Raw genomic sequence first — 56,250 nt, forward strand, 5'->3', positions numbered from 1 at the left:
ACATGCACTCGGCAGCCTTGCGCCAGAGATCCACCTCTGCCTGCGTAATGTGCTTCAGGTTCTGCAGGTTGCGGTATTCCTCCGGGCGTTCCTTTTCCGTCTGGCTCACCACCGCAGCCGCGACCTCCAGGTTGTACTGGGCCATCACGTTTGTGTACAGGTTGTTGTTCACCACGGTCGTGTACTCGTCCGGGCCGGTCACAGAGTGGATCTCGAACTTATCCTGCTCGCTGTTGAAGAAGCCGATGGACATCCAGAACCGCGCGGTCTCCACCAGAAGGCTGATGCCCTGCTGCAGCAGAAACTCCGTATCGCCGGTTGCGTAGACGTACTTCATCAGCGCAAACGCGATGTCGGCATCAATGTGGTACTGCGCGGTACCCGCCGCGTAGTAGGCCGAGGATTCCTGGCCGTTGATGGTGCGCCACGGAAACAGGGCGCCGTCGTGTGACAACTCCAGTGCGCGCTGCTTGGCCGCGGGCAGCATGTCATAGCGGAAGCGCAGGGCGTTTCGGGCCAGGTTGGGGTTGGTGTAGCAGAGGAACGGCATCACATAGATTTCCGTATCCCAGAAGTAATGGCCGCCGTAGCCGGAGCCGGTCATGCCCTTTGCCGGCACACCGTTGGTCTCCGCGCGGGCGGAGGCCTGGATCAGCTGGAAGATGTTCCAGCGCACCGCCTGCTGCAGCGCGGGCTGGCCGGCGATGCGTACGTCGGAGCGCTCCCAGAAGCGGGCCAGCCACTCGGCCTGGTTATCCATCAGGTTGCTAAAGCCCACCGACTTCGCACGGTTGATGGTGCGTGCGCAGCGGAACGCGAGCTCCTGCGGAGCCACGTGACGGGAGGAGTGGTACGCCGTGAACTTCTCCAGGCGCATCTTCATCCCCTTCTTACCGTTCAGGTGGTACGTCACGCGAGCGACGTCCTCTTCCACCTCCGTGGAGACCTCCACGCCGGTATCCACGCCCGTGTCCGTCTCATCCGAGGGGTTGTCGATATCCAGGATGTGGTCCATGGAGACCGTCACGGTCATGCCTGAGTGGTTGATCTGATAGCCCAGCGTCGCGCGCTCCGGCTCCGTGCTGGACTGATACTTCGGGATGAACACGCGATCCTGGAACTGCTCACCCTTGCGCGGATCGAAGCCCTCCTCGCCGGCTACGCGGGCGTTGTTATCCGGGAACTCGCCCTGGCCGTCCTCGCGGTTCAGCAGCTGGGAGGAGACCACAACGGCGGCCGGTGCATCCAGCAGCTCGACCTCCAGGGACTGCAGCGCCAGGTGGCGCTCCTGGAAGCTCACCATGCGCTCGGAAGTCACGCGCACATGCTTGCCGCCTGGAGTGCGCCAGACCAGGCTGCGGCGCAGCACGCCCTCGCGGAAGTCCAGGCTGCGGTTATATTCCATCACCTCCGCGTTGCCCAGGCGCAGCGGCTCGTCGTCGATGTACAGTCGCATGGCCTTGGCATCTGGAACCGAGACGATGCTCTGCCCTGTGCGCGCCAGGCCGTAGGCATCCTCTGCGTGCTCGATGTCCCAGGTCTCATGCACGCCGTTGATGAACGTGCCGTGGGTGTGGGAATCTCGGCCCTCTTCCGGGTTGCCACGCAGGCCCAGGTAGCCGTTGGACAGCGCAAAGAGGGTTTCGGAAACACCAAGATCCATGGAGTTCGGGCGGGTCTCGATCAACGCCCACTCGTCGACCGGGTTGTTGTCACGATCCACGGACTCCAGCGGATTCACCGCGGTGTGCTTCATGTCGGCACGGAATCCCTCCGCACGCAAGTCACCGCCGTCAACCGGGCGCTTGTACCCCGGCTCCGCTCCCTCGCGGCGGGTTGCGAGGAAGTCCTTCAGCCGCTGGTCTTCCGGGCTGCGCTTGGTCTGTCGTTGCGCGTTGATTCCCATAGTGCTTCTGGTTTCTCCGTCTAGTTCTGTCTAGTTCCGTCTACTTCTTTATAGGCCTGCGTAAGTCTTTGCAGTTCTGTGCCGGTTGTTCGTCTAAAGGCTCAGCGTGTAAAAGTTCTGCGCGCTAGCCCCCGACCACGTGCTCTAACCCAGCAGGTCCGCCAGGTCGTTGACCACGATGTCCGCACCGTGTTCGTGCAACGCCTCCGCACCCGCCCCACGATCCACGCCGATGACCAGCCCGAACTTGCCCGCCTTACCGCTGGCCACGCCACTAGTGGCATCCTCCACCACCACTGCGTTTTCCGCACTGGCGCCGAGCTTCTTTGCGCCATACAGGTACGTATCTGGTGCGGGCTTACCTGGCAGGTTCTTTTCGGACGCCACCTTCCCATCCACAACAACCTCAAACCGATCGAGCAGCCCCGCCGCCTTAAGCACCGGGCGTGCGTTCTTCGAGGAGGAGACGATCGCGATCTGTGGGGCCTTCTCCCCCGCCGCGGCACAATCCCGGATGGCATCCAGCAGCTGCACGGAGCCCTCGTAGGCCTGCACACCTTCTTCCACCAGCTTCAGGAAGTCCTCGTTCTTGCGGGCGCCCAGGCCATGGATCGTGTCTTGATCCGCGTTATCGTCCGCGTTGCCCTCCGGAATCTCAATGTCACGGCTGCCCAGCAGGGCGGCCACGCCCTCGTCGCGACGGCGGCCGTCCAGGTAGTCGAAGTAATCCTGTTCGGTGTAGGGTTTGGCCCCCTTGGCCTCCAGGAACGCACTGAACATCCGTGCCCACGCCTGGCGGTGGAGCTCTGCGGTCGGGGTGATCACACCGTCGAGGTCGAAAAGTACGGCGTCAAAATCAAAGAGAGATCGGGCGGGCGGGGTGCCAAAGGTGGTGACGGACAAAGTCGGGCTCCTTCCGGGGCGCCTTGGTGAATGTGCGGTCGTGCATGTGTGTTCGCGTGACCACCAGTCTAACCAGGGGGTCGGACAACTGTCCGTGCAAGGAAGTTGCAAGGAAGCCGCGCGGAAGTGGGCATAGGAAAACCGCCGGGTGAGGCGGGCTCACTCCGGCGGCTAGATCCTTAACGCTTTAGGCAGCGTTGGCCTCGCGCGAGGCTTTAGGCGATGCCGTTTTTAGCCTTGAACTCCAAACGACGGGCATGCAGAATCGGCTCAGTGTAACCAGCCGGCTGCTCCAGACCCTTGAACACCAAATCCTTCGCAGCCTGGAAAGCCACAGACTCATCAAAGTTCGGCGCCATGTTGCGGTAATTCGCGTCACCAGCGTTCTGCTCATCCACCTTCGCAGCCATACGCTGCAGGGACTCCAGAACCTGCTCCTCGGTCACCACACCATGCTTCAGCCAGTTAGCCAGGTGCTGGGAGTTAATACGGCAGGTAGCGCGGTCCTCCATCAGGTCAATGTCGTGGATATCCGGGATCTTGGAGCAACCAACGCCCTGCTCCACCCAGCGAACCACATAACCCAGGATGGACTGGGAGTTGTTGTCAATCTCCTCGGCGATCTCCTCAGCAGACCAATCAGCAGACTCCGCCACCGGAATAGTCAGAATGTCACCCAGAGTCTCACGACGCCCCTCGGTACGCAGCTTGTCCTGCACCTCGAAGACATCCACCTCGTGGTAGTGGGTTGCGTGCAGCGTTGCACCCGTCGGGGACGGAACCCACGCGGTAGACGCGCCCTCCTTCGGCTGGCCAATCTTCTGCGCCAGCATGTCCGCCATCAGCTCAGTCTTGGCCCACATACCCTTACCGATCTGCGACTTACCCGGCAGACCATGCGCCAGACCAGCATCCACATTGTTGTCCTCGTAAGCCAACTTCCACGGCGCGGTCTGCAGATCCGCCTTACGCACCATCGGACCAGCCAGCATAGAAGTGTGGATCTCATCACCAGTACGGTCCAGGAAGCCGGTGTTAATAAACGCCAGACGCTCCTTAACCTGCGCGATGCAAGCATCCAGGTTAGCGGTGGTACGACGCTCCTCGTCCATCACACCAACCTTCAGGGTGAACCGCTCCAGACCCAACAGATCCTCCACCGCACCGAACAGGTCGTTGGTGAACGCAACCTCGTCCGGGCCGTGCTGCTTCGGCTTCACAATGTAGATCGAACCATTACGGGAGTTACGCAGCGGGTTGTTCTCATCCAGACCCGGGATCGCAGCAGCCGAAGTAATAACGGCATCCATGATGCCCTCGAAAATCTCCTCACCATTCTGATCCAGGATCGCCGGGTTCTGCATCAGGTGGCCAACATTACGCACGAACAGCAGGGAACGACCGTGCAGACGCAGCTCCTCACCATCACGGGAGGTAAACACACGATCCTCGTTGAGCTTACGAGTGAAGGTCTTGCCGCCCTTCTCCACTTCCTCGGTGAGGTTGCCGGTGTTCAGGCCCAGCCAGTTGCGGTAGCCCAGGGTCTTGTCGGTTGCGTCGACAGCGGCGACGGAGTCCTCGAAGTCCATGATGGTGGAGATTGCGGATTCGAGGTTCAGGTCCTTCACACCGGCCTTGTCGGTCTTGCCGATCGGGGACTCCGGGTCGATCTGGATGTCGATGTACAGGCCATTGTTGTACAGCAGGATGTCAGTCGGGTTGGCCTTGTCACCGCCGAAGCCCGCGTAGACCTCTGGGTTACGCAGGTGCACGTCGTTGCCATCGATGGTGGCGGTCAGCTGGCCGGACTCGACGGCGTACTTGGTGACGTCCTTGTGGGAGCCAGACTCCAGCGGCACAACGCGATCCAGGAACTCACGGCCCCACTCGATAACCTTGTCACCACGAACCTTGTTATAGCCGGTGCCCTTCTCCTGGCCGTTCTCCTCAGAGATAGCGTCGGTGCCGTACAGAGCGTCGTACAGGGAACCCCAGCGGGCGTTCGCCGCATTCAGCGCGAAGCGAGCGTTCAGGATCGGCACCACCAGCTGCGGGCCGCCGGTCGTACCGACCTCCGGGTCGATGTTCTGGGTCGTAATCTCGAAGTCGCCCGGCTCGTCGACCAGGTAGCCGATCTCCTTCAGGAAGGCCTTGTACTCCTCCGGATCCTGGGCGCCCTTGTGCTCCTCGTACCAGGCGTCCATCTTCTTCTGCAGCTCGTCGCGAGTGTTCAGCAGCTCGCGGTTGCGCGGGGTGTACTCCTCGACGATCTTGCCGAAGCCATTCCAGAACTTCTCCTGCTCCTCGGCGGAATCCTTGCCGATGACGGGAAGTACCTCAGTGTTAACAAAGTCGTAGAGAGTCTTGGCAACCTGAAGGCCGCCGGCTGTTACGCGCTCGGTCTGGGTCATAGTGACGTGGCTCCTCACATATCAATCGATTTACCTATTTAAAGGTCTCTACCCTCAAAGACTAGGTGAGTTCCCTCACGATCGGTATGAAGTTGGTCATAGATCGCACTTTATCCACCCCCACCGACGGGGACTATCGGGCAAGCTTGTTCCTCTTTTTCTTTTTGACGCCACGATTCAACCCGTGGCGCACCACACCTATAAGCGCAGTAAGAGAGCCACATCACGTTCACACGTTAAGGCGTCACTTAGAAACAGTGTGGAGAAGATCTTTACAAGATTCACAAAAAGGGGAGCCACCCCCACACAGAAATATCCGCCTGACCGGCATTGACGTGGTTATTTAGGTTGGTACTCTCGTAGGTAGAGACACGGAACGCAGACTTCACCTAGGCTGCACTGGAAAGTGCTGTCGAGGTTCTCGAATATGCGGCTCGGTGTCCCCCCCCCGCCAGGAACCCCCGGGCAGGGACCAAGACATAACTCTCCCCTTAATGAGTAAGGAAGTGACCCCCTACATGTCGAACGTCGGCAAGGCACGTACCGCTGAAGAAATCCAGAAGGACTGGGACGAGAACCCCCGCTGGGCTCACGTCGAGCGCGATTACACCGCAGAGCAGGTCGCTGAGCTGCAGGGCACCGTTGTTGAAGAGCACACCCTGGCACGCCGCGGCGCTGAGATCCTGTGGGAAGCAGTCAACAAGGGTGACGACTCCTACATCAACGCCCTGGGCGCCCTGACCGGTAACCAGGCCGTTCAGCAGGTCCGCGCAGGCCTGAAGGCTGTTTACCTGTCCGGTTGGCAGGTTGCAGGTGACGCTAACCTGTCCGGCCACACCTACCCCGACCAGTCCCTGTACCCGGCGAACTCCGTTCCGTCCGTCGTTCAGCGCATCAACAACGCGCTGTCCCGCGCAGACGAGATCGCTCGCGTTGAGGGCGACACCTCCGTTGACAACTGGCTGGTTCCGATCGTTGCCGACGGCGAGGCTGGCTTCGGCGGCGCACTGAACGTTTACGAGCTGCAGAAGGCCATGATCAAGGCCGGCGCTGCAGGTACCCACTGGGAGGACCAGCTGGCCTCCGAGAAGAAGTGTGGCCACCTGGGCGGCAAGGTCCTGATCCCGACCCAGCAGCACATCCGTACCCTGAACTCCGCACGTCTGGCAGCTGACGTTGCCAACACCCCGACCCTGGTTGTCGCTCGTACCGACGCTGAGGCCGCTACCCTGCTGACCTCCGACGTTGACGACCGCGACAAGCCGTTCCTGACCGGCGGCCGCACCGCTGAGGGCTTCTACAACGTGCAGAACGGCATCGAGCCCTGCATCGCCCGTGCGAAGGCATACGCTCCGTACGCTGACCTGATCTGGATGGAGACCGGCACCCCGGACCTGGAGCTGGCTAAGAAGTTCGCTGAGGCTGTTCGCTCCGAGTACCCGGACCAGCTGCTGGCTTACAACTGCTCCCCGTCCTTCAACTGGTCTGCACACCTGGACGACGACACCATCGCCAAGTTCCAGAACGAGCTGGGCGCAATGGGCTTCAAGTTCCAGTTCATCACCCTGGCTGGCTTCCACGCTCTGAACCACTCCATGTTCGACCTGGCTTACGGCTACGCCCGCAACCAGATGACCGCTTTCGTGGAGCTGCAGAACCGCGAGTTCGCTTCCGCCAAGGAGCGCGGCTTCACCGCTGTGAAGCACCAGCGCGAGGTCGGTGCTGGCTACTTCGACAAGATCGCCACCACCGTCGACCCGAACTCCTCCACCACCGCCCTGAAGGGCTCCACCGAGGAGGGCCAGTTCCACTAAGCCGCTTACTTCCAAGCGCTAGGAACTAGCTGTGCGGGCTTTGCAGCCCGCACACTGCTTGAGCCCGGTCAGCACGAACGTGCTGGCCGGGCTCTTTCTCTTTTCTAACAAGCAGTTGCTACGGATGACGCCGATGGCAACTTCGCCAATGCCCCAAAGCCACCGAATATACTGGTGAACACCATGGGAAAACCGACTGAACGCACATCTGAACCCACATCTGAACGCAGACCCGAACGCGCCCCTGAAAGCAACACCGAACGCCCCTTCGTCGGCTCCCGCCTTCGCCAACTACGCAAGGAACGCGGAATCTCCCAGGCCCGCCTCGCCGAGATCCTGGACCTCTCTGCCAGCTACGTGAACCAGATCGAGCACGACGGGCGCCCGCTGACCGCCGCCGTGTTGGAGCGCATCACTGCTGCCTTCGGCATCGACCCGACCTTCTTCGCCGACCAAGACTCCACTCGCCTGCTGGCGGAAGTCCAGGACGTCACCCTGGACCCGGAGATCAGCCCCACCCCGGCGGACGTCACCGAGCTCGCAGCACTGGTGAAGAACCACCCGGACCTGGCCCGCGCCTTCGTGGATCTCCACTCCCGCTACCGGAACGTCTCGGACACCCTCTCGCTGCTCACAGAGGAGCGTGTGCAGGGCTCCGCCATCCTCTCCATCACACCCAAGGGTGAACTCTTCGGCCGGGCCTCCGGGCCAGAGGCGTTCTCCATGCCGCACGAGGAGGTCCGCGATTTCTTCTACGCCCGGCAGAACTATATCGATGTTCTGGATGTAGCGGCGGAGAAGTTGGCGTCCAAAATAAACATCGGGGCGAACCAGATACACCACACAGAACAGATCATCGCCGAACGGCTACAACAGGTGCACCAAGTGCAGGTGATTTACTCGCGCGACCTGGGCGATACGCAGCACAAGTTCGACCCAAAGCGAAAGACTCTCCACGTGTCGGCGAAGATGCGCCCCGGGCAGATCGCATTCCGACTGGCCACCGAACTGGCGTTCCTGGAGGCGGGCACGACCATCAACTCGCTGGTGGAACTGGGGCACTTCCAGTCCGAGGAATCCCGCGCGCTCGCCCGGCGCGGCCTGGCCAGCTACTATGCCGCAGCACTGCTACTGCCCTACCGGCAATTCCACAGCTCCGCGGAGGAATCGCGCTACGACCTGGAGTTCCTTATGCGCGAATACGGCGTGGGCTACGAGACTGTCTGCCACCGCCTCTCCAGCCTGCAGCGCCCCAGCCTGCGCGGTGTGCCCTGGACCTTCGTGCGCGTGGACCGTGCGGGCAACATGTCCAAGCGCCAGTCGGCGACGGGCCTGCACCTTTCCAACTCCGGCGGCACGTGCCCGCTGTGGAATGTGTATGAGACGTTTAGCTATCCGGGCAAGATCATGCGGCAGATCGCGCAGATGCCAGACGGGAGAACCTACCTGTGGATCGCGCGCACCGTGAACCACCACCGTGCGGCATGGGGCCAGCCGGGGAAGATGTTCGCCATCGGGTTGGGCTGCGAGCTGCGGCACGCCGACCGGACGGTGTATTCGGACGGGTTGGACCTAGAGGACACGTCCGCGGCAGTGCCGATCGGCTCCGGTTGTCGGCTGTGCCCGCGCGATAACTGCCCGCAGCGCGCGTTCCCGCCGATCCACCGCTCGTTGGAGATCGACCCGCACCGTTCGAGTGTGTCGCCCTACTAGCTTGTGCCCCAACTAGCGCTAGTCGCCGTCGAAAAGCCCGACGATCTGCCTGCGCTGTAGCTCTCGGCGGTTATATGTGGCCTCGCGCACCGATTCGTCGGTATCGAAGCTCGAGCCGAGGGCCCCGCCGAGGGTGCCTAGTGACGCCGCAAACCATGCCAGCGTCAAATAATCCAGCGGCGTGATAGTGGAGCTCACTCGGCTTTCGAAGAAGGGCACCGGCACAACGGCGGCGCTGACCAGCAGCATCGTTAGGTAGATCAGGGCATACACGCCTGTCGCGGAGATCAGTACCGTGCCGGTGGTGGCCAGGTTATCCATCCGGGCGCGCCACCACTCCACGCTGTCGGAGGAAGCCTGTGTGGAGGTTGCATCGGCGCCGACGCTCAACACGGACGGTTCCGGCTTGCGGCTATATCCCCCATTCCACAGGCCGTTTTTGTAGATCAACCAGAAGGTCAGGAGGGTGATGGAAAGGATAGTGATCATGATCTGCCGCCACGAGCTGATCAGGTAGGACATCTCCCACACCGAACCGTAGAAGATGCCGAAGCCGCCGGTGGCCACGCCCGTGGCCAGGCAGCTGGAGAGCACCTTGATCAACTGGCCGGGGCGGTTGCCGCGGATCATTCCCAGCAGCAGGCGCAGGGTCCGCCCGCGGCCTTCGAGCACGCGGGTGGTATCTGCCTCTACGTCGCCGCCCTCGATCTCGTCTACACCCTTTTCGCGCTGGCCGGCTCCGGCGTGCTTGCCGCAGACCAAGCGCGACAGTTCCTGCCGCAGCCCCTCTTTGGCCCGCAGTAGGCCGAAGGCGGGCAGGCACAGCATGGTGGCCTTGCCCTGCTCGACGGTCTGGCTGATTACCGGCCTGCGGGTGGTCAGTGGCAGGTCGGTGACGTACACCAGCCGGTCCCAGCCATAGTCGCGCAGGATTCCGGGGGCAGTGTCGGCGAGGCGGACGTTGCCGAACTCGTCCATCGGCAGCGTTCCGATGCGGAATTCGAGGATGGGTTTGGTCCCGGAGACGTGATTCTCCGAGGCCTTAGCTAGATGTTGGAGCATGGCGCGTACGCGCACCGCTGGCAGTCCTCGGTCTGCCAGCAAGCCAATCTTCTCTGGCAAGTCTGGGCACCAATCGTGGCAGGGGGAGGGATTCGGAGGGATTTGCTCGAAATCCTACTCTACCTGCGCCTTAACAGGGAAATGCTGGCCGTTAAACGCAAAACCGGCCCACGCCCCTTCCGAGGGAGCTTCCGGTACAGGCGCGGGCCGGTCAGCTGGCCGATGAATCCTCTTAGAGGTTGATCATGTGGCCGCCGGCGATGCCGTGGGCAGCCTCCTTCATGGCCTCCGACAGGGTCGGGTGGGTGTGCACATTGCGGGAGATCTCCTCGGCCGTCAGGTCGAAGCGCTGCGCCAGGGTCAGCTCCGGCAGCAGTTCGGAGACGTCCGGGCCGACCATGTGGGCGCCCAGCAGCTCGCCGTATTCAGCGTCTGCCACCAGCTTCACAAAGCCCACCGCGTGGCCCAGGCCCTGCGCCTTGCCGTTGGCGGTGTAGGGGAAGGTGGCGACCTTCACCTCGCGGCCTTCCTCCTCTGCCTTCTTCTTGGCGGCTTCCTCGGTGTAGCCGAAGGATGCGACCTGCGGAGAGCAGAAGGTAGCGCGCGGCATCATCTGGTAGTCGCCGAGCAGCTCGGTCTCCTCGCCTGCGATGATCTCGGCGGCGACCACGCCCTGCGCTTCTGCGACGTGTGCCAGCTGCAGCTTGGCAGTGACATCGCCAATGGCGTAGATGTGCGGAACGCTGGTGCGCATCTCGTCGTCAATGTCGATCGCACCGCGCTCGGTCAGCTTCACGCCGGTGTTCTCCAGGCCGAAGCCCTCCACGCGGGGTGCGAAGCCGATGGAGACCATCACGCGGTCCGCCTTCAGGGTTTCGGTCTTGGAGCCGTCGGCGGACTCGATGTCCACCTCTACGCCCTTGTCTTCGCCCAGGTCGCGGACAGCGGTGGTCTTGTGACCGGTCTTCAGGGTTACGCCCAGCTTCTTGTACTGCTTGGCGATTTCCTTGGAAACGTCCTTGTCCTCGTTCGGCAGGACGCGATCCATGAACTCAACGACGGTGATGTCCACACCGAAGTTGGACAGCACGTAGGCAAATTCCATGCCGATGGCGCCAGCGCCGATGATGACCATAGAGTCCGGCTTGTTCTCGTCCAGGATCTGCTCTTCGTAGGAAACGATGTTGCCGCCCAGCTCTACGCCCGGCAGGGACTTCACAACGGAACCGGTAGCGATGATGCAGTTGTCAAAGGTGATGGTCTTGCCTGCATCGTCGCCGTCGGAGACCTCGATGGTCTTGTCGTCAACAAAGTTGCCGCGGCCGTGGATCTCCTGAATCTTGTTCTTCTTCATCAGGTAGTGCACGCCCTTGACGATGTTGCCCGAGACCTTGCGGGAGCGCTGGTGCGCGACCTTGAAGTCCATCGAGATGTTGTCGCCGGTAATGCCGTAGGTCTTGGCTTCCTTGGTGATGGTGTGCGCAAGTTCGGCGTTGCGGATCAGCGCCTTCGAGGGGATGCAGCCCACGTTGAGGCATACGCCGCCCCAGTACTGCTTTTCGATAACGGCGGTCTTCAGACCCAACTGAGCGGCACGAATCGCCGCCACGTATCCGCCAGGGCCTGCTCCGAGTACTACTACGTCAAAATGTTCTTTAGCCACAAGCCCCAAGGGTACTTAATGTTTGTCTCTCGTGTTTGTCGGGCTCGTCTTGCTCTTGGTCCCGCCCTTTCTCTTTCTTATTGACGCCACCCGCCTCCCCTTAGGCGCACGTCCCCACTTTGTACCCGCTTTTGGGTTTAATGGAGAAAGTTTTTCCTCCTTTGGGTTCCCAAAATTCCCGCAGATTGGGTAAAGTCCCCTATGTCCTTAGAGGTTTGCTGTGGATTTCTTGAATATTCTACGAATATCCGCCGAGAAAGCCCTGCAGACCTCTCCCTCTCACTCATTTGACTGACCCCACGCCCCGGGCAAGGAATACTGACGTTTCCGCATCGTGGCACCACAGAAGGATCAACTCTATGAAGCGAAGCATCGTCCGCACTCTCGCCGCTGTCACGGCTGCGATCGCCCCGTTCGCAACCGTCGCGGTCACCGCACCGGCCACCCAGGCCGCTAGCGTCTCCGCCGCCCAGAAGGCAGACGGCATCGCGCCGGCCAAGCTGAAGCTGAACTCCACGACTCCGAACCAACCGGAGGATTCCACCACGTGGCGTAAGAACATCAAAGCCTGGCAAAACGCAGGCTTCGACAACGTACAGGAAGTCTCCGCTTACTCCCCGTCGATGAAGCGCCACATCCCACTGGTCGTCATCCAGCCGAAGGACAAGGCAAAGCGCGACAACGCTCCGACCCTGTACATGCTGAACGGCGCGGACGGCGGCGAAGGCATTGCTAACTGGATTCGCCAGACCGACATCATCACCTACTACGGCGGCAACGACGACCCAGACAAGGGCACCGTCAGCCCCGGCATCGGCGCCAACATCGTGATTCCCATGAGCGGCGCATACTCCTACTACACCGACTGGGTCACCGAGCCGAACACCCCGTACATCAAGGGGCCGCAGAAGTGGGAGACCTTCCTGACTCGCGAGCTGCCGCAGGCCATCGAGCCCGCGCTGAAGGCTAACGACAAGCGCGCCATCGCCGGCATGTCCATGACCGGCACCACCTCCCTGCTGTACGCACAGCACCATCCAGGCTTCTACGACTCTGTCGGTTCCTTCTCTGGCTGCGCTGCAACCACCACGGGCCTGACCCCGCAGTTCATCAACCTGGTTCTGAACCGTGGCGGCACGGACTTCACCAAGATGTGGGGTCCGGTCAACGGTAAGGTTGCTCGCGACAACGATGCCCTGATTAACGCCGACAAGCTGCGCGGCCAGAAGAACATCTACGTCTCCACCAGCTCCGGCTTCCCCGGCCAGCACGACATGCCGTGGTCCGAGCGCGTGAACGGCCAGCCTTCCTCCGCAGCTCCGGTGATCTTCGAAGGCGCCGTCATCGAGGGTGCTACCAATGCCTGCACCCGCGACCTGGCCCGCCGGACCAATGAGCTGGGCATTCCGGTGAACTACAACTTCCGCCCGGCCGGCACCCACCAGTGGGGCTACTGGCAGGATGACCTGCGCGACTACTGGACCGACCTGGTCAACGGCCTGGGCACGGGCGCCAAGCGCCCGCCGCTGGAGCCGGCCAAGCCGATCTCTCCGGAAGACTACTGGGCAGGCTCCACCTCGGGCTCCCGCTAGTTCTCAGGCGCTCTCACGCAGCGCCAGATAACAACACAACCAGATAAAACAACACTTCCCCCGCCACAGACCACCTCCGTGGCGGGGGTTGTCCTATGCAGATAGTAGTGTGCCTTACATGAAGCAATCCCAACAGCAGCCTCGTCCTTTTCGCAGCTCCCCCATCGCCGGAGCTCGGGATGCCTACACGGGCGTGGACTTCAACCTCGGGTTCCACGTACTGCGCTACGACCTGCAGCTGGACTACGACGTTGAACCCAACCACCTGCGCGGCGTGGCCCGCCTGGCGGTCGAGAACTACCGTCCGTTGAAAACCATGACGTTAGACCTGGCCAACAATCTCGCTGTCAACCGCGTGGAGGTCACCGGCCACGGGGCGGCTGCCAACAACGACGCGATGAAGATCCGTCGCTTCCGGCACAACGGCAACAAGCTTTCGATCACTTTCGCAGAGGAGATTGCCGAGGATCAGTCCTTCGACCTGACCATCAAATACGGCGGCTACCCGCGCCCCCTGCGCTCCAAGTGGGGCGAAGTCGGCTGGGAGGAAACCGACGATGGCGCACTGGTGGCAGGCCAGCCCAATGGAGCCCCCAGCTGGTTCCCCTGCGACGATACGCCGGACGAAAAGGCAATGTTCCGCGTAGCCATCACCGCCCACCGGGACGTCACCGCCATCGCCCACGGCACCCTGGTGGAGCAGTACAGCAAGGGCAACAACACCACCCGGGTGTTTGAAACCAACTACCCCATGGCCACCTACCTGGCGGCGGTTTACGTTGGCCCCTTCAGGCGCGTCGACTTCCGCAGTGCAGAACTCGGCCGCAAGACCGTCCCGGTATTCGGCTGGCTCCCCGAAGGCACGGAGCACGCCAAGCGAGTCCGTGAGCTGGTCAACGAGGATTTCGGCCAGCAGACGGAGATGGTCGAAGTCTACTCGGAGCTCTTCGGCGCCTACCCCTTCCCGGAGTACTCCGTGGTGGTCACGGACGAAGAGATGGAGATCCCCCTCGAAGCCCAGGGCATGAGCATGTTTGGCTGCAACCACGCCGACGGCAAGCACACCTGGGAGCGCCTGATCGCCCACGAGCTATCCCACCAGTGGTTCGGTAATTCCGTCGGCCTAGTTGAGTGGCGGGATATTTGGCTCAACGAGGGCTTCGCCTGCTATTCCGAGTGGCTGTGGTTCGAAAAGTCGCAAGACATCCCCGCCGCCCACCATGCGTGGGCGCACCATCAGGCGCTCGCGGAGAAGCCACAGGACATCCTGCTGATCGACCCCGGTGCGGAAGACATGTTCGACGACCGGCTGTACAAGCGCGGAGGTGTGACCGTCCACGCCCTGCGCGTGCTGCTGGGTGACGAGGCGTTCTTCGACATGGTCAAACGCTGGACCACGCAGCACCGCATGGGGCTGGTGGAAACGCGCGACCTGGAGAACCTGGCAAACACCGTCGCCGAGGAAAACGGTGTGGCCCGAAGTGAGGTGCAGGGTCTGTTCGACCGCTGGTTGCGTCACCAAGAACTGCCCGACTTCCCCGGCGGCGAGGGCATTGAACTCAGCGAGGAGCAGCTGCGCGACCTGCCTGCGGGACCTGCCGCGGAAATGGTCGATGCCTCCGGGCCGGCGCGTGCCGTGGATGCGCTGAAGCGCGTCGGGCAGCGGCTCGGCGAGCTCGGAGAGAGGCTGCAGGACTAGCCCCCCTCTGGGCCGTCGGACGGGTTAACTAATGCGCGCCATATCGCTCGCCACAGTCTTCGTGGCCATCGCCGGTTACCTGGTGATTTGGGTTGCCAACAAGGGGCTGACCACCGCCGGGTACGAAGACTTCATGGTCTACTGGTCGCTGTTCTTCGCGATGACGGGCGTGCTGGACGGGTTGATGCAGGAGACCGCCCGGGCCGTCTCCACCCGGCGCGCAGTGGTGGGCGCCCCGCAGACTGACACTGCGCAGGCTGGCACGTTGCGGGCTGACACTGCGCTGGCGAACACTGCGCGGGCAGGCACCCCGCGCCCGTTCGCCCTGACGAGCTACATCGCCCTGGCTATCGGTCTGATAGCGCTCGTCACCGGTCCGCTGTGGATCGGCCAGCTCGTGCCCGACCTGACCGGGTGGGGGCTGGTTCTCATAGCCGTCGGCCTGGCCTGCTATGCGTTCCAAGCGACGGTCTGCGGCCTGCTGTCTGCCAACCACTCGTGGCCGAGTTTCGCCTGGTTGATGGCCATCGATTCCGGAGTGAGGCTGGCGCTGGCCGTCGTCGCGTGGGCTCTGGGCTGGCAGCTGCTGGCCTTTCTTTTCGTCACGGTGATCGGCGCGGCCACCTGGCTGCTGATTCTCGCCTGCTCCCCCGCCGCTAGAGCCACCCTGCGCGACCGGGCGGACGTGCCCACCCGCCCGTTTCTCTCGCGCACGGTCAAGGCCATGGTCGCCTCGGGCGCGAATGCCGTGATGATCACCGGCTTCAGCGTACTGCTGCGCTACACCTCGGGCGCGGACGTCGGCCCCGGTGCGCTCGCCGCCACCATCACCGCCATCACGCTCACGCGCGCGCCGATCCTGGTGCCCCTCCAGCGCTTCCAGCCTGCGCTTATCGTGCACTTCACGAAACACCGCGAGCGCGTCCTGCGCGCCGCCGCGCTGCCCATCGCCGCGGTGGGAGCCGTCGCGGCCATCGGAGGTATTGCCGCCTACTTCCTCGCCGCGCCACTGATGGGGCTATTTTTTGACGCCGCCGTGATCTCCTCCCCCGCCACCCTCGGCTGGCTCACACTCGTATCCGGGGCTACGGCCATCCTGATGATTAGCGGCTCGGCAGCGCTCGCGGCGGATCGACACAACCTCTACACCGCCGGGTGGCTGATTGCGATTGCCCTGTCGACGGCGGTGCTCATGCTGGACTACTCCCCCGATACGCGCGCCATCTGGGCGCTGGCAGTCGGCCCGAGTGTGGGTGCTGCAGTGCAGCTGGGCGTGCTCGCGCTTGCCGCCCAGAGCACCGCCCAAGCCCCCGGCCGAGCAAAGAAAACCGAAGCCTAGTTCCGCTGCTGCTCCGGGGTGGGAATGAACTTCTTGGAAGTCAGCGTCACCACGATAAGACCGATAAAGGCAACGACCGCACCGAAGCCCAACATCTCGGTGTAGGTGAACCAATCCTTCAGGCGCGACAAGATCATCGGGAAAAAGAATCCGATGTAGGTGATCGTGTAGAAGAAGGCGGTGAGCCCGCCGAGGTCGTCGGCGCTGGCGATGCGCTGCACCTCCGTCAGGCCGGTGATCAGGCATACACCATAGCCGGTGCCCAGGATGAGGCCGACGGCGACCGTTCCGGCCAGCGAGCCGACGTGAGCGGTCCAGGCAGCAACGACCATGCCGATAATCACCAGCACCAGGCCGATCTGCTGGGCCTGCGAGTTATTCGGGTTGATGTACTTGGCGGAAACCTGCTGGATGCCAAAGCCACAGGCCAGCGCGATGGCTGTGATGCCGGCCGAGAAGGCGATGGGATAGGGAACCTGATCCTGCGCCAGGCTCGGCATGATCGCATAGGCCACGCCCGCGCAACCGAAAACCCACGGGGCGATCGGAATCACGGCGGTGAGGAAGCGCGGGTGCCGCAGGGAGGGCACCTTGAGGTCCGACCAGAAGGAGCCCTCCATCTTGAGGTGCGCGTTCTGGCGGGTCTCCGGCACGCCGAGGATGCCGATCATGGACACGGCGCACAGCAGGATGCTGAGGATGTAGGGGGTCTGGCCCGGTGCGGGACCCCACTCCGCCAGCACGCCCGCCAGCGCCGCACCGACGGCGAATCCCAAGGTCAGAGACATGGTTGCACGGCGGGCGCCGGAACCCTCCTGCGCGCTGGGGTCGAACGTCGGGGTGGAAAGCTCCTTGATCCATGCACCGCCTGCGGTCATCACAATGCCGACGGCAAAGCCGCTGAGCAGACGACCGGTGAAGATCAGTGGCTCATTCATTTCACCGGCGGCGATGAGGACACTGCCGACAAGGCTGATGATTGGGGCGGGAAGCATGACGACGCGGCGGCCGTAGCGGTCCGAAAGCGGCCCGCACAGCAGCAGGCCCGCCGCGATGCCGGCGGCGTAGCAGGCCAGGAGGGCATCGACGAAGACGGAGCCAAAGACGTTCTCCCCTCGGTAGAAGACCATCATCGGGGTGAACTCGTTGCCCGCGTAGGCGACCGCCAACACGGCGAAAGCAACCAACATCCAGTACTTCTTCTCCGCGCGGGCCTTCGCCCCGCGAGTGGAAGGCGCTACCTTGCGGCTGCGTACGGCGTTGCTCTGCTTGCTCCGCTCGGGCGTATCCACTTCCCGGTGATTCTCGTCAAATGTGTCCTCGGCCATAAGGGCAAGCCTAGTCACCCGATAGGAGACCACCAACGCAACGCTGCAGCTACCACGCTCCGTCCAATGATTTAGTCATAGATTTATTAGCAAATTTTCGAGTTACGGATCACACTCTTGCGTATCCTTAATTTCATGTCACCAAACAATTCCGAAAACACGACCGAAAACACCGCAACGACTGATAGCTCGGTCACATCGAGCCCAGCCGATGGAATTGCTGACAAGTCTGGAAACAAGCTCCGCCGCTCCACGTCGGCGCCCAAGACCTTGTCCACGGCTCCAACCGCTGAGACGCAGGCGTCAATAGCAAAGGCGTTGCAGACCGTTCTCGACGGCGACTTCCCGGAAGCGCGCGAGGAAACCCGCGGCCTGCTGGCAGACCCAGACATCCTGCCGCGCACCGACCTGGACCTCGAGCAGTCTCGTGCCCGCATCACCGAGCACTTGCAGCGTGTGCTCGAATCCGGCATGCCGAACCACGCCTTTCGCGCCGACCAGGGCGGCACGGGAGAAACCGGCCGCTGCCTGACCTCCATCGAGATGCTGGGGCACGCCGACCTGTCGCTCATGGTGAAGTCCGGAGTGCAGTGGGGCCTGTTCGGCGGCGCCGTCGGCAACCTGGGAACCGAACGCCACCAAGAAATGGTGGGGAAGCTGATGAACCTCGAGGCCCTCGGCTGCTTCGCCATGACCGAGCGCGGGCACGGCTCCGACGTACAGCAGCTGGAGACCACGGCGACCTATGACGCGGAGACGCAGGAGTTCATCATCAACTCCCCCACCGCCTCCGCTGAGAAGTGGTTTATCGGCAATGCGGCGCGCGATGGCCGCTGGGCGGCAGTGTTTGCGCAGCTCATTGTCCCCGACGCTAAGAACGCGACCGAGGCAGTCGACGTCCCGGCGGCCGAGTCCGGCGCGACCGAAGCTAGCAGCGGCGCACAGGCTGAATCGCAGGGCGTGCACTGCCTGCTGGTGCGCATCCGCGAAGACGACGGCTCCCCCATCGACGGCGTGCGCATCGGCGACCACGGTCACAAGGGCGGGCTGAAGGGCGTGGACAACGGCACCATCAGCTTCGATAACCACCGCGTGCCCCGCGAGGCACTGCTGAACCGCTTCGCCGACGTGGACGAGGCCGGCAACTACACCTCCCCCATCGAAAACCCGAACCGCCGCTTCTTCACGATGCTCGGAGCCCTGGTGCGCGGGCGCGTGACCGTGGGAGCTGCCGCAGGCGCGGCCGCCCGCACCGCGCTAGACATTGCTGTGACGTACGCGAACCTGCGGCGTCAATTCGCTCCTGACGAGTCGCTACCCGAAAACCGCCTGATCGAGCACCGCTGGCACCGCCTGCGCCTCATCCCGCGCGTGGCCCGCGCCTACGGTCTGCAATTCGCCACGAACAAGCTGATCGCGCGCGTGCACGAGCTGGACCAGCGGGGCGTGGAACCGACCGAGTACACCAAGGAACAGCAGGCCGACCAGCGAGAAGTTGAGGCGCACGCCGCAGCATTGAAGGCTGCCAACACCGCGCACGCCACCGACACGATCCAGGAGGCCCGCGAGGCCTGCGGCGGCGCAGGCTACATGGCTGAGAACCTGCTGACCACGCTGAAGGCCGACTCGGATGTGTTCACCACTTTCGAGGGCGACAACGTAGTGATGATGCAGCTGGCAGGGAAGGAACTGATGACAGGCTTCGCCAAGGAGCTCGGCGGCCTGAACCCGATGGAGATGGTGCGCTTCGGCCTGGATAGCTTCGGCAACCTGCTGCGCCGCCGCACCGCCGCAGACGCGCTGATCCAGAACCTGGTGGATACTTTCAGCGACTCCGAAGAGACTTCGCTGTTCGACCCGGCCTACCAGATCAACCTGCTGAGCGAGCGGGAGGATCGCCTGATGCGCTCCCTCGCCCGCCGCCTGCGCCCCGCCCGCAAGATGGATGTGGACGAAGCGGCGAAGGTGGTCGACCAGGCGCAGGATCACCTGCTGGCCGTCGGCTGGGCGCACGTCGATCGCATCATCTTCGAGGCCTTCGTGGAGGCCGAGTCCAAGCTGGATTCGGAAGACGCGCAGCGGGTGCTGGAGCAGGTGCGCCTGGTGTACTTCCTCAGCTGCATTGTGGACAACGCCAGCTGGTACTTGGAGCAGAACCTGCTGACGGGCACTCGCACCAAGGCCGCCCGCGCCGCGCTGAACGACCTGGTGGATTCTCTGGGACCCTGGTCGCAGACGCTGGTGGACGCTTTCGGCATCCCGGATCACATCACGGATCTGAAGCTGATGGAAGGCTACGAGGCGATGGTTCCCAAGTACGAGTCGGATCCGGCCGCGGGGCAGGCGGGTTAGCTACTCGGCTTCTTCGGACTGCGCGATGGCGTAACCGGCAAAGCTAAAGATAATGGCTAGCGCCGCACCCACCAGCGGGTTAGCCATCGCAACACCTGTGGCCACGCCAAACGTGGAGCCAACCATGGGGTAGGTCCATTCTTTCTCTGTGTAAGAAGCCATGTTCTGTGTCCTTTCCGTTGTGAGGTGCTTACGCCATCCATGGTGCTGGCAAAGGAAGCTCCCGAAAAGGGCATCTGGGAAACACGGTACGAAAGTAGACTCCCGCCTACCGATCAGATGAAGGAAACTGTGGCCATCAAGGAACAAGCATCGAAGGACGTATCCGCGAAAACGCCGATCGTGGTATTTGCGTTGTGTGCCCTGACCTTTGCTTCCAACCTCGCACTCGCACCCGACGCCCTGTCCATCTCCCTGATTCTTGTGGCGCTTGGGTTTTGCCTAGCCACCGCGCTAGGCATGCGTTATCCGCGCTGGGCAACTGCGCTCTTCCTTCTCTCCTTCAGCGCTGCGATGCTGCTGCAAGTAGATGAGTTTCCCGCATTCGTCTTCCTTGCACCCTTCTTCTGTGGCGTAATCGCCTTTGGGGGAAGGCTCCTTCTCACCGTCGCGGTTACGCTCAGCGCGTTCGTGCTGGGCACCCTTGACCCGACAGTCACCTCCCCGCGAGACTATCTGGAAAGCCTCGCCCCCTCAGCGGTGTTCGCCTGGCTGATCTTCCTCCTTCTTGGGGCCGGCGCAGGATGGCTCATCGGCTACCTGGATCGCAGAAACGCTTTCCTCAACGACAGCTGGGAAGCAGACCTCGAACGCACCCGCCAGGACCTGGCGGAAACCCTCCACGATTCCGTGGCCGGCCCCTTGACCTCTGTGGTTATGCAAGCGGAGACGATGGAGCTACAGCTAGACGCGGAACCCGATTCGCAGCTGGACAGTGAAGCCATGCGTAAAGACCTACATACCATCGTCGGCAACAGTCGGGAGGCGATGGCGCAGAGCCGCAAACTCCTCGACCTTCTCCGGTCAACGGAACAAAAAATATCGCATGGCAAGCCCCCGTCTCCCGGCCAATCGCTATCGGCTTTCACCGAGCGGCTCAAGCCCCATGGCTTTCGGGTGGTCTTCACCCAGGGCTCTCCGGCAAAAGACTGGTTGGCAAACCCCTCCGCTGCCACGCCTGCCAATTCCATCAGCCAGAGCCAATGTGCCGCACTCCTCCCGCAAGAAGCGCGACAGCGCATGCTGGTACACCGACTCCTGATGGAGGGGGCGACCAACATTGTGAAATACGCAGCCCCAAGCAGCCCCGTCGTGGTTGCTGTGGAGAACCGTTCAAAAGCCCATTCGCTGTGCATCTGGAACGAGGTAGCAAGAGACGGCACAGCTTCCTCTGCGCTACCCGCCGACCTATCCTCCGATCTCGGCTTGGCCAACCTGCAACGCTGGGCGAAGCGAACCAAGAGCACGGTCAAGACAGAACAAGAAACCTGCGGCCCGCGCATTTTTTGGCGGCTAAGCCTAAAGTCGGTATCACCATGAATAACGTCCCTGCCGCACGAATCCTCGTAGTCGATGACGACTCCCGTGCGCTGACCGCCCTCCGCCACTACTTCTCTGTGGCCAAAGACATTGAGATCGTAGCCGAAGCCGAGAACGGCGCCGTCGCCCTCGAACAGATCGAGCGACTAGGGGGAGACCTCGACCTCGTGTTGGCGGACATCCACATGCCCGAGGTCGGCGGAATCGAGCTACTCCGCACCCTGCAATCCCAGGACAATCCCCCTGTGTTCGTCGCCATGACTTCCATGGACACCGACGAAACGATGCTGGAGATCCTCACCAGCGGCGGGGCGGGGTACATCATCAAAAGCGCCCGCCCCGTGCAATTCATCCAAGCCGTCCGGGACGCGATGAACGGCGGCACCGCCGTCTCCCCCGAGTGCCTTTCACGCCTCGTGGACTTTATCCCCGAACGCTCTGTCGGTGGGGCAGCTGTGCAGGCGGGGAAGTCGGCGTCACCAAATAAACAAGAGCAACCCGGCGCGGCGCCAGACCCGGAAAGCATCCCGGAAGGCGAGCGCACCACCCTGCAACTTCTAGTCCAGGGGCACTCCAACGCGGAGATCGCGAAGGAGGCGCTCTACGCGGAATCGACCGTGAAGAAGCACGTGTCCTCGCTGATGAAGCGCTTCGGGGTGGATTCGCGCCTGCGGCTAGCCATCAGCGCAATCCGCGCGGGGTACTAGACGAAAGCTCTTACGCTGGGGTCGAACACCGGCGTTCTGTGGCGCCGAGGCTGGTCCAAGGCTCATCCAAGGCTGGATCCGAGGGCAGGCCGCATCTTGGCGCGTCGTATTCTTAAGGAATGAGCTCTACCCCCTCCACATCCCCAGAAAGCGCCAGTTCACACGCGAACTCGCGCACCGGCGATGACAAGCTAGGCAGTGACAAGCTAGGCGATGACAAGCTAAGCAATGGGCTGAAGGTCCGCCACCTCACGATGATGGGCCTGGGCTCCACCATCGGCGCCGGGTTGTTCCTGGGCACCGGCGTGGGCATCGAGGCCGCCGGCCCGGCCGTTCTGCTGGCCTATATCGTGGCGGGCCTCATCGCCATCCTGGTGATGGAGATGTTGGGCGAGATGGGCACCGTCATCCCCGCCTCCGGCTCTTTCTCCGAATACGCCGAGCACGGCATCGGGCGCTGGGCCGGTTTCACGCAGGGTTGGATGTACTGGCTCGCCACCGTCGCGGTGCTCGGCGCCGAAATTACTGGTGCGGCGAGCTTTATGGGGGCTTGGTTCGGTATTGACGCCTGGATCCCCGCCGCCGTATGCGTGATCTTCTTCGGAGTGGTGAACCTGCTGCAGATCAGCGCTTTCGGCGAGTTCGAGTTCTGGTTCGCCTTCATCAAGGTGGCCGTGCTGGTGGCCTTCCTGGTCATCGGCTTCCTCCTAATCTTCGGCCTGCTGCCGGGGCACACTTTCATCGGCACAGAGGTGTTCACGGCCGATGGCTTCATGCCCAACGGAGTGGGCGGCGTGGCCACGGCGATTCTGGCCGTGGCCTTCGCCTTCGGCGGCATCGAGATCGTGGCCATCGCGGCGGCGGAATCCGAAAACCCGGAGCGTTCCCTGGTCAACGCGGTGCGCACCACCATCACCCGCATTTCCGTGTTCTACCTGGGGTCCGTGCTGGTGATTACCTTCCTGCTGCCGCATTCTTCACTGGGGCAGGCAGAGAACGCGGCCGATAGCCCCTTCACCCAGGTGCTGAACCTGGCGGGCATTCCGGGCGTGGTCGGTTTTATGGAGGCCATCATTGTGCTGGCGCTGCTCTCCGCTTTCAACGCGCAGATCTACGCCTCCAGCCGCATGGTGTTTTCCCTGGCCAAGCGCCACGAGGCGCCGAAGATTTTCGCCCGTGTGGACAGCCGGGGCGTGCCGGTGGCTGCGATCTTGTTCTCCGTCACTCTGGCGGTGGTGATGGTGGTGCTGAACTACCTGGATACCGGCTGGCTGCTGACGTTCATGCTGAACTCCGCGGGTGCGTCGCTGCTGATCGTTTGGACGTTCATCGTAGTCTCCCAGCTGCGGCTGCGCCCCCGCCTGGAGCAGCAGGCGGGCGGCGCGTTGCCGATTCGCATGTGGGGCTACCCTTGGCTGACCATCGCCACGCTGGTTGTGCTGGCGGGGCTGGCGTTGCTGATGCTGACGGATCCGGGTTCCCGGGTGCAGCTACTGTCGGCGGCCGTGATGTTTGTGATCTTGGTCGTGGCCAGTTTCGCCAACTCCGCCATCCGTGGGTTGAGCCCCTTCGAGAAGCTGCCCCTGCCCTCCTCCCTCCAATAGAGCTCACCGCAGATGCACCAACAGCACGGCTAAAGGGGTAGGTAGCGAAAGGAGGATAGGCTGGATCTAAATACGGTATCCAATTACGGTTCCCCGTCTTCCTGTCGGACGAGTGTCGCGCCCGCACGAGGACATCTAGAAAGGACTCCCCCGCATGATTCGCACCGCCATCATTGGCTATGGAAACCTGGGTCGCAGCGTTGAAAAGGTTATTGCCGACCAGCCCGACATGGAACTCGTCGGTGTGTTCTCCCGCCGCGATTCCCTCGATACGCAGGCCCGTGTGTTGCCAGCTGCGGACGTGGAAAAGCACAAGGATGAGGTGGACGTGCTCTTCGTCTGCCTGGGCAGCGCCACCGATGTGCCAGCGCAGGCCCCTGAACTGGCCAAGCACTTCACCACGGTCGATACCTACGACAACCACGGTGAAATCCCGAACTACCGGGCGGTCATGGATAAGTCCGCGCAAGAGGGCGACAACATTGCGATGATCTCCACCGGTTGGGATCCGGGCATCTTCTCCTTGAACCGTGTGCTCGGCGGCGCAGTACTGCCGGGAGCCGACCAGATGACGTTCTGGGGTCCGGGGCTCTCGCAGGGTCACTCCGATGCGGTGCGTCGCGTGCCCGGCGTGGCCAAGGGTGTGCAGTACACCAAGCCGAATCCGGAGGCTATCGAGGCCGTGAAACGAGGCGAGGGTGCAGACCTGAAGGCCAACGAGTGCCACCTGCGCCACTGCTTCGTGGTGGCGGAAGAAACCGGCGATGTGGCGGCGGATGAAAGGTTGAAGGAGCAGATCCGCGAGGCAATCGTGACGATGCCGGACTACTTCGCGCCCTACGAAACGATCGTGGAGTTCATTTCCGAGGCCGAGTTCGAGCGCGACCACCAGGGCATGCCACACGGCGGGCAGGTAATCACCCGCGGCCAGGCGGGCACTTCCGGTCACGTGATTGAGTTCGGCCTAGAGCTGGAGCGCAACCCCGACTTCACCGCCGCGGTGCAGGTGGCCTACGGCCGCGCCGCGTGGCGCATGCGACAGGCTGGCGAGACGGGCGCCCGCACGGTCTTCGAGGTAGCACCTTACCTGCTTTCTGCAGAGCCTCTGGACGATCTGGTAGCCAAGAAGCTATAAGCCCCAACGCAAAACCCGACCTCCGCCTGCTGGCATTCCCGCAGGTTGGCCGGTCACCGGGTTAAGAAAGACTGCCGTAGTATGGCGCGTCGGAGTTCTGAGCGCCAACTAGGCCGTAAATAACGGCCCAGATGAGTCCCAGCGGTGCAAAGAGGGGGAAGCGCAGCCAAGCCGGGGTGTTTTCGAAGATTGTGTTCAGTGAGCCAAGCGGGGACTTGGTGTTCGGAGTTTCTGCAGCCTGTACTTGAGTGGTGGGGGTGTGGGTTTCGGCCTGGGCAGGCGTGGCGAGACCCGCGGTGACGGTTGCGGCGGTAATGCCGACGATGAGCGACTTGCGAATCTTCATTGGGGAAGAATCCTTTCTGAAGGAGTTTTGTTGGAAGTGCTTTGTTTAGCCAAACGCTTATGGGTGACGAAACGTTAGCAGTCGCTAGAAATCAGAATGTCCCACAGCAAACTGTCAAGAATGCTGTGGGACATCTCATGGAGCCGCTTGCGAGAATCGAACTCGCGACCTTTTCATTACGAGTGAAACGCTCTGCCGACTGAGCTAAAGCGGCGCGTACATTAAGTACGAAGCGTTATCCTAGCCGACGCAAACCCCGAGCACCAAAACGCCACCTGGGGTTCGCCCGGAAACCCACTAGGCCACCCCGCAGCACTGTTGCAGGCGCCCGGCCATCGCATCCAGCGCCACCTCCGGCCGCACGTTGTACCCCAGCACCTCGCGGCATTCCATCACCGCATCGATGCAGCTCACCAGCGCCGACGCACTATTACGCCGCGCCAGTTCCTTCGACGTCGCCGCCATGTCCGGGTGCTGGTGGCCGCCCACCGGCACGCCATCGCCTTCCACCGCGCCCGCGGCCTGCAGCATCGCATCGCGGTACAGCCCGGCAATGTCGATCAGCGCCAGGTCAAGCGAGTCGCGGGTTCTTCTGGTGCGCCGGTTCTTCTGTTCTTTTTCTAGCTCTTTCATTCTTCCGGACGCCCCCCGCTGAGCCTTTGCAGCACCCTTGCCTTTCGCGCCCACGCCGAGGCTGCTCTCCAGTTCCTCGCGCTCCCGCTGATCCAGCTTTTCCAGCTCGCTGGCGGCCTCTTCCTCGGCTTTCTTCACCAGCTCGGAGGTGAAGCGGTACAGCGCGTTGGGTTCGTACACCAGCTGCGGCAGCTTCAGCGCGGTGGCGCGTTTGGTGCGGGCGGCCTCGTCGCTGGCCAGGTGGCGAGCCCTTCCAATGTGTCCGGCCGAGACGTCGGCGGCCCATTGGGCTTGGGTTTCATTGAGGCCTAAGGTGGCGTCACTAAGCAAAACCCCCTTGACCGCCGCCGGCGAGGGAGTGGGCACGTACACGTGGCGGCAGCGCGACCGCAGGGTGATCGCAATATCCGAAGGGTCGGTCGAGGGCGCGCACAGCAGGAAGACGGTGCGGGCGGGCGGCTCCTCGACGGACTTCAGCAAAGCGTTGGCGGCGGCATCGTTCAGGCGGTCGGCATCTTCCACAACCACCACGCGCCAGCGGGCGACGGTGGGCATGTTTGCGGCCTCGTGGATGGCGCCGCGGATCTCGTCGACCGTCAGCACCACTCCCGTGGTGGAGACCCACAGGATGTCCGGGTGCGTGCCCGCGGCGGCGCTCCGGCACTGGTCGCACTCGCCGCAGCCACCGTGCGGGCACACCAACGCGGTGGCAAAGACCTTCGCCGCGATGGACCGCCCCGAGCCGGGCGGCCCGGTGAACAGCCACGAGTGGGTCATCGCCTGCGGATCCTCCACAGCCCTCTGCAGCGGGCGGCGGACGGACTCCGCGGTGATGCGCCCGAAAACCCCCGGCGCCTCTTCGGCGGCGGTGGCCCGGGTAGTGGCCGCGGTGGTGGCCGGCGTGGTTTCCGTCATGGTTACTCAGTGTAGCTACCGACAAGGACAGACAAGGACAGGGCAGACGCACCCGGCGCGGGACGACGTGCGTTAATCTGAAGGGCATGAAACAACTGCTGCGCTACCTCTCGTGGGCCTGGGGAACCTCCTGGCCCCTGTACGCAGCAACCGTTCTGGCCACGAACGTCATCGGCGCGACCGCCGTGGCGACATTCCTGCGCTTCTTCATTCCGCTGCCCGCCGCGCGTGAGCTGACGAGCCCGGATACCACCATCGCCTCGCTGTACTTGATCTATTTCGGGGTGGCCGTGGTCGCCGGCATTGCGATGACTTTGTACTTTTTCGCTCCCGTGCTGCGCTGGCAGCGCACGCCCCAGGCCTACGACCCAAATATGGTGCGCGACCTGGTGCTACGCATTCCGTTGCTGCAGACCGTCACGGGCATTGTGCTGTGGGGCATCGGGGTGGTGCTGTTCACCGTCGTGGCCTGGAGGCATAGCACCGAGTGGGGCATAACCGTCGGCGTGACCGCCACGCTCGGCGGCATGATGGTGAGCCTGATGACGTACATGGAGGCCGAGCGCCTGGTGCGCCCGGTCGCCGCGAAGGCGCTAGCCAAGGGCGCGCCGGATCACTCGCGGCTCTCCCCTCTTTCGCATCGCCTGATGACGACGTGGGCGCTGACCTCCGCCGTGCCCGTGCTGGGCATGGTGCTGCTGCTGTTCGCTGCGGCCACCGAGTTCTATCCAGAAGACTCCGGCGGCATCATCCCGGCGATGCTGGCGCTGGCGCTGACCACCCTGCTGACCGGCTTCATGGGCACCATGTTGTTCTCCATGGCCGTGGCCGACCCGATCCGCGAGCTGCAATACGCCATCAACCGCGTGCGTCGCGGCAAGGTGAACACGGACGTGCGGATCTACGACTCCTCGGAGATCGGCGTGCTGCAGGCCGGCTTCAACGAGATGATGCGCGGTTTGCAGGAGCGCCAGCGGGTCTCGGACCTCTTCGGCCGTTACGTCGGCACCGAGGTCGCCCGCCGCGCACTGGAGGAGAAGCCGGAACTGGGCGGTGAAACCCGGCACGTAGCCGTGCTCTTCGTGGATGTGATCGGCTCCACCGGGTTTGCCACGGAGAAGGAACCGCAGCACGTGGTGAAGGCCCTCAACGAATTCTTCGACCGCGTGGTGGAGGTCGTGCACGCCAACAAGGGCATCATCAACAAGTTCGAGGGCGATGCCGCGCTGGCCGTGTTCGGTGCGCCTCTGCCACTGGACGATGTGGCCGGCCACGCCCTGGCCGCCGCCCGCGAGCTGAAGGCGAAGCTGCAGGGGCTGGAGTTCGCCGCGGGAGTCGGCGTGGCCGCCGGGTCCGTCGTCGCGGGCCACATCGGCGCGAAGGATCGCTTCGAGTACACCGTCATCGGTGACGCCGTAAACCAGGCCGCTCGCCTGACGGATCTGGCGAAGAAGACCCCCGGGCAGGTGCTGACCAGCGCCGCGACCCTGCGCGCGGCCAACGAGGCCGAGCAGGCTCGCTGGACCATGATGAAGTCCGTGGAGCTGCGCGGCCGCCGCGAGATGACGCAGATCGCCCGCCCCATCCGCGCGACCTTGGCCGACCGTTCGGAGGCTTAGGCCCCGCGCCGTACTGCGGCGATGGGGAGGTTTCTTTTCGACGCCACCTCGTCCCACCACGCCGCCGTCTTCTGCCCCACTGCCGCGGCCAGCTGCTCGGCGGTGATCCCCTTGGATTGCAGCTGCTCGGCCGTGGTGCCCTCCGGCAGCAGGCCTTCGGCGTGCAGCGCCTCGATGAGGCCGACGAAGAAGTGCGGTTCCAGCGCGGCGATAGCCACCCAGCCCCCACACTCGGCCTGGTAGAGGCCGTAGCCCGGCAGCAGGCCACCCAGCAGGGTGTCCGGGCCGGTCAGGCGGAAGCGGGCGGGCGTGGCGAACTCCGTGGCCATGTCCGCCAGGGCGACCTCGTGGTAGCTGCCCTGGCCGGTGGCACTTGCCTGCCACAGAGCTGCCAGCGCCTGCGAGACGGCGCGTTCCGCGCCCGCCAGGTCGGCGATGGGAACTACGGGCATGACGGGCTCATCGCCGTTGAAGGAGAGGGTGCCTGCGTGAGCTTCATAGGTCAGGTCGTGGCCGGCAACGTCGACGTGCTCGCCGGAGTGGCCGACGATCGCCACCTGCGCCAGGGACGGGTAGCGTGCGTGGAGGTCTTCCCAGCCGAGCCCCAGTCGCTGCAGCGAGGCGGGGCGGGAGCTGGTGAGCAGCAGGTCCGCCTCTGCCAGCAGTTCGTGTAGTTCCTGCAGGCCAGATTCCTGCTTCAGGTCGATGCTGCGCACCTCCTGCCCCTCCACCAGGTGCTGGTAGTAGGGCTCGCAGTACAGGCGCATAGGGTCGGCGGCCTTGCCGGGGCCTTCGACCTTGATGACGGTGCCTCCGAGCTCGTGCAGACGCTTGGCGGCGACGGGGCCCGGCAGGTTCGGGGCCAGGGTGACGACGGTGAAGTTCGGGAGCTGGTTCATACTTATGAACGTATCAGTTCCCTCCCAAAAGTAAGGGCGATTTAGCGAGACTTCTTCACCGTGCGCTTGGTGAGTGTCGGCGGCTTCTTGGCGGTCTTCTTCGCCGACTTCTTGGTCGTCTTCTTCGTCGTTTTCTTGGCCGACTTCTTCGCGGCCTTGCGGCTCGACTTCGCAGGTGCCGAGCCTTCGGCTGCCTGCTTGGCGCGCCGCTCCGACAGCAGCTCATTCGCGCGGGCGTCCGTCATCGTCTCCGGGGTATCGCCCTTGCGCAGGGAGGCATTGGTGGTGCCATCCGTGACATAAGCACCGAAGCGACCGTCCTTGACGGACATCGGCTTGCCGGACACGTCGTTATCACCCAGCTGCTTCAGTGGCGGCTGCGCGGCCGCGCGACCACGGCGCTTCGGCTCGGCGTAGATGCGCCGGGCCTCGTCGAGGGTGATCGTGAAAATCTGCTCCTCGTTGGCCAGCGAACGGGAGTCCTTGCCCTTCTTGAGGTAGGGGCCGTAGCGGCCGTTCTGGGCGGTGATCACTTCGTTGTCGCTCGGGTCGACGCCCACCTCACGCGGCAGGCTCATGAGCTTCAGGGCCTCTTCCAGCGTCACGCTGGCTGGCTCCATGCCGCTGAACAGGCTGGCGGTCTTGGGCTTCAGCGTCTCCTCGACGATCTGCTTGACGCGCTTTTCCTTCTGCGCCTGCGCGGTCTTGGTCTCGCGGCTCAGCGGCTTCTTGCCCTCTGCCTCGCGCTCGCGATCCTGCTCATCGCGCTCGGCCTCCCAGACCTTTACGGCCTCCTCGGCCACGCGGGATTCCTCGTCCTCGCCGAGCACCTCGGTGACGTAAGGGCCGTAGCGTCCCTCGCGGGCGACGATGGTGCGCCCGTTGGCCGGGTTGGTGCCCAGCTCTCGGCCGCCCTGCGGGGTGGCGAAAAGCTTCTCGGCAACCTCCAGGGTCAGCCCGTCCGGGGTCATGGATTCCGGCAGGTTGGCGCGCTGTACCTCCGGCTCGGTGCCCTCCGGTGCCCCTTCCGGCACCGGCTTGATGCGCTCCAGGTAGGGGCCGTAGCGGCCCACGCGGACGACGATCGGCACGCCGTTCTCATCATCGAAGATGTGCAGGGAGTTCACCCGGCGGGCGTCGATCTGCTCCAGGTTGTCGCCCACGATGTGCTTCAAGCCACCCAGTCGGGGCACGACCGCACCCGGGGCATCCGGGCGGGAGCTATCGCCGAAGTAGAAGCCCTTCAGCCAGTTCACACGGTCCTGATCGCCCGCCGCGATGGCGTCCAGCTCGTCCTCCATCGCGGAGGTGAAGTCGTAGTCCACCAGCGCGCCGAAGTTCTGCTCCAGCAGGCCGACGACGGCGAAGGCCACCCACGAGGGCACCAGTGCGTTGCCGCGCGGCAGCACATAGCCGCGGTCCTGGATGGTGCGGATGATGGAAGCGTAGGTCGACGGGCGGCCAATGCCCATCTCCTCCATCTTCTTCACCAGCGAGGCCTCCGTGTAGCGGGCCGGCGGGTTCGTCGAGTGGCCGTCGGCGGCCACGTCGCGCGCGTTCAGCTCGTCGCCCTTGGTCAGCTGCGGCAGACGCTTCTCCGCGTTATCGGCCACGTCGCGGCCATCGGCGGTGCGGCTGACCTCCACGTAGGCCTTCAGGAAGCCCGGGAAGGTCAGGGTGCGGCCGGTTGCGGTGAACTCGCAGGTCTCGCCCGACTTCGCGTCGCCGGCGACGGTGACCTTCATGGACTGGCCCTTCGCGTCGGCCATCTGCGAGGCGACAGTGCGCTGCCAGATCAGCTCGTAGAGCTTGAACTCCTCGGCATCCAGCTGATTGCTCAGCTGGCCGGGGGTCTGGAAGGTCTCGCCCGCCGGGCGGATCGCCTCGTGAGCCTCCTGCGAGTTCTTCACCTTACGGGAGTACTGGCGCGGGCCATCGGCCACGAACTTCGCACCATAAAGCTCCTTGGCCTGCCTGCGGGCGGCCTCGATACCGGCGGTCGACAGGGTGGTCGAGTCGGTACGCATATAAGTAATGTGGCCGTTTTCGTACAGCCGCTGCGCAATGCGCATCGTGCGTTCCGAGGTGAAGCGGAGCTTGCGGCCAGCCTCCTGCTGCAGGGTGGAGGTCATAAACGGCGGGTACGGGCGGCGGGTGTAGGGCTTTTCCTCCACCGCCGTCACGGCGAACTCCTGGCCCTGCAGCCCGTCGGCCAGGGACTTCGCCTTCGCCCCATCCAGCACAAATGTTTCCTTGGCACCGGCTTTCAGCTTGCCGTCGTCGCCAAAGTCACGGCCCTGGGCCACGCGCTTGCCAGCGACCGTTGCCAGCCGTGCTTCAAAGGAGTCCGGGGCGGCGTCATCAAGAGAAGAAGAAACAGCATCTACCACGCCGAACGTGGCGCTCAGGTCCCAGTACTCCGCGGCGACGAACTTCATTCGCTCGCGCTCGCGCTCCACGATCACGCGGGTAGCGACGGACTGCACGCGACCGGCGGACAGGCGCGGCATGACCTTCTTCCACAGCACCGGGGAAACCTCGTAGCCGTACAGGCGATCCAACACGCGGCGGGATTCCTGCGCATCGACCAGGTCGTAATCGAGCTCGCGAGTGTTCTGCGCGGCCTCGAGGATGGCGTTCTTCGTGATCTCGTGGAACACCATACGGCGCACCGGCACCTTCGGCTTCAGCACCTCGAGCAGGTGCCACGCGATAGCCTCACCCTCACGGTCGGGGTCCGTCGCCAGGTACAGCTCGTCGACCTGCTTGAGCTTGGCCTTCAGGTCGGAGACCTTCTTTTTCTTGTCCGGGCTGACGACGTAGAGCGCCTCGAAGTCCTTATCGACGTTGACGCCCAGACGCGCCCACGGCTCCTTCTTATACTTGGCCGGTACGTCTGCCGCGCCCCGGGGGAGGTCACGGATGTGCCCGACGGAAGCCTCGACGATGTAGTTCGGCCCCAGGATCGGGGCGATCTTCTTGGCCTTCGTCGCCGACTCAACGATCACTAGACGCTTGACGTCATCGTTTGCCATCGGTTGATTTCACACATCCTTCAAAATTTAAAGTTTGCCGGGTGCCATTGTTTATACAGGTTTTTTGCAATGGTTCTTTCCGGGGGCCACTTACGCATTTCTAAGCGACAGTACGCGGTTTACGCAATTTATTTGCAACCGGGGTGGGCGCGGCCTTAACCGGCGAAGCCCCCGCCGGGGCGCGAGGTGCACCGCGGAGGGGGCTTGCTAAAACCCTACGGGTTTTAAAGAGCCGTGACGTTCTGAGCCTGCGGGCCCTTGGCGCCCTCGCCGATCTCGAACTCGACCTTCTGGTTCTCCTCGAGGGTGCGGAAGCCGCTGCCCTGGATCTCAGAGTAGTGGACGAAGACGTCGGAAGATCCGTCGTCCGGGGCGATGAAGCCAAAGCCCTTCTCCGCATTGAACCACTTGACGGTTCCCTGTGCCATGAATTTCTACCTATCTTGTTGAATCTGTCCGGCGCAAGTCTTCTGCGACCACCAAACGCCGAGGTCGGAAGATACTTCGTTTCCAACCCAATCGGCCCAAAACCCAACGAGACCCCACCTCACGCCGAGGCGAGCGGAAAAGTTCCGAGGATTTTAATAACCACACGACAGTCTGCCACGTTGCGGGTTAAACATTCGGGCGAGTTTGGATTCCGCAGGACAATAACTTGTATCCACCCCCTAATGGGTCTAGAACTACTGTTAATGTCCGACCCCACGCCCCCTACCCCAGACTCAGCGCCCGACGATCCCGCAAGCGGCACGGCAGGCAGCCCGGCAAGCAGCCCAGCGAGCAGCGCGGCGAGTAGCGCGGCGCCGTCGTTCGGCGAGGAACTTCTGGCCGATCTGACGCCCGAGTTTCCGCGCTCCACCGTCACCCATACGCGCACCATCCCCGCCCGCCCATCGCAGACGGCGCAGTGGCCGGACTGGGCTGACGAGACTCTGGTGGAATACCTGCACGAGCAGGGAATTTCTACCCCGTGGTCGCATCAGGTGGAGACCGCGAACCACGCGCACGCGGGGCGGGATGTGGTGGTCGCCACCGGCACGGCGTCCGGAAAGAGCCTCGGCTACCAACTCGCGGCCTTAAGCGACCTGGCTACGGCGAGCACCGCGACGGCCCTTTATATTGCGCCGACGAAGGCCCTGGCGCAGGACCAGCGGGCGGCGCTGGCGCGAATGTGCGCGGGCGCGGCGAACCTGAATGACATCATGGTGGCCACCTACGATGGCGACACTCCGCCCGAGACGCGGCGGGTGATCCGCGACCAGGCGCGGGTGATTGTGACGAACCCGGACATGCTGCACGCCTCGATCCTGGGGAATCCGCAGTCGTGGAGTCGGCTGCTGCGCACACTGCGCTATGTGGTGATCGACGAGTGCCACGTGTACCGCGGGGTGTTCGGCGCGCACGTAGCGATGGTGCTGCGCAGGCTTCTGCGGCTGTGCGGGACAGCTCCGACGATCGTGCTCGCATCCGCGACCAGCGTGGATCCAGCCGCGCACGCGCGCCGGTTGACGGGACGGCCGGAAGTGGTGGCGGTGACGAAGGACGGGGCGCCCGCGGGCGAGCGGACCGTCGCGCTGTGGGAGCCCGGGTTCCTGCCGGACGTGGAGGGCGAAAACGGCGCGCCGGTGCGGCGGGCGGCGAACTCCGAGGCCGCGGACGTGATGGGGTTGGCGATCGCCCAGGGCGCGCGGACGCTGACCTTCGTGCGCTCCCGGCGCGGCGCGGAGGTGGTGTCCGTCGCCGCCGCGGAGAAACTGGCGGCGCTGGGGCGCAGCGCGGATGCGGTGCGGGTGGCGGCATATCGCGCGGGCTACACCCCGGAGGATCGCCGCGAGCTGGAGCGTCGCTTCGACAATGGCGAGCTGCTGGGTATTTCCTCGACGAACGCGCTGGAGCTGGGCATCGACGTCGGTGGCCTAGATGTGGTGGTGACCAGCGGCTTCCCCGGCACGATCGCCAGCTTTAGGCAGCAGGCCGGGCGTGCGGGCAGGCGCGGCCAGGGTGCACTGGTGGTGCTGGTCGGCGCAGATGACCCGATGGATACGTACCTGCTGCACCACCCGGAGGCTTTGCTGGACCGGCCGGTGGAGAACACGGTGTTCGACCCGACGAACCCCTACGTACTGGCCGACCATGTGGTGTGCGCGGCGGCGGAAAAACCCCTGTCCGAGACGGAGATTACGCACTGGGGTGCGGAGCGGGTGGTGGAGCACCTGCTGCGCCAAGGAGCGCTGAAGCGCAGGCCGCGGGGCATTTTCGCAGACCTGAAGGTGGCGGAGCAGGTGCATTCGCGGGTGTCGATCCGCGGCGGGGCGGCGGCTCAGGTGGCGATCGTGGAGGCCGACTCCGGCCGGTTGCTGGGCACGGTGGATCAGTCGCGCGCGACGTCGGACGTGCACACCGGGGCGGTGTACATGCACCAGGGCGAGACGTTCGTGGTGCAGCTGCTGGACCTGGAGGAATCCGTGGCGTGGGTGCGGCCGGAGTTCCCGGAGTACACCACCCAGGTGATCCGCGATACCGACATTGCGGTGCGCCGCACCCGGGGGACGCGCAAGGTCTGCGACGGGGTGTGGCTGGCGGATGTGGACGTGGAGGTTTCGCACACCGTCAACGGTTATCGGAAGCGCCTGCCGGGTGGTGAGATCTTGGAGACCGTGCCGCTAGACGTGCCGCCGGAATCGCTGCGCACCCGCGCGGTGGCTTACACCGTGGATCCGGATGTGCTGCTGGATCTGGGGCTGCCGGAGCCGACGTGGCCGGGGACGTTGCATGCCGCGGAGCATGCGGCGATTGGCCTGTTGCCGCTGATTGCGACGTGCGACCGCTGGGATATTGGTGGCGTTTCTACCGCTTTGCATTCGGATACGGGTCTGCCGACGGTGTTCGTGTACGACGGCTATGCGGGTGGCGCAGGCTTCGCCGAACAGGGCTTTGCGCGCTTTGCCGAGTGGATGGCCGCCACCGCCGAGACCGTGGAGACCTGCGAGTGCGAGTCCGGCTGCCCGTCTTGTGTGCAGTCGCCGAAGTGCGGCAATGGCAACGATCCGCTGTTCAAGGCGGGTGCGGTGTTGTTGTTGCGGGCGTTGGCCGGGGCGGCGGGTTAGATCACTGCTTTTTCTTGAGGACGCCCACATCTCAACCCGCCCGAGAATATACTTTCCTGCATGAAGTCTTTTTCTGGGAAAAATCACACTGGTTTCCGACGAGGTTTTAAGGCGAGTATCGCCGCCACGATGTCCTTGGTTGCGTTGTCCGGGATGGGCGGGGTGGCCACCGCGCAGTCCGCGGCGCCGTCTGGGTCGGCGCCATCTGGCGTAGCTTCCTCTGCACTAGCGCCGTCTGGGCCGCAGTCGAGCGCTTCCGCGCTGGTCAACAAGGGCGAGCCGATGCGCACCCCAGCTCCCTTCGCGGGCAACCCAGTGGATAGTGGGCTGAAGATCGGCGCGGTTCCAGCTAAGGCGGGGGCGCTGATGAACACTGTTCCGCTTGATCCGGCGGTCGGTTTGTCTGCGGCTGGCCAGCAGTTCCGCTTTAGCTACTCGACGACCAACCAGCACGGGACGGTCTCGCCTTCCACCGGTGCGGTGTTCTTCCCGAAGGGCAAGGCTCCGGCTGGTGGCTGGCCGGTGCTGGCGTGGGCACATGGAACGGTGGGCTTGGCGGATCAGTGCACTCCGTCGATGAACCCCCGTTCGCAGCGTGACCAGGACTATCTGAACCATTGGCTCAACCAGGGTTATGCGATCGTCGCCAGCGACTATGCGGGCATGGGCACCGAGGGACTGATGAGCTACCTCAACGGCAAGTCCACTGCCGCTAACGTGGTGGATTCCGTGATCGCCGCGCAGGATCTGCCTGCGGTGAAGCAGGGTGGCCAGAAGATTTCCCGCAACTGGGCGGTGATTGGCCAGTCCCAGGGTGGCGGCGCGGCTCTGCACGTCGGGCTGCGAGCAACAGAGCGGAGCCAGCAGGCGAACCTGAACTTCCTGGGCACGGTGGCCACGGGCGCCCCGGCTTATGTGGAGGAGATCGTGTTGGCGGGCAGCCCGACCTTCCCGCCGGTCCCCCTACCAGCCGGTTTGAACACCTACGCGATGTATATTGTCGCGGCGTTCCGGGAGGCGAACCCGAACGTGGATGTTGATTCCGCTTTGACCGACGAGGGCAAGCGCATGGTGAAGGCTGCCGAGGATTCTTGTTATCCGGAGCTTTCCGAAGCCCTGAAGGGCACCAATGTCGCACGGGCGTTTTCCAAGCCGCTCCGCGAGGTGCCGGGGCTGGAACCGGCGCTGCGAGAGTTCATGCAAACTCCTGCGACGGGCTACGACAAGCCGGTTTTCCTGGGCCACGGCTTGAAGGATATGGACGTACCCACTCCTATCGGCATCATCTTGAACACGGACATGTGGATCAACCAATTCGTCGGGGATATGCGCAGCCGTAACCAGCGGGTGGAGGTGCACTGGTATCCCACCGACCACGGCGGGACTGTCCCCGCTTCGCAGGTACACTCCACCCCGTTCCTGGCGAACTTGTTCCGCAACGCTTAGCCCGCGCAAGCACGCCTTCGCGCCCACGTTTCGCACCCCCTTAGCAGTGCGCCCGGCTACTCTGCAGGCCCGGCGATGGCCTGCGCTTTCTGCGGGAGGATGCGGGAGTTCGATCCCATGCGGGTGGTGACGTCCACCGTCACGAACTCGCCTTTGACCTCGCAGTTTTCCACGTCGGCGCCGTTGGCGCCGGCGATGCTTCGCGCCGTATTGCACGGCTCACCCTCGCCCGTCTGCACCACCATCGCCGCCGAGAGCGCGGCCAGGTCCGCGGCCGTGCTGGCCTGCTCCTTGTGACCCAGCATGGCGCTGCCGATAGCCAACAGGGAAACCACCGACAGGACGCCGAGCGTGATCATCGCCCCATAGACGGTGCTCATCTTTCACCCCTCGTCATCTAACTCGATCCCCTCTATTCCCCGTCCGGCTCCACCAACGTGACAGCCTCGCCGTGAACGTCGAACAGCGCCCCGTCCTTGGTGACTTTCACCCGCACAAGTGGCGATTCCGCACCGCCTTCGCGGGATGTGGCGACTTCAGCGGTGGCGTCAATCTGCCTGGCGAGCGCAACCCCATCGCCGCCACGCGCTTCGACCCGGGCGACGGTCCGCGCCAGCGATTGCGCCGAGGCTGCCTGCGACATGGTGACCAATCCCGCGGCGGATCCACCGGCGACGAGCGTTATGGCGGACAGGACGATGGCGCCTTCGACTGTGTTCATGTTCGTTCCTGGTTAAAGATTCTTGTGCGTAATTCGTGATGTGTGTTTCGTGGTGTGTGTTTTTATTGACGCCCCCACGCGCCCGAGCCTTGAAGAGCTCAGGAGCGCGGGGCGTGGTGTGGCCCCGGCGGCTAACCAGGAGCCTTCCGGGCTACTTTGTGTTCAGTGCCCTATCGAAGATTCCGCTGAGTGCCTGCTCCACGGTGTCCGAGGTAACGACGGTGTACAGCAGCGCCCCGAGGGCGGCTGCCGCCACGCAACCCAAAGCGTATTCCACTGTGGACATTCCCTTATCATCTGCGTAACGACTATAGACAGCGCCGATAATCTGGTTCCACCAACGAGTGATTGGGTGCAGGTCAGAATATGTTTCTTCCGCGATTCCAGTGCTCGGGTCCGTCTTGACCGGCGCGGCCTGGAATTGCTCTGGCGCCGCAGTCGGTGTGAAAGCGGTTGACGTGGGTGTAGTTGGAGTGAGAGCGGTTGGAGCGGTGATGGTTGGAGTGGTCATGGTCAGTGTCCTTCCCCGGCGGCACGAGAGGCGCGCCGCCGTGTTGAGTGAGTTGTGTTTGGTAGACGTCGGATGTCGATGTGGGCTGCTTTCCCCCGGGAGTGGCCCTCACCTCACGTCGGTGCCCATAGCTCCTAGAGCGAGGCCATCCCGATGGCCAGCGGTATCAAGCCGACGAAGACGAAGGCCGGGAGGAAGCAAAGGGTCAGTGGTGCCGCCAAGGCGATCAAGACCTTCTCAGCTCCGGCGGTTGCCTTGTCGGCGGCAACGCGGCGAAGGTGTTCGGCCTGTTGATGCATTCCATCGGCGAGCGATGTTCCGGCGCGGGTTTGCTGCGCCGCTTGGCGGGCGATAGGGCCAAAGAGGGCATGCTCGGCTAGCGTAAGCCAGGCGTCTTTTCCCCCACCGAGGTTCAGCAGCGCCATGGCGCGGCCGAGTTCCCCTTCCCCATCGTGTTCACCATCGTGGATTAACTGCCCCACCCCCACGTCCCAGGCTGGCAACAATGCCTTTCCGGCACGCAGCGCAGCCGCGGAAACGTCGAGGGCGCGGGCCGCGTCCAGCGGACCCAAGGGTGTGGAGCCGGCGGGTCCGGCCCGCACACCCACTCCGCCCAGCGGTGATGTGGTCAGCGATTCGCTCAGATGCTCCGTCCACAGGGTGCCTGCGCACACCAGCCCCACCCCGGCCAAGAAAAGCAGCACTCCCAGCACATTCGTCAGCAGGAAAGTCAGCGTGCCCAGCCCGCTGCTCTGCCCCAACGCCACCGCGCCGATCGGCAGTGCCAGCAGCACCGTGACCGTCAGCCGCGCGCCCGCCGTCGCGGAGGTGGACTTCGAGATGTGCGCCAGCTGCGCATCAATGTCCGTCACGTGCGCCCGGGCCAGCGCCGCCAACCCCACGCCGTGGCGGTGGGAAATGCCCCAGATGTGGAATAGGTGGGCAAGGAAGCTAGGGGTGCCACTGCCCGGCGCGGCGCCAGCAGACCCTGCACCCGGCGCGGCGCCAGCAGACCCTGCACCCGGCGCGGCACCCAGGCGCACCTTCACGCAGGCAACGTCCAGCTCGTGGCGCAGCGCCTCGGATTTCAACCCCTCGGCCGCGTGCTCGACGGCCTCCAATGGTCGGGCACCTGCGGCCACTTCGCGGGCGATGGCATCCACAACATCGCGCACCTCGGCCAGAGTTTTCATCTGTCGGCGGGTTTTCATCATCCGCCCGACCACAATCTTGAGGGTGAAGGCCACCATCAACGCGGCGGCCACCACCGCGAGTACCGGAATCATCGTTCGCCTCTCCCATCAGCCCAGCTCATCGCAGAACTCCTCGAACCCCTCTCGCGTGCCGTCGCGCCAGTGCCACAGCACCTCGATGCGTGCCCGCTCGTCGCCGACCAGCCGCCCGATGTGCGTCAGCCGCCGCCCCTGCTGCGTGCGGGAGACGTGCAGAACCACGTCTATTCCGTCGATCACCTGACGGGTCAGGGCAATCCGATCCAGCCCGGCCATCGCGCCCAGCGCCTCCAGCCGCCCGGGCACGCTTGCCGGGTCGTTCGCGTGGATAGTGCCCGCACTGCCCGCATGCCCGGTGTTCAGGGCAACCAACAGGTCCGCCACTTCGGGGCCGCGTATCTCGCCCACCACGATGCGGTCGGGGCGCATGCGCAGGCTCTGCTTCACCAGCGCCGTCATGGAGATCGCACCCGCCCCCTCCGCATTGCCCTCGCGAGTGGCCAGCGCCACGACGTGCGGATGGTCTATCAGCAGCTCCGGGGTGTCCTCCACCACCAGCAGGCGCTGGTCGTAGGCCACCTCCGCCAACAGCGCGGCCAGCAGGGTCGTCTTCCCCGCGCCCGTCCCGCCGCTAATAAGGATGTTCCGCCGCGCCCGCACGATCCGCCGCAGCACGCCCGCCATCTCCTCGCTTGCCAGGCCGCCTTGCACCAGCGCACCCAGGGAGTTCTTCTGCCCCTTGATCGCGCGCAGGCTAATGCAACTTCCGCCCGCCGCCGGCGGAGCCAGCAACGTATGCACTCGAATTGCCTGCGCCGGCACGTCCGGAGGCAGCTCGCGCAGCACCCCATCGGCGAAGGGCCGGGCTTCGTCCAGCCGCTCCCCGCACATCGTCGCCATCCGCACCGCTAGGTCGCGTGCAGCTTCCACGCCGATCTGCACCCCGTCTATAGGCTGCATACCCTCGCCGCGATCGGCCCATACGCTGCCATCGCCGTTGAGCACCACGTCCGTCACCTGCGCATCCTGCAGCGGCCCCGCCAGCGGCCCCAGCCCACTGAACTCTCGCTGCAGAGTCCGCACGTTCTCCACGCTCGCCTTCCCGATCAGGTGCAGGCTGCGCGAAAGGTCGCGCTCGTCCGGCCTGCTAATCCCCTGTTCGGCCAGGTCGTCGCGCACGATCGCCAGCAGCCCGCGCTCCGGTTCCGGCTGGCTGTTCTTGTTCTTTTTCCTTAGTGACGCCACCTGCATCTCCCCCCGTCCCTGTTATCCCCTAGCTCGCGATTGACAGCGCACAGTTGCCGACGATGTGCTGGATTTTCTCCCATACCTCGCGCACCGGCCCGCGAGCGCGGTCGTGCTTCAGCGAACTTTCGATCCAATACTCGGCCTCGCCCCGGTCCAGGGCGGGAGTGCACTGGTCATCATGGCGAATCACCGCTACGGGAACCTCGTCCATCATCATCGCGGCGACGGCCACGGAGGTGGAGGCACCGGGGACTTCCCGCAGCACGATCAGCGGCTTGGTTCGGTCGTTTTCCAGCATTCGGTTTCGCAGCGTGCTGGCGGCGGTCACTCCCTGGATGGTCAGGGGTGCTACCAGAATGTGCACGTCGGGTTCCCCTTCGCCCCACTGCTCCTGCCATCCTGCGCTCGCGCTATCCGCCACAGGCAGGCTTCGCCCGCAGTCCACCACCAGGTCATCCGCATGCATCAGCCCGGCCAGCTGCCCCACGTCCAGTCCCCTGCCGCCGCTGTGCGCGCCGAATGTCGGGTAGCGGTCGGCGTAGATCACGGGGACGGCTCCGCCTTCGGCGCTGATCTTCTTTCCACCCGCACTGTCGAAGCCCAGCATGAGCAAATGGCTGCGCAACTGGTCGAAGTCGCAATCGGCGGGAATCTGGTTGCGGGCCAGCCCCGGCAGCCTCTCCTTGCCCAGCACCAGATCCAGGCCGCAGGAGTGCGGGTCGGCGTCCACCAACACGGCAGGCCTCCCCTCGCAAGACATGTAGTAGGCCAGCTGCGCCGCAAACAGGCTGGACCCCGCACCGCCTACCGCCGAGCTCACAGCGATGCGTACTGCGTCGTTCGATCCGATCATCTCCGCCAGCACCATCGCCCCGCCTGCGTCTAGGGAGGGTTCCAGCTGATCCACGCGGATCGCCCGCACCAGCCGGTGGCGGGTCAGCTCGCTCTCCCTATCACTCAGCACGATCGCCGAGTTCTGGCAGGTAAACCCGTCTTTCCGATCTAGCTCGCGGAGGAGGTTCGCCTCAAACTCCTCCGTACCATCGTGAATGATCATCGGCCGGCGGGTCACCGCCACGACCATGCGGGCCTCGTTGTTCCACAGCGGATCGGCGATGTCCACGATCACCGGCCGAAGCTGTTCAGTTCGCTCCCGCCCCTTCTTCCGTGCTGCCGCTTTTGCCTTCTTGGCTACTGCTTTGCTCTGCTTCGCTGACTTCCCTGCGCCCATGAACCAAAGGCTCCCAGCTGCGCGCTGGTAAAAGTACCCCTGATTTTTTGGCTGTGGAAAAGTCGGGTTGGCGTCATAAAAAAGGGCCTAGACCCTGTGAATAACCCGAAACGCAACAAGATTAGAGTGACATAAGTGGTGCAATTTGACTAGAATGACGCATGTGACTCAGCACCAGGACCCACCGCGCACACCGGGCGCAGAGCGAGTTTTGGCCATCTTCGACCTCGATAAGACCATCATCGACACGTCAGCATCCCTGGCCTACCGCCGCCCGATGGCCGAACGCGGCCTGCTCAACACCGGTGAGGTGCTGAAGATGATGGCGATGCTGGGCAACTACATGCTCTCCACCCACTCTGAGGAGGGCCTGGAATCCACAAAAGAGGCCCTGACTAGGATCATCAAGGACCGCGAAACCGAACCCCTGCGCCAGGTCGCCCAAGACGCCCTGCAGGAAGTCATCACCCCGTTCATCTACGCCGAGGCGCGCGAACTGATCGAATGGCACCGCAAACAGGGTCACCGTATCGCCATCGTGACCGCCTCGGCCTCCGTCATGGTGCAGCCCATCGCCAAGGAACTCGGCGTGGACCACCTGTTCGCCACCGAACTGGAGGAAAAGGATGGGCGCTTCACCGGTGCCGTCACGCACTTCAACAAGGGGCACGCCAAGGTCGAGCGCATCCTAGAGCTCGCCCGCAAACACGGCTATGACCTGGGGAAAAGCTACGCTTATTCTGACGCCGCCACAGACATCCCCATGCTGAAGCTGGTGGGCAACCCGGTTGCCGTGAACCCGGATCGTCCCCTGAAGAAGCAGGCGACGGAGGCCGAGTGGCCGATCCGCCAGTTCATCCGCCCGGAACCGCTGTTCCCGCAGGCAGCGGTGATCGCCGGCGCGGGCGCCACCCTGGCTCTGCTCGGCATTGCCGCGACCGGCCTGGCGATGTGGTGGCGGGGGCGCGAGGAAGGTTCAGACGAGGCCTAGCGGCTACTTCTACTTCGCGTCCGCGATCGACTTGCCCTCCAGCGAGCCCTCGGACAGGCCCGTGGCGTGGAAAACAATCCACTCGGCCACGCCTTCCGGGGTGCCGCTGGCGAATCCCTCAGCCTTTGCCTGGTACTCGTCGCGCCGACGGTTCCACCAGACCTCCGGCACACCCAGGCCGCGCGGATCCAGGCCGGTGGCGATAGTGGCCAGGCGGGAGCAGGCGCGGGCGGTCACGCCGGTGGCGTCCGCAAAAGGCTGCAACGTCAGCAGCTCGCCGTGGATCACCGCAGACAGCACCGTCGCGTTCACCTTGGTGCCACCGGTGATGAACTTGCCCAGCAGCTGCAGGCGCGCATCCGTGGAGCGGCGCGGCCGACCCGGCACCAGGAACTCCGCATCCCCCGCGGCCTTCTGGCGAAATGCAGGGTCGGACATCTGCGGGCTGGCAACCGCGTTGATGCGCGCCATGATCTGCAGTGGGGCGCGCCGCCAGGTAGTCACCGTCTCCGTCACACCGTCCGGCGCCAGCAGCTCCGCGGCGCGCAGGGCACCGGCTAGGATCGGATCCTCCACCTGGCCGTCCTCCGGCAAACGCGGGGAGCCACCGTCCAGCTGCGCCGAGGCACGCGCGCCGCGCAGCACCGACTCCGCGCCCGTAACATCCCAACCACGCAGGTTGGCGGGGTGGCGGTGCAGGCGCGCCAGGTGGTCGTTGGCTTGGGCCACGGCCTCCGGCACTCCGGGCAGTTCGGCCAGTCCGGCGAGTGGGTCTTGCGCAGAATTGTCAGACATATTTAAGACAATAATGCACCCGCGCGCGCAATCTTCCCCGTGGTCTGGCAAACTAGGGGGAGTCAATTAGGTGTAACCCCCAGGAGTTTTAACAGTGAGCAACAACGATCACGATGGCATGTTCACCGACCGCGATAGCTTTAACCCGAAGGTTAACGCTATTCCGCTGTCGGATGTGGATACCCATGCCAAGGGTCAGGCCAGCATCAGTGACCTGGTGAAGGATGCCTCTGCGCAGGTTTCCTCCCTGGTTCGTTCCGAGGTCGAGCTGGCAAAGACCGAGATCGCTACGTCCGCCAAGAAGGCCGGCATTGGCGTGGGCCTGTTCGGCGCTGCCGCCATCATCCTGGCCTACAGCTCCTTCTTCCTCTTCTTCACCATCGCCGAGGCGCTGGATACCTTCATGTGGCGTTGGGCGGCCTTCCTGGTCGTCTTCCTGTTCATGCTGGTTCTGGTTGCCATCCTGGCTCTGGTCGGCCTGAAGCAGGTCAAGGGCGTGAAGAAGCCGGAGAAGACCATCGAGTCCGTCGGCGAGCTGAAGACCGTGATCCCGCAGAAGGGCAACAACTCTTCCTCCGCGCGCCGCCCGGGAATGTACACCTAAATCCCCCGCGCGCCTGAGATGACTTCCGAAGATTCTCACGCTGTAGATCCGCACACCCCGCATGCCACTTTCGTGCATTCGCGGGGTGTGCGTCTTCACGTCGACGTCCAAGGCCCCCGCAACGCGCCATTAGTGCTGCTGATCCATGGTTTCGGCGGCGGCGCTTTCGACTGGCGCCCGCTGATGCAGCAGCTCGCAGGCGAGGACCTGCGCCTGGCCGCAGTGGATCTGCGCGGCTATGGCCGCTCGGATAAGACCCCACGCGGCTACGACCTCACCACCGCCGCCAGCGACATGGCCGGGGTGATCCGCGGCCTGGGCCACACCACCGCCACTGTCGTCGGCCACGGCTACGGCGGCATGGTCGCCTGGACTTTGGTGGCTCACAACCCGGAGCGCGTCCGCAGCTTCGTCACCCTTTCCGCCATCAATCCGCTGCTGCGTTTCCGCAGGATCCTGGCCCAGCCGTTCTCGCAGCCGCACTTCGCTCGCCGTCTGCTGTCCGCCCAACTGCCGCGCCTTCCGGAACGCAAGCTGTTGGCCGATAACGCGGCGGCGGCTGAAAAGATCTTTAGGGCGGGTGTGGCCCCGGGTTTTAGGGATACGGACGCCTACTTCCGCAGCGCCGCACTCCGCCGCGAAGCAATGCAGGTGGATAAGGTGGCCCACCTTTCCTGCGAGTACCTGCGCTGGCCTTTCCGTAGCCGCTTCCGCCCCGAGGCGATGCGCTTCGAGCGAACCTTCCCCGCGACCACACCTGTGCCGCTGCTGGCGGTGGATGGCAGCATGGATCCGATCTACGACGAATCCCTGGCGCAGAAGTCCGCCCGGAGGGCCGATACCGCCGAGCACAAGGTGCTTTACGGCGTGGGCCACTACCCGCACGTGGAGGATCCGCCGTGCGTCGCGGAACTACTCCGCGAGCACCTGCGCGCTTGAGTCGCCAGTCTCTAGTCGCTAGTCCGCCACACAAGCGCCCGTCGCTGGACTGCCCTGGTGCGAGGTCACGTCCCCGACGTGCTTCATGACTTCTTCCCTGGTCAGGGCGTAGCCGGTATCCTCCTCGTTGATGTCGGCACCGAACACGACTCCCAGCACGTGGCCGTCCTTGTCGATCAGCGGGCCGCCGGAGTTGCCCTGCACCACGGAGCCGCGTAGCGAGTACGCCTCGCGCTCCACCCGCTCATCCGCGTAGATGTTTGGTCCGCTGACCACGAACTTCTCGCGGATGCGCGCAGGGGTGGCCTTAAACGGCCCGCCGTTGGGGTAGCCCATAACGATCGCATCCTGGCCCTGCTGCCCCTCGCCTTCTGCCCACTTCATCGGCACAAAGGGCAGGTTCTCGCTGCGGAGCAGGGCGATGTCCACCTGCGGGTTGTAGTACACCACCCGTGCCTCGCGCGGGCCGTCCTTCGTCATCAGCGTGACCTCGTTAGTTCCGGCCACCACGTGCGCGTTGGTCATCACCGTATCCTCGGCAACCACCCAGCCGGTGCCCTGCAGCATGCGGCTGCACTGTTCCGCCTGGCCAACCACGCGCAGCACGCTGTCGCGGGTGTTCTGCACCGCCGGGGAACGCATCAGGGCGTTGTCCGGCGGATCGACCTCCGCGGTGGGCAGGTTCTCCATCGGGTCGGCGATCATCGGGAAACCCGAGTCGTTGATCAGCTGCGAGGTCTGCGCGGGCAGCTGCTTAAACCACACCGGGGCGGCGTTGCCCACCGCACCGAGGATCTTGCTTCCCTTGATCGTCTTCCCGAAGCCGCCGACGTTCCCGGTGGCGATCAGCACGAGGATCAACCACACGATCAGCAGCGTTGTAAAAACCTGCACGATGGAACCGACGACGGAATCCGCCCTTAGAGCCTCCCGCGTGCGGATATTATCCCGCAGTTTCGCGCCAAAGCCGGAGCCGATGGCGTAGCAGATCACCACGACGACCGTCACGGTGAGCAGTGCTGCGAAGAAGCGTGCGCTGGCGCTATCAGGCACTTTGTCCTCGGCAAAGTGCACGGCGAGCGGGATCAGCTTCAGACCCAAGTAGCCGCCCAGAGCCACCCCGACGAAGCTCAGCGTGGCGCTAAACCCGCCCTGCCGGAATCCGGAGATCGCCGCGCCAAGGCAGATGAACACCAGCACAATGTCGAGGATCATCGACCCCGTAGCTCCGCTCATGGTGCGCCTCCGTTCCTGCCCATCTTGTTGGCCCTGTCGAACCCTTCCCGCATATCGCCGAGCGCCTCGCCATTGGCGGAGCCGGCCAGCGTTTCGAAAAGGTTCCACGGCCCCTCGGCACCGCTATCGCCGCCGCTGGACCACGGTTCCTCCCAGCCCGCGCGGCGCAGCAGGGCGCTGATCACCCCGCCGGTGAAGCCCCACAGAACCAGCGGGTTTTCCTCACCGATGTGCAGGTTCCAGGCCGGTCCGCGCCAGCCGGCGAAGCCCACCTCAAAGCGCCGTTCCGGGTTTACCAGCTCGCCCAGGGGGTAGGGCTCGACCCAGTCGTTTTCGGTTGTAGGGCAGCTTACCGCATGGGGTTGACGCCACCACGCCACCACGGGCACCACTGCGAAATTTGAGCGATCAATGTAGATCGGCTGCAGCACTGCAAACGGCTCCACCGTGTCCGGGTTCAGCCCCGTTTCCTCCTCGGCCTCCCGCAGGGCGGTCTCCACCGGCCCAGCGTCGGCTTCCTCCAAACGCCCGCCGGGGAAGGCCACCTGTCCGCTGTGGTTGCGCATGGTCGGCGCGCGGTGGGTTAGAAGCATGGTTGCGTCGGTGGGGATGGACTGCCTGCCTGTGGTTCCGGCGGGGCGGGAGAAGGTAGCGTCACCAGAAAGAAGAATCAGCACCGCCGAGTAGCGGGGCGGGCGGCCGTGCTCGTCGACCTCCGGCACGATCCGGGCGGAGTCGTTGAGGTACTGGTGGATGTCCACCTCACGGCAGTCGCGGGCGAAGTCGTGCAGCCATTCGGGCAGGTTGGAAGGCAGTTCTGGCTGCTTTTGCATGCGTGCAAGCCACCGGTCTAGGTGGGTGTTCGGCTGGGAACTCGAGCTGGTCATAGAACCTCCTGCACCGCCTTTTCCATTTCCTCGGCGCTGTGGAAGGTCTGCGCGTACAAATGTGCGCGGGTGCCGTCCGGGTTGTAGACCACAGTCAGCGGCACCACCTTTGGCAGGTTCGCCGCGGTGTCGAAGGTGTGGTTGGAGTCTTGGAAGCTAGGAAGCTTATCCACATCCAGGTCGCGCAACATGTCCGCTCCGGCCTGACCCTTGGCATCCAGGTGCACTCCTACGACATTCCACTCAGGATGCTGTTCGGCGAGCTCTTGCAGCACCGGCAGTTCCTCGCGGCATGGGGCGCACCACCAGGCCCAGACGTTCACGACCGCAGGCTTGCCTGCCAGGCGTTCAGCCAGGGAAGTCTGGGGCTCGCCTGCACTGCCTGCACCACCCTCTGTCAGGCACGGAAGGTGCACGTCCTTCAGTTCTGCCTCGGGGCTCACGGTGGCTCCGGCTGCGCCTTCTGGGCAGCGGACCTCGTTCGCTACCTCGACAGGACCGTCGTCCGCTGGGGCCGAGGGGGTGCCATCCTCTACAGAAGAAGTAGGCGCACCTACGTCATCCGCAGAATCTTCGCGCAGCGCGGCAATCAGCGGCACGCAAAGAATCGCAATGCCAACAACCAGCGTGACCGCGATGATGATCGCGCGCGTGCGGGCGGAGTGTTCGACAGGTGCAGACATAACAGGAAATCAGTCTACCTGGCCGCCTGCCCCAAACCCTGCCATATCTAGCAGGTGGTCGCGGTCGTCCGACTTAATCATTGTTGACGCCACCTCAGGATCAGCCGGCCCCGCCATCCCGAAGCTAGGGCACTGCCGCGCCAAAAAGCAGGCTCCGCAAGCCGCCCGGCGCGAGTGGCAGATCCGGCGGCCGTGGAAGATCGCCCGGTGGGAATAGAGGGTCCATTCCTTGCGCTCGATTAGCTCCATGAGGTCGCGTTCGACCTGCACTGGGTCGTCGTGCTCCGTGAGCTTCCAGCGGCGAGCCAGGCGGCCCAGGTGCGTATCCACGGTGATGCCCGGCACCCCGAAAGCGTTTCCCAACACCACGTTTGCGGTCTTGCGCCCCACACCGGGGAGCTTCACCAATTGCTCGAGCGTGCCGGGGACCTCGCCACCGTGTTTCTCCACGATGGCCTGGCCAAGGCCCACGATGCTCTTCGCCTTCGAACGGTAGAAGCCGGTGGACTTGATGAGCTGCTCGACATCCTCGAGGTTCGCCTCCGCGTAGTCGGCGGCGGTGGGATAGCGGCGGAACAGTGCCGGGGTGACGGCATTGACGCGCTTGTCGGTGCACTGGGCGGACAGGACGGTGGCCACCAGCAGCTCGAGGGGATTGTTAAAATCCAGCTCGCAGTGCGCGTCCGGGTAGGCCTCGGCGAGCATGCGATTGATTTTGCGGGCTCGGCGCTTACGCCCCAGCGGGGTTTCCTTACCCTTCGCTGCGATGTGAGCGCCGATGCGCGGCAGGGTTGGTTGGCGAGTCATAGAACCTTCCACTTCGACGAAAAAGAAGCTCTGCGAGCAAAAGCGGCAGCTAATAATATTTTCAAATGTACCTTCACCCCGAATTGCGCTGTGACATAGTTGGGTATGATTTAACAAAAGAGACGAACCATACATATTTGGCGTAATGCACGCTACACAGGTGAGGTGGTCACCCGCGCCACCGTGATGCCAGAAACGGAAGTGAAACTAAGGATGGCAGAAGTATCCGAAATACTATCGAGGGCAGGCATCTTCCAGGGTGTTGAACCCACCGCAGTCCGCACCCTCATCGAGCAACTGGATACCGTCAATTTTCCTCGTGGCACCACCATCTTCGACGAGGGCGAACCGGGTGACCGGCTGTACATCATCATCAGCGGCAAGGTGAAGCTCGCCCGCCACTCGGTGGATGGGCGCGAGAACCTGCTGACCGTCATGGGCCCCTCCGACATGTTCGGCGAGCTGTCCATCTTCGACCCGGGTCCGCGCACCTCGTCCGCCATCTGCGTGACGGAGCTGCACGCGGCGACGATGGACTCCACCATGCTGCACAACTGGATCAGCGAGCACCCGGAGATCGCCGAGCAGCTGCTGCGCGTGCTGGCTCGCCGCCTGCGCCGCACCAATAATTCCCTGGCGGACCTGATCTTCACGGACGTCCCCGGCCGCGTGGCCAAGGCCCTGCTGCAGCTGGCGAACCGTTTCGGCACCCAGGAAGGCACCGCTTTGCGCGTGCACCACGACCTGACCCAGGAGGAGATCGCCCAGCTGGTTGGCGCATCCCGCGAGACCGTGAACAAAGCGTTGGCAGAGTTTGCCCACCGCGGCTGGATCCGCCTGGAGGGCAAGTCCGTGCTTATCTCCGATACCGAGCGCCTGGCAAAGCGCGCCCGCTAGGGCTGCGCGCCACTTTTAGGCGGCGCCAGAGCGGCGCGCTCCGGGTGGAGCTTTAGACAACACACAAGAAAGCCCGCACCTACTGGTGCGGGCTTTCTCAGTCGGCAGTAGCCTCCGCTAGTCCTCGTCGCCGCGCAGGAAGCGCAGCGTCACGCGGGTGGACTGCGCCGCGGCGTTACGCAGCACCGGATCCACATCCGTGTAGATCTCATCGACGATCTCGTTCACCGAAGCGTCATCGCCCAGCTTCTTCAGGGCTTCCTTAACCTGCTCCAGGCGCTGCTCGCGGCGATCGATGTACTTCTGTGCAACCTCCGCCAGGTTCGGCTGGTCCGGGCCGTGGCCGGGCAGCAGCGGCTTGTCCTGCCCGCGCTCGCGCAGCTTGGCGAGGGTCTCCAGGTAAGCCCCTAGATCACCATCGGTCTCGGAGATCATGGTGGTGTGGCGGCCGGCGAGAGTATCGCCGGTGATGATGCCTTCCACGTCGGAATCGTCGGTGCCGCCGTTGGAGTGGATAAAGAAGGACACACAGTCGGAGGTGTGGCCCGGGCAGTGGACGACCTCGATGGTGGGGGTGAGCCCCTCGAAGGAGATGATCTCCCCGTCCTCCAGCTCGTCGGCTGCGATGCAGTACTGCTTATCGAAGGCGCGCACCGGCGCGCCAGAGATCTGGCGGAAACGCTGAGCACCGTTGGCGTGGTCAGCGTGGCGGTGGGTCAGCAGCACAACGCCGATCTCCGCACCACCCTCGGTAGCCTTGGTGTTCAGCACATTCAGGTGGCCCTCGTCCTGCGGACCCGGATCCACCACAACGGATACTTTGTCGTTTTCTCCCCTAATCACCCAGGAGTTCGTGCCCTCAAGGGCAGCGTAGCTGGGGTTCGGCGCGAGAACGACGCCGACGTTCGGGGTTACTGGACGTAGTTGACTATAAGCGGGGTGCTTCATGCCTCCCAGTGTAGATCGAACCGCGAAATTATGCGCTGATCTGCGCGACGATCTCTACCTCTACGGGGGCATTCAGCGGCAGCGCGGCCACACCGACTGCGGCGCGGGCATGCACCCCGGCTTCGCCGAAGATTTCTCCCAATAGTTCGGAGGCGCCGTTGATCACGCCTGGCTGCCCGCCGAAGTCTGCGGTGGAGGCAACGAATCCATTGACCTTCACGATCCGCTCGATGTTATCGATCCCCACCAGGTCGTCGATCGCGGCAATGGCGTTCAGCGCGGCGGTACGGGCGGCGTCATAAGCCTGCTCCTCGGTCACCTCAGCGCCGACCAGCCCCGTGACGGGCAGCTTGCCGTCCACGAAGGGCAGCTGACCGGAGGTGTAGACGATGTTGCCACTGCGCACGGCCGGCACGTAGGCGGCGACGGGTGCTGCTACCGGCGGCAGCTGCAGGCCGAGTTCTTCTAGTTTTTGGCGAAAGTTCTGCTGTGCCATATTTATTACTTCTGTTGCCTCTTTTGCCCTACTGCTCCAGCGGGCGCTTCATGTAGGCAACGTGCTGCTCACCAGTCGGGCCGGGCAGTACGGAGACGAGTTCCCAGCCATCCTGTCCCCAGTTATCCAGGATCTGCTTAGTAGCGTGAGTGAGCAGCGGTACGGTTACGTATTCCCAGTTAGTCATGGGAACTACTGTAATGGTTACTTCTTTGCCGCGCTGGCAGCCTCGAGCTGGCCTGCGAAGAAGTCTGCCCAGCTGGTGATCTCGGGGTGCTTGCGCAGCAGCGCGCGGCGCTGGCGCTCGGTCATGCCGCCCCACACGCCGAACTCCACCTTGTTATCCAGGGCGTCGGCGCGGCACTGCAGCACGACGGGGCAGTGGCGGCAGATGGCCACAGCCTTGCGCTGGGCGGCACCCTTTACAAAGAGCTCGTCCGGATCCACGTTGCGGCAGTGCGCCTGAGTGATCCACTCGCCACGATTGCTAAAGGACTCGCGGGTCGTGATCTGTTCAGCAGGCTGGCAGGTCGGCTTGGAGCCGCCGGTCACCTTCGTGCGGGCAAGCGATGCAGTCATTGTCTTCCTCCGAAACGTGCCTTACAGCAGGGGCGGCCCTCGCGCCTTGTGCGTCGGTTGTCGTTTGGTACCGCCAACTGCCGTAGAGGCTTGCTGTAGTAGTAATTTTATTCACACGTTTTTAGAAGTGTCGAATAGGTCACATTTTGGGGGTAACTGATAGCCACGCGACATTTATTAAGTATGGATTCAACTGACCAGCGAAAACTGTAGATCTGCTACCCGCCCCACGACCTTTTCTTTTTGACGCCCTCACGATCCCGCTGGTCAGCCCATCAGCAAATCGTGTTGCGCGTCACAGCCGGAACTTCTCCCAAACCAACGCCAGAGCAAATCTTTTCCACTAAAGGTGCACAGGTCTGCAAAGGGGGTGATCACCCCCGCTGGCTGGCGTGTGGGCGTCACAAAGAAAGGGCAAAAAGGCTAAAGGGTTGTCCGGGGCGTGGGTTATGGTGATAGCCGTGGACGCACCGAAGGCATTTCTGAAACTTTTCCTCGCCATCCTGGCCGGTGGCGTGCTGCTAGCCGCCGCCATCCTGCCTTTCGCGGGCGCGGGCGGCTGGGTGGTAAACGCCAGCACGGACGCGATGAACTCCAATGTGCAGGACATTTCCGAGAACAACTCGGTGCCGCTGCGCTCGCGGATCACCGACCGGGACGGCAAGACAATCGCCTGGGTGTACAACCAGAACCGCACTGAAGTGCCCTCGGACAAGATCTCCCAGGCAATGAAGGACAGCATCGTCGCCATCGAGGACCGGCGCTTCTACCAGCACAAAGGCGTAGATATCCGCGGCACCCTGCGCGCGGCGGCGGCGAACGTCTCCAGCGGTGGGGTCTCGGAGGGCGCGTCGACGATCAACCAGCAGTACGTGAAGAACTACCTGTGGCTGATCGAAGCGGAGAACGAGGACGAGGCCGCCCAAGCCATCGAGACTTCGCTGCCCCGCAAGCTGCGCGAGATGAAGATGGCCGGCGACCTGGACGAAAAGCTGACTAAGGACGAGATCCTGACGCGCTACCTGAACCTGGTCTCCTTCGGCAACAGCGCCTTCGGCGTGCAAGCCGCGGCGCAAACCTACTTCGGCGTGAACGCGGCGGATCTGAACGACAATCAGGCGGCTTTCCTGGCCGGAATCGTGCAATCCACCAGCGCGCTGAACCCGTACACCAACCCGGAGGGTGCGAAGCAGCGGCGCGATGCCGTGCTGCAGGCGCGCGTGAACGCGGATAGCCTTTCGCAGGCCAAGGCGGATGAGCTGGCGAGCAAGCCGCTGGGCGTGCTGGAGGAGCCGAAGGTTCCCGCCAACGGCTGCATCGGCGCCGGTGGCTCCGGGTTCTTCTGCGATTACGTGATGGAGTACCTAGACAAGAAGGGAATCTCCAAGGACGAGGTGGCCAAGGGCGGCTACACCATCCGCACCACGCTGGATGCGCAGGCGCAGAAGCATGCGGAGACGGCCGCCCGCAGCAAGGTCTCCCCGGACCAGGAGGGCGTATCCGCCGCGACGAACTACATCACGCCCAAGGGTGGCAAGCATCAGGTGTTGGCCATGGCCTCCTCGCGCAAGTACGGCCTGAGCCAGGACGAGCGGGAATCCGTGCTGCCGCTGCCCCACTCGCTGCAGGGGCACGGCGCCGGCTCCGTGTTCAAGATCTTTGCAGCTGCGGCGGCGCTGGAGGACGGCATGGGCCTCAACACCAACCTCGCCGTGCCCACCCGCGCCGAGGTGGAAGGCATGGGTGCAGGCGGCGCACCCGGCTGCCCGCCGAACAAGTACTGCGTGGAAAACGCGGGCTCCTACAAGCCCAACATGACGTTGAAGGAAGCGCTGGCGACCAGCCCGAATACTCCCTTCATCGAGATGGCGGAGAAGCTGGGCATGGAACGTATCACGGACATTGCCATCAAGCTGGGTCTGCGTTCCTACAAGAACGAGGGCAGCTTCGACGGCGAGAACTCCGTGGAGGAATACATCAAGGACAACAACCTTGGTTCCTTCGTGCTGGGCCCCACGGCCGTCGACCCGCTAGAGCTTTCCAACGTGGCCGCCAGCCTGGCCGACCACGGGCGCTGGTGCGAACCCACGCCCGTGCTGTCCGTGCAGGACCGCAACGGCGAGGACGTGGAGATGGAGAAGGTGGACTGCGAGCAGGCCATCGACAAGAAGATCGCCGACGCACTGGCCAACGGCCTGGGCAGCGACGTGCAGCAGGGCACGGCCTCCGCTTCTGCCCGCGCGGCGGGTTGGAGCGGGCCGCTGTCCGCCAAGACGGGTACGACGGAAACCAGCTTCTCCGCCGCGTTCCTGGGCTTCACCTCCGGCTGGGCCGGATCCTCCTACATCTTTAACGACGGTGGCACCGCCAAGAACCTGTGCACCGCGCCCGTGCGCCAATGCGGCAACGGCAACCTCTACGGCGGTAATGAGCCCGCACAGATTTTCTTCGAGGCTTCGAAGCCGATGATCAAGAAGTACGGTGGCGGCAAGCTGCCTTCCTACGACAAGAAGTACGACGCTGGCACGAACCCCGGTAAGTGGGGCGCACCCGCGTCCACCGGCGGATCGGGAGGTGGTGCCCCGAGTGGCGGCAACTCCGCGCCCGCCCCGCAGGCCCCACAGGGCCAAGGAGAGCTGGACCTCCCGCCGGAGATCCGCCGCGGCCTCGCGGACCTCGATGACTTCCTGAGCCAGCTCCGCTAGCCCATTAGCTCCGCCGCGCGTGACGCACGGCGGGTATGTCCCGCCCACGGGCGAAACGATACCCTGGGGAACGTGAAGAACAATCGTCGGAACTCCTCAGCGAACTCGCCAGCCCAGCCCCGCAAACGTCTGCTCACTCCCGCCAACGTGCTGAAAAGCGCGCTCGGAATTGGGGTGGCCGGCGCGGCGGTCGCTGCGGCGTCATACAAAGAAACCCTAAAGTTCCAGCTACACGAGGTAACCGTGCCGCTGCTTGAGCCCGGCACGCTACCCGACGATTGGGATAGCTTTCGGCTGCTGCACGTCAGCGACCTGCACATGCTGGACAAGCAGAAGCAAAAGCAGGAATGGGTCGCCGCGCTGGACCGCCTGGACCCGGACCTGGTGGTCAACACGGGCGACAACCTCGGCGAGGAAGACGGCGTGCCGGGAGTGCTCCGCGCGCTCGAGCCGCTGCTGGAACGCCCCGGCGTGTTCGTGTTCGGCAGCAACGACTACTTCGCGCCGCGCCCTGTGAACCCCTTCATCTACCTGCTGGGCAAGAAGCGCAAGCCCTCCCAGGTGCAGCTGCCATGGAAGGGGATGCGCGCGGCCTTCATCGAGCGCGGCTGGCACGATGCCTCGAACGCCACCGTCGAGTTCGCCATCGACCCCGCGGCGACTGGTTCGCTGACCAGCCCATCGAAGATCAAGCTGGCTATCGCGGGCGTGGACGACCCTCACCACGATCTGGACGATTACTCGCGGATCGCGGGGCGCCCTAATAGTGACGCCGACCTGGCCATCGGGCTGAGCCACTCCCCCGAACCGCGCGTTCTGGACCGCTTCGCCGCCGACGGATACCAGCTGGTGCTGAGCGGTCACACGCACGGCGGGCAGCTATGCCTGCCGGGTGGGCGCGCCATTGTGACGAACTGCGACATCGACAGGAGCCGGGCGCGCGGGCTTTCCCGCTGGACCGAGCGCATGTGGCTGCACGTGACCAACGGGCTGGGCAGCTCTAAGTACGTGCCTTTCCGCATTTTCTGCCGCCCGTCGGCGACGTTGATCCACATCGTGGAGAAGCCGGCGGAGTAGCTGGGTAGTCCTGGCTGGTTCCCGCGAGGGTGGCGGGATTGCTGGGGCACAAAAAGGCTCGATACGCTGCCATTTTGAAAAATGCCCCCTGTGCGGGCTATAGTAATTCGAGTTGCAGCCGTTGGCTTTGCACAGTTCGCAAAACTAACGTGCCGCTCCAGACCGGGATATGGCGCAGCTTGGTAGCGCACCTCGTTCGGGACGAGGGGGTCGCAGGTTCAAATCCTGTTATCCCGACCAGATTTAACCCCAGTCAGTGGCCCACACGGGTCACAGGCTGGGGCTTTTTCATATCCTTGCGCTCCCTATCGCCCACCGTGTAAGAAGGGTTAAGTAAAGAAAAGTGTGTCTTTTCCGGGCGTGTTGCGGTTATTTGATCCAGCCTTTTTGGATGCCGAGGTTGTGTTGGTAGCTGGTGTCGATGGCGGTGTCGTATTCTGCTGGTGCACCGATGTCATTGGTAGTGGCTGTGGTGTTGTGGGTGATCAGGTCTGTTGCTGTGGAAAGTGCGTCTTGACCCCATCGTTGGTCCCTGGCGATCTTGACCGGATCGTCAGGGACTTCTGTATGTAGATACAGCCACCAATCCATCACTGTGCGTTGATGCGGTAGTGATAGTCCGCGGTGTCTGCGGGCTAGTTCTTTTATGGGGGCGTTGATGCCACCTTCGAGGCTGTTTGTTGTTGCTGCAAGGTTGTCGGGGTCGATGGTTGTTGGTGGGGGTTGCAGGTAGGTAAACAGCAGGTCTCTGCGGTGCAGAGATAGCAATGATTGATAGGCCGCTCGGACGCGTTGGTGGGTGTAGACCTTGGTGTAGGCGCCGGTAGCAGGGTCTTTGATGGTGGTTTTCTCGTTCATCCATTCCCGGTAGGTGTGGTCGAATTCGTGCAGGTGGG

Annotated in this window: 46 protein-coding genes, 2 tRNA genes and 1 pseudogene (1 of these 49 running past the window's edge); 20 read left to right on the forward strand and 29 right to left on the reverse strand. The window is 63.8% G+C overall.

The genetic code is table 11. The annotated features are described in order from the left end of the window. The 3 genes from MHX52_RS03175 to MHX52_RS03185 form a co-directional block, all read right to left on the reverse strand. A protein-coding gene (locus tag MHX52_RS03175; protein ID WP_239316523.1) for a glycoside hydrolase family 65 protein crosses the window boundary here: on the reverse strand, positions 1-1,906 show its 5' portion. It extends 746 nt beyond the left edge of the window; the window shows 1,906 of its 2,652 coding nt (coding positions 1-1,906); its start codon is at positions 1,904-1,906; its stop codon lies beyond the left edge, outside the window. Between the two features lie 144 nt (positions 1,907-2,050). Next, positions 2,051-2,809, reverse strand: coding sequence for an HAD family phosphatase (locus tag MHX52_RS03180; RefSeq protein WP_035002937.1), 759 nt, complete (start codon positions 2,807-2,809; stop codon positions 2,051-2,053). 215 nt (positions 2,810-3,024) lie between these two features. Then, entirely contained in the window at positions 3,025-5,220 is a 2,196-nt protein-coding gene (locus MHX52_RS03185) for a malate synthase G (protein ID WP_239316525.1), read from the reverse strand. A 518-nt stretch (positions 5,221-5,738) separates the two neighbouring features. Between MHX52_RS03185 and aceA the strand changes: the two genes are divergently transcribed. Then, positions 5,739-7,034 carry an isocitrate lyase gene (gene aceA, locus MHX52_RS03190; RefSeq protein WP_035002935.1) on the forward strand — a complete coding sequence of 432 codons (1,296 nt, stop codon included), beginning with the start codon at positions 5,739-5,741 and terminating at the stop codon, positions 7,032-7,034. A gap of 183 nt (positions 7,035-7,217) precedes the next feature. Continuing rightward, a complete protein-coding gene (ramB, locus tag MHX52_RS03195) occupies positions 7,218-8,747 on the forward strand; it encodes an acetate metabolism transcriptional regulator RamB (protein ID WP_049048851.1) in 1,530 nt (509 codons plus the stop codon). Between the two features lie 18 nt (positions 8,748-8,765). On the opposite strand, the gene MHX52_RS03200 is transcribed toward ramB, so the two are convergent. Both MHX52_RS03200 and lpdA read right to left on the reverse strand, forming a co-directional pair. Further along, the gene (locus MHX52_RS03200; RefSeq protein ID WP_239316527.1) at positions 8,766-9,869 is read right to left on the reverse strand and encodes a hypothetical protein; all 1,104 of its coding nucleotides are present in this window, start codon (positions 9,867-9,869) and stop codon (positions 8,766-8,768) included. 172 nt (positions 9,870-10,041) lie between these two features. After that, positions 10,042-11,472: a dihydrolipoyl dehydrogenase gene (gene lpdA / locus MHX52_RS03205; protein ID WP_239316529.1), complete on the reverse strand. Its 1,431-nt coding sequence runs from the start codon at positions 11,470-11,472 to the stop codon at positions 10,042-10,044. Positions 11,473-11,831: 359 nt separating this feature from the next. On the opposite strand from lpdA, the gene MHX52_RS03210 reads away from it, so the two are divergent. From MHX52_RS03210 to MHX52_RS03220, 3 genes are all read left to right on the forward strand, one after another. Beyond that, positions 11,832-13,064 carry an alpha/beta hydrolase family protein gene (locus MHX52_RS03210; RefSeq protein ID WP_239316531.1) on the forward strand — a complete coding sequence of 411 codons (1,233 nt, stop codon included), beginning with the start codon at positions 11,832-11,834 and terminating at the stop codon, positions 13,062-13,064. 118 nt (positions 13,065-13,182) lie between these two features. Further along, positions 13,183-14,763 carry a M1 family metallopeptidase gene (locus tag MHX52_RS03215; RefSeq protein ID WP_239316532.1) on the forward strand — a complete coding sequence of 527 codons (1,581 nt, stop codon included), beginning with the start codon at positions 13,183-13,185 and terminating at the stop codon, positions 14,761-14,763. A 31-nt stretch (positions 14,764-14,794) separates the two neighbouring features. Further along, positions 14,795-16,102, forward strand: coding sequence for a hypothetical protein (locus MHX52_RS03220; RefSeq protein WP_239316533.1), 1,308 nt, complete (start codon positions 14,795-14,797; stop codon positions 16,100-16,102). Here the strand turns inward: MHX52_RS03220 and MHX52_RS03225 are convergent. Then, positions 16,099-17,430, reverse strand: a complete 1,332-nt coding sequence (locus MHX52_RS03225) for an MFS transporter (RefSeq protein WP_049048843.1) — start codon at positions 17,428-17,430, stop codon at positions 16,099-16,101. The genes MHX52_RS03220 and MHX52_RS03225 overlap by 4 nt on opposite strands. Positions 17,431-17,565: 135 nt before the next feature. Here MHX52_RS03225 and MHX52_RS03230 point away from each other — a divergent pair, with 135 nt between their 5' ends. Then, a complete protein-coding gene (locus MHX52_RS03230; protein WP_239316534.1) occupies positions 17,566-19,782 on the forward strand; it encodes an acyl-CoA dehydrogenase family protein in 2,217 nt (738 codons plus the stop codon). Here the strand turns inward: MHX52_RS03230 and MHX52_RS03235 are convergent, their stop codons facing one another. Next, positions 19,783-19,944: a hypothetical protein gene (locus tag MHX52_RS03235; protein WP_155271071.1), complete on the reverse strand. Its 162-nt coding sequence runs from the start codon at positions 19,942-19,944 to the stop codon at positions 19,783-19,785. Between the two features lie 39 nt (positions 19,945-19,983). On the opposite strand from MHX52_RS03235, the gene MHX52_RS03240 reads away from it, so the two are divergent. The 4 genes from MHX52_RS03240 to MHX52_RS03255 all read left to right on the forward strand — a co-directional run bounded on the left by MHX52_RS03240 (position 19,984) and on the right by MHX52_RS03255 (position 24,767). Further along, complete coding sequence (locus MHX52_RS03240) at positions 19,984-21,321, forward strand: histidine kinase (RefSeq protein WP_239316535.1); 1,338 nt, start codon at positions 19,984-19,986, stop codon at positions 21,319-21,321. Next, entirely contained in the window at positions 21,318-22,028 is a 711-nt protein-coding gene (locus MHX52_RS03245) for a response regulator transcription factor (RefSeq protein WP_239316536.1), read from the forward strand. Before MHX52_RS03240 ends, MHX52_RS03245 begins: the two co-directional genes overlap by 4 nt. A 254-nt stretch (positions 22,029-22,282) precedes the next feature. Then, positions 22,283-23,632 carry an amino acid permease gene (locus tag MHX52_RS03250; RefSeq protein WP_239316567.1) on the forward strand — a complete coding sequence of 450 codons (1,350 nt, stop codon included), beginning with the start codon at positions 22,283-22,285 and terminating at the stop codon, positions 23,630-23,632. A 154-nt stretch (positions 23,633-23,786) separates the two neighbouring features. Beyond that, entirely contained in the window at positions 23,787-24,767 is a 981-nt protein-coding gene (locus tag MHX52_RS03255) for a diaminopimelate dehydrogenase (protein ID WP_239316537.1), read from the forward strand. A gap of 61 nt (positions 24,768-24,828) precedes the next feature. Here MHX52_RS03255 and MHX52_RS03260 read toward each other — a convergent pair whose 3' ends face one another. From MHX52_RS03260 to MHX52_RS03270, 3 genes are all read right to left on the reverse strand, one after another. Next, complete coding sequence (locus MHX52_RS03260) at positions 24,829-25,113, reverse strand: hypothetical protein (protein ID WP_035002905.1); 285 nt, start codon at positions 25,111-25,113, stop codon at positions 24,829-24,831. A gap of 138 nt (positions 25,114-25,251) precedes the next feature. Then, positions 25,252-25,327 (reverse strand) — tRNA-Thr (locus MHX52_RS03265). An 83-nt stretch (positions 25,328-25,410) separates the two neighbouring features. After that, a complete protein-coding gene (locus MHX52_RS03270; protein WP_035002904.1) occupies positions 25,411-26,661 on the reverse strand; it encodes a DNA polymerase III subunit delta' in 1,251 nt (416 codons plus the stop codon). Between the two features lie 86 nt (positions 26,662-26,747). On the opposite strand from MHX52_RS03270, the gene MHX52_RS03275 reads away from it, so the two are divergent. Then, positions 26,748-28,280 (forward strand): adenylate/guanylate cyclase domain-containing protein, encoded by a 1,533-nt coding sequence (locus MHX52_RS03275; RefSeq protein WP_005292231.1) that lies wholly within the window; start codon positions 26,748-26,750, stop codon positions 28,278-28,280. Here MHX52_RS03275 and MHX52_RS03280 read toward each other — a convergent pair. From MHX52_RS03280 to MHX52_RS03290, 3 genes are all read right to left on the reverse strand, one after another. After that, the gene (locus MHX52_RS03280; RefSeq protein ID WP_239316538.1) at positions 28,277-29,179 is read right to left on the reverse strand and encodes a CoA transferase; all 903 of its coding nucleotides are present in this window, start codon (positions 29,177-29,179) and stop codon (positions 28,277-28,279) included. The genes MHX52_RS03275 and MHX52_RS03280 overlap by 4 nt on opposite strands. 41 nt (positions 29,180-29,220) lie before the next feature. After that, positions 29,221-32,214 (reverse strand): type I DNA topoisomerase, encoded by a 2,994-nt coding sequence (topA, locus tag MHX52_RS03285; RefSeq protein WP_239316540.1) that lies wholly within the window; start codon positions 32,212-32,214, stop codon positions 29,221-29,223. Positions 32,215-32,438: 224 nt separating this feature from the next. Beyond that, on the reverse strand, positions 32,439-32,642 hold the full coding sequence (locus tag MHX52_RS03290) for a cold-shock protein (protein ID WP_005292238.1): 204 nt from the start codon (positions 32,640-32,642) through the stop codon (positions 32,439-32,441). A 264-nt stretch (positions 32,643-32,906) separates the two neighbouring features. On the opposite strand from MHX52_RS03290, the gene MHX52_RS03295 reads away from it, so the two are divergent. Then, positions 32,907-35,321, forward strand: a complete 2,415-nt coding sequence (locus tag MHX52_RS03295; protein WP_239316542.1) for a DEAD/DEAH box helicase — start codon at positions 32,907-32,909, stop codon at positions 35,319-35,321. A gap of 60 nt (positions 35,322-35,381) precedes the next feature. Beyond that, positions 35,382-36,767 (forward strand): S9 family peptidase, encoded by a 1,386-nt coding sequence (locus MHX52_RS03300; protein WP_239316544.1) that lies wholly within the window; start codon positions 35,382-35,384, stop codon positions 36,765-36,767. A 56-nt stretch (positions 36,768-36,823) separates the two neighbouring features. Here the strand turns inward: MHX52_RS03300 and MHX52_RS03305 are convergent, their stop codons facing one another. The 6 genes from MHX52_RS03305 to MHX52_RS03330 form a co-directional block, all read right to left on the reverse strand. Beyond that, positions 36,824-37,147, reverse strand: coding sequence for an Rv3654c family TadE-like protein (locus MHX52_RS03305; RefSeq protein WP_239316546.1), 324 nt, complete (start codon positions 37,145-37,147; stop codon positions 36,824-36,826). Between the two features lie 32 nt (positions 37,148-37,179). Continuing rightward, complete coding sequence (locus MHX52_RS03310) at positions 37,180-37,488, reverse strand: hypothetical protein (RefSeq protein ID WP_035002898.1); 309 nt, start codon at positions 37,486-37,488, stop codon at positions 37,180-37,182. A 151-nt stretch (positions 37,489-37,639) separates the two neighbouring features. Further along, on the reverse strand, positions 37,640-37,999 hold the full coding sequence (locus MHX52_RS10405) for a DUF4244 domain-containing protein (RefSeq protein ID WP_370642212.1): 360 nt from the start codon (positions 37,997-37,999) through the stop codon (positions 37,640-37,642). A gap of 134 nt (positions 38,000-38,133) precedes the next feature. Next, positions 38,134-39,285: a type II secretion system F family protein gene (locus MHX52_RS03320; protein ID WP_239316548.1), complete on the reverse strand. Its 1,152-nt coding sequence runs from the start codon at positions 39,283-39,285 to the stop codon at positions 38,134-38,136. 15 nt (positions 39,286-39,300) lie between these two features. After that, positions 39,301-40,476 carry a TadA family conjugal transfer-associated ATPase gene (locus MHX52_RS03325; RefSeq protein WP_239316550.1) on the reverse strand — a complete coding sequence of 392 codons (1,176 nt, stop codon included), beginning with the start codon at positions 40,474-40,476 and terminating at the stop codon, positions 39,301-39,303. Positions 40,477-40,504: 28 nt separating this feature from the next. Beyond that, positions 40,505-41,710: a hypothetical protein gene (locus MHX52_RS03330; protein ID WP_239316552.1), complete on the reverse strand. Its 1,206-nt coding sequence runs from the start codon at positions 41,708-41,710 to the stop codon at positions 40,505-40,507. A 154-nt stretch (positions 41,711-41,864) separates the two neighbouring features. Between MHX52_RS03330 and MHX52_RS03335 the strand changes: the two genes are divergently transcribed. Next, the gene (locus tag MHX52_RS03335; RefSeq protein WP_239316554.1) at positions 41,865-42,701 is read left to right on the forward strand and encodes an HAD family phosphatase; all 837 of its coding nucleotides are present in this window, start codon (positions 41,865-41,867) and stop codon (positions 42,699-42,701) included. Positions 42,702-42,710: 9 nt separating this feature from the next. On the opposite strand, the gene MHX52_RS03340 is transcribed toward MHX52_RS03335, so the two are convergent. Then, positions 42,711-43,496: a hypothetical protein gene (locus MHX52_RS03340; protein ID WP_035002894.1), complete on the reverse strand. Its 786-nt coding sequence runs from the start codon at positions 43,494-43,496 to the stop codon at positions 42,711-42,713. Positions 43,497-43,614: 118 nt separating this feature from the next. Between MHX52_RS03340 and MHX52_RS03345 the strand changes: the two genes are divergently transcribed. Continuing rightward, positions 43,615-44,100: a phage holin family protein gene (locus tag MHX52_RS03345; RefSeq protein WP_049050349.1), complete on the forward strand. Its 486-nt coding sequence runs from the start codon at positions 43,615-43,617 to the stop codon at positions 44,098-44,100. Between the two features lie 18 nt (positions 44,101-44,118). Beyond that, the gene (locus MHX52_RS03350; RefSeq protein WP_035002893.1) at positions 44,119-45,039 is read left to right on the forward strand and encodes an alpha/beta fold hydrolase; all 921 of its coding nucleotides are present in this window, start codon (positions 44,119-44,121) and stop codon (positions 45,037-45,039) included. Positions 45,040-45,057: 18 nt separating this feature from the next. Here the strand turns inward: MHX52_RS03350 and MHX52_RS03355 are convergent, their stop codons facing one another. From MHX52_RS03355 to nth, 4 genes are read right to left on the reverse strand one after another with little or no spacing between them, the layout of a single operon-like run. After that, positions 45,058-46,275, reverse strand: a complete 1,218-nt coding sequence (locus tag MHX52_RS03355) for a MarP family serine protease (RefSeq protein ID WP_034984530.1) — start codon at positions 46,273-46,275, stop codon at positions 45,058-45,060. Beyond that, positions 46,272-47,162 carry a CoA pyrophosphatase gene (locus tag MHX52_RS03360; protein WP_070487779.1) on the reverse strand — a complete coding sequence of 297 codons (891 nt, stop codon included), beginning with the start codon at positions 47,160-47,162 and terminating at the stop codon, positions 46,272-46,274. Before MHX52_RS03360 ends, MHX52_RS03355 begins: the two co-directional genes overlap by 4 nt. Continuing rightward, positions 47,159-47,845, reverse strand: coding sequence for a TlpA disulfide reductase family protein (locus MHX52_RS03365; RefSeq protein WP_239316556.1), 687 nt, complete (start codon positions 47,843-47,845; stop codon positions 47,159-47,161). Before MHX52_RS03365 ends, MHX52_RS03360 begins: the two co-directional genes overlap by 4 nt. A 9-nt stretch (positions 47,846-47,854) precedes the next feature. Further along, positions 47,855-48,652: an endonuclease III gene (gene nth / locus MHX52_RS03370; protein ID WP_239316557.1), complete on the reverse strand. Its 798-nt coding sequence runs from the start codon at positions 48,650-48,652 to the stop codon at positions 47,855-47,857. A 213-nt stretch (positions 48,653-48,865) separates the two neighbouring features. On the opposite strand from nth, the gene glxR reads away from it, so the two are divergent. Further along, a complete protein-coding gene (gene glxR, locus MHX52_RS03375) occupies positions 48,866-49,549 on the forward strand; it encodes a CRP-like cAMP-activated global transcriptional regulator GlxR (protein ID WP_239316558.1) in 684 nt (227 codons plus the stop codon). A gap of 117 nt (positions 49,550-49,666) precedes the next feature. Here glxR and MHX52_RS03380 read toward each other — a convergent pair whose 3' ends face one another. The 4 genes from MHX52_RS03380 to MHX52_RS03395 are packed head-to-tail and all read right to left on the reverse strand — an operon-like array spanning position 49,667 to position 51,572. Continuing rightward, a complete protein-coding gene (locus MHX52_RS03380) occupies positions 49,667-50,497 on the reverse strand; it encodes an MBL fold metallo-hydrolase (RefSeq protein WP_239316560.1) in 831 nt (276 codons plus the stop codon). A 28-nt stretch (positions 50,498-50,525) separates the two neighbouring features. Further along, complete coding sequence (locus MHX52_RS03385) at positions 50,526-50,993, reverse strand: RidA family protein (protein ID WP_034984519.1); 468 nt, start codon at positions 50,991-50,993, stop codon at positions 50,526-50,528. Between the two features lie 28 nt (positions 50,994-51,021). Next, entirely contained in the window at positions 51,022-51,180 is a 159-nt protein-coding gene (locus MHX52_RS03390) for a DUF4177 domain-containing protein (protein ID WP_011274258.1), read from the reverse strand. 17 nt (positions 51,181-51,197) lie between these two features. Beyond that, positions 51,198-51,572, reverse strand: a complete 375-nt coding sequence (locus MHX52_RS03395; protein WP_034984517.1) for a WhiB family transcriptional regulator — start codon at positions 51,570-51,572, stop codon at positions 51,198-51,200. A gap of 449 nt (positions 51,573-52,021) precedes the next feature. On the opposite strand from MHX52_RS03395, the gene MHX52_RS03400 reads away from it, so the two are divergent. From MHX52_RS03400 to MHX52_RS03410, 3 genes are all read left to right on the forward strand, one after another. After that, on the forward strand, positions 52,022-54,277 hold the full coding sequence (locus MHX52_RS03400) for a transglycosylase domain-containing protein (RefSeq protein ID WP_239316562.1): 2,256 nt from the start codon (positions 52,022-52,024) through the stop codon (positions 54,275-54,277). A 129-nt stretch (positions 54,278-54,406) separates the two neighbouring features. Beyond that, positions 54,407-55,354, forward strand: coding sequence for a metallophosphoesterase (locus MHX52_RS03405; protein WP_255721304.1), 948 nt, complete (start codon positions 54,407-54,409; stop codon positions 55,352-55,354). A gap of 163 nt (positions 55,355-55,517) precedes the next feature. Continuing rightward, positions 55,518-55,594, forward strand: a tRNA-Pro gene (locus MHX52_RS03410). A 129-nt stretch (positions 55,595-55,723) separates the two neighbouring features. Here MHX52_RS03410 and MHX52_RS03415 read toward each other — a convergent pair. Continuing rightward, a pseudogene (locus tag MHX52_RS03415) lies at positions 55,724-56,250 on the reverse strand (IS256-like element IS3503 family transposase); the annotation flags it as partial.

The organism is Corynebacterium sp. ACRQJ (genome assembly GCF_022346045.1).
In the GTDB taxonomy this organism is placed as follows: Bacteria; Actinomycetota; Actinomycetes; order Mycobacteriales; family Mycobacteriaceae; genus Corynebacterium; species Corynebacterium evansiae.

Excerpts from the sequence above, each read along its gene's own strand:
- MHX52_RS03250 (WP_239316567.1), top strand. The coding sequence starts at position 22,283 with ATGATGGGCCTGGGCTCCACCATCGGCGCCGGGTTGTTCCTGGGCACC.
- MHX52_RS03335 (WP_239316554.1), top strand. The coding sequence starts at position 41,865 with ATGACGCATGTGACTCAGCACCAGGACCCACCGCGCACACCGGGCGCA.
- MHX52_RS03240 (WP_239316535.1), top strand. The coding sequence starts at position 19,984 with ATGGTGCTGGCAAAGGAAGCTCCCGAAAAGGGCATCTGGGAAACACGG.
- MHX52_RS03345 (WP_049050349.1), top strand. The coding sequence starts at position 43,615 with ATGTTCACCGACCGCGATAGCTTTAACCCGAAGGTTAACGCTATTCCG.
- MHX52_RS03255 (WP_239316537.1), top strand. The coding sequence starts at position 23,787 with ATGATTCGCACCGCCATCATTGGCTATGGAAACCTGGGTCGCAGCGTT.
- topA (WP_239316540.1), bottom strand. The coding sequence starts at position 32,214 with ATGGCAAACGATGACGTCAAGCGTCTAGTGATCGTTGAGTCGGCGACG.
- MHX52_RS03210 (WP_239316531.1), top strand. The coding sequence starts at position 11,832 with ATGAAGCGAAGCATCGTCCGCACTCTCGCCGCTGTCACGGCTGCGATC.
- MHX52_RS03215 (WP_239316532.1), top strand. The coding sequence starts at position 13,183 with ATGAAGCAATCCCAACAGCAGCCTCGTCCTTTTCGCAGCTCCCCCATC.
- MHX52_RS03390 (WP_011274258.1), bottom strand. The coding sequence starts at position 51,180 with ATGACTAACTGGGAATACGTAACCGTACCGCTGCTCACTCACGCTACT.
- MHX52_RS03395 (WP_034984517.1), bottom strand. The coding sequence starts at position 51,572 with ATGACTGCATCGCTTGCCCGCACGAAGGTGACCGGCGGCTCCAAGCCG.
- MHX52_RS03365 (WP_239316556.1), bottom strand. The coding sequence starts at position 47,845 with ATGTCTGCACCTGTCGAACACTCCGCCCGCACGCGCGCGATCATCATC.
- MHX52_RS03330 (WP_239316552.1), bottom strand. The coding sequence starts at position 41,710 with ATGGGCGCAGGGAAGTCAGCGAAGCAGAGCAAAGCAGTAGCCAAGAAG.
- nth (WP_239316557.1), bottom strand. The coding sequence starts at position 48,652 with ATGACTCGCCAACCAACCCTGCCGCGCATCGGCGCTCACATCGCAGCG.
- MHX52_RS03380 (WP_239316560.1), bottom strand. The coding sequence starts at position 50,497 with ATGAAGCACCCCGCTTATAGTCAACTACGTCCAGTAACCCCGAACGTC.
- aceA (WP_035002935.1), top strand. The coding sequence starts at position 5,739 with ATGTCGAACGTCGGCAAGGCACGTACCGCTGAAGAAATCCAGAAGGAC.
- MHX52_RS03235 (WP_155271071.1), bottom strand. The coding sequence starts at position 19,944 with ATGGCTTCTTACACAGAGAAAGAATGGACCTACCCCATGGTTGGCTCC.
- MHX52_RS03270 (WP_035002904.1), bottom strand. The coding sequence starts at position 26,661 with ATGACGGAAACCACGCCGGCCACCACCGCGGCCACTACCCGGGCCACC.
- MHX52_RS03245 (WP_239316536.1), top strand. The coding sequence starts at position 21,318 with ATGAATAACGTCCCTGCCGCACGAATCCTCGTAGTCGATGACGACTCC.
- MHX52_RS03295 (WP_239316542.1), top strand. The coding sequence starts at position 32,907 with ATGTCCGACCCCACGCCCCCTACCCCAGACTCAGCGCCCGACGATCCC.
- MHX52_RS03400 (WP_239316562.1), top strand. The coding sequence starts at position 52,022 with ATGGTGATAGCCGTGGACGCACCGAAGGCATTTCTGAAACTTTTCCTC.
- MHX52_RS03185 (WP_239316525.1), bottom strand. The coding sequence starts at position 5,220 with ATGACCCAGACCGAGCGCGTAACAGCCGGCGGCCTTCAGGTTGCCAAG.
- MHX52_RS03290 (WP_005292238.1), bottom strand. The coding sequence starts at position 32,642 with ATGGCACAGGGAACCGTCAAGTGGTTCAATGCGGAGAAGGGCTTTGGC.
- MHX52_RS03350 (WP_035002893.1), top strand. The coding sequence starts at position 44,119 with ATGACTTCCGAAGATTCTCACGCTGTAGATCCGCACACCCCGCATGCC.
- MHX52_RS03260 (WP_035002905.1), bottom strand. The coding sequence starts at position 25,113 with ATGAAGATTCGCAAGTCGCTCATCGTCGGCATTACCGCCGCAACCGTC.
- MHX52_RS03305 (WP_239316546.1), bottom strand. The coding sequence starts at position 37,147 with ATGAGCACCGTCTATGGGGCGATGATCACGCTCGGCGTCCTGTCGGTG.
- MHX52_RS03310 (WP_035002898.1), bottom strand. The coding sequence starts at position 37,488 with ATGAACACAGTCGAAGGCGCCATCGTCCTGTCCGCCATAACGCTCGTC.
- glxR (WP_239316558.1), top strand. The coding sequence starts at position 48,866 with ATGGCAGAAGTATCCGAAATACTATCGAGGGCAGGCATCTTCCAGGGT.
- MHX52_RS03355 (WP_034984530.1), bottom strand. The coding sequence starts at position 46,275 with ATGAGCGGAGCTACGGGGTCGATGATCCTCGACATTGTGCTGGTGTTC.
- ramB (WP_049048851.1), top strand. The coding sequence starts at position 7,218 with ATGGGAAAACCGACTGAACGCACATCTGAACCCACATCTGAACGCAGA.
- MHX52_RS10405 (WP_370642212.1), bottom strand. The coding sequence starts at position 37,999 with ATGACCACTCCAACCATCACCGCTCCAACCGCTCTCACTCCAACTACA.
- MHX52_RS03220 (WP_239316533.1), top strand. The coding sequence starts at position 14,795 with ATGCGCGCCATATCGCTCGCCACAGTCTTCGTGGCCATCGCCGGTTAC.
- MHX52_RS03385 (WP_034984519.1), bottom strand. The coding sequence starts at position 50,993 with ATGGCACAGCAGAACTTTCGCCAAAAACTAGAAGAACTCGGCCTGCAG.
- MHX52_RS03300 (WP_239316544.1), top strand. The coding sequence starts at position 35,382 with ATGAAGTCTTTTTCTGGGAAAAATCACACTGGTTTCCGACGAGGTTTT.
- MHX52_RS03320 (WP_239316548.1), bottom strand. The coding sequence starts at position 39,285 with ATGATTCCGGTACTCGCGGTGGTGGCCGCCGCGTTGATGGTGGCCTTC.
- MHX52_RS03280 (WP_239316538.1), bottom strand. The coding sequence starts at position 29,179 with ATGAACCAGCTCCCGAACTTCACCGTCGTCACCCTGGCCCCGAACCTG.
- MHX52_RS03230 (WP_239316534.1), top strand. The coding sequence starts at position 17,566 with ATGTCACCAAACAATTCCGAAAACACGACCGAAAACACCGCAACGACT.
- MHX52_RS03275 (WP_005292231.1), top strand. The coding sequence starts at position 26,748 with ATGAAACAACTGCTGCGCTACCTCTCGTGGGCCTGGGGAACCTCCTGG.
- MHX52_RS03340 (WP_035002894.1), bottom strand. The coding sequence starts at position 43,496 with ATGTCTGACAATTCTGCGCAAGACCCACTCGCCGGACTGGCCGAACTG.
- MHX52_RS03225 (WP_049048843.1), bottom strand. The coding sequence starts at position 17,430 with ATGGCCGAGGACACATTTGACGAGAATCACCGGGAAGTGGATACGCCC.
- MHX52_RS03360 (WP_070487779.1), bottom strand. The coding sequence starts at position 47,162 with ATGACCAGCTCGAGTTCCCAGCCGAACACCCACCTAGACCGGTGGCTT.